This window comes from Arsenicibacter sp. R0_47 (assembly GCF_057652235.1).
In genome coordinates this window covers 1-57,671 of the sequence record NZ_JBYFCJ010000018.1, presented here as the reverse complement: position 1 = coordinate 57,671, position 57,671 = coordinate 1, and the positions used below count along the sequence as shown (strand labels likewise).

At 49.8% G+C, this 57,671-nt stretch carries 54 protein-coding genes and 1 tRNA gene (1 of these 55 running past the window's edge); 24 read left to right on the top strand and 31 right to left on the bottom strand.

What is annotated here, in order from left to right; all coding sequences use genetic code 11:
* The 3 genes from AC23NW_RS24090 to AC23NW_RS24080 form a co-directional block, all read right to left on the bottom strand.
* A protein-coding gene (locus AC23NW_RS24090) for an alpha-2-macroglobulin family protein (protein WP_487452665.1) crosses the window boundary here: on the bottom strand, window positions 1-3,283 show its 5' portion. 2,219 nt of this gene lie to the left of the window's left edge; 3,283 of the gene's 5,502 nt are visible here — the first part of the coding sequence; the start codon lies at window positions 3,281-3,283; its stop codon lies off the left edge, out of view.
* Between the two features lie 166 nt (window positions 3,284-3,449).
* Window positions 3,450-4,193: a hypothetical protein gene (locus tag AC23NW_RS24085; RefSeq protein WP_487452664.1), complete on the bottom strand. Its 744-nt coding sequence runs from the start codon at window positions 4,191-4,193 to the stop codon at window positions 3,450-3,452.
* Between the two features lie 23 nt (window positions 4,194-4,216).
* Entirely contained in the window at window positions 4,217-5,224 is a 1,008-nt protein-coding gene (locus AC23NW_RS24080) for a bestrophin family protein (RefSeq protein WP_487452663.1), read from the bottom strand.
* A gap of 93 nt (window positions 5,225-5,317) precedes the next feature.
* Between AC23NW_RS24080 and AC23NW_RS24075 the strand changes: the two genes are divergently transcribed.
* From AC23NW_RS24075 to AC23NW_RS24060, 4 genes are all read left to right on the top strand, one after another.
* On the top strand, window positions 5,318-5,752 hold the full coding sequence (locus tag AC23NW_RS24075; protein ID WP_487452662.1) for a very short patch repair endonuclease: 435 nt from the start codon (window positions 5,318-5,320) through the stop codon (window positions 5,750-5,752).
* Between the two features lie 40 nt (window positions 5,753-5,792).
* Complete coding sequence (gene dcm / locus AC23NW_RS24070; RefSeq protein WP_487452660.1) at window positions 5,793-6,854, top strand: DNA (cytosine-5-)-methyltransferase; 1,062 nt, start codon at window positions 5,793-5,795, stop codon at window positions 6,852-6,854.
* 205 nt (window positions 6,855-7,059) lie between these two features.
* The gene (locus AC23NW_RS24065; protein ID WP_487452658.1) at window positions 7,060-8,007 is read left to right on the top strand and encodes a hypothetical protein; all 948 of its coding nucleotides are present in this window, start codon (window positions 7,060-7,062) and stop codon (window positions 8,005-8,007) included.
* 207 nt (window positions 8,008-8,214) lie between these two features.
* Entirely contained in the window at window positions 8,215-9,057 is an 843-nt protein-coding gene (locus tag AC23NW_RS24060) for an IS5 family transposase (protein ID WP_487452657.1), read from the top strand.
* A gap of 56 nt (window positions 9,058-9,113) precedes the next feature.
* On the opposite strand, the gene darG is transcribed toward AC23NW_RS24060, so the two are convergent.
* The 6 genes from darG to AC23NW_RS24030 form a co-directional block, all read right to left on the bottom strand.
* Window positions 9,114-10,145, bottom strand: coding sequence for a type II toxin-antitoxin system antitoxin DNA ADP-ribosyl glycohydrolase DarG (gene darG / locus AC23NW_RS24055; protein WP_487452655.1), 1,032 nt, complete (start codon window positions 10,143-10,145; stop codon window positions 9,114-9,116).
* Window positions 10,146-10,148: 3 nt separating this feature from the next.
* Complete coding sequence (gene darT / locus AC23NW_RS24050) at window positions 10,149-10,748, bottom strand: type II toxin-antitoxin system toxin DNA ADP-ribosyl transferase DarT (protein WP_487452653.1); 600 nt, start codon at window positions 10,746-10,748, stop codon at window positions 10,149-10,151.
* Between the two features lie 167 nt (window positions 10,749-10,915).
* Window positions 10,916-10,989, bottom strand: a tRNA-Asn gene (locus AC23NW_RS24045).
* Window positions 10,990-11,123: 134 nt separating this feature from the next.
* Entirely contained in the window at window positions 11,124-11,426 is a 303-nt protein-coding gene (locus tag AC23NW_RS24040) for a hypothetical protein (protein WP_293842485.1), read from the bottom strand.
* Window positions 11,427-11,471: 45 nt separating this feature from the next.
* A complete protein-coding gene (gene rsmG / locus AC23NW_RS24035) occupies window positions 11,472-12,098 on the bottom strand; it encodes a 16S rRNA (guanine(527)-N(7))-methyltransferase RsmG (protein WP_487452651.1) in 627 nt (208 codons plus the stop codon).
* Between the two features lie 7 nt (window positions 12,099-12,105).
* Window positions 12,106-13,266, bottom strand: a complete 1,161-nt coding sequence (locus AC23NW_RS24030; protein ID WP_487452650.1) for a glycosyltransferase — start codon at window positions 13,264-13,266, stop codon at window positions 12,106-12,108.
* A gap of 139 nt (window positions 13,267-13,405) precedes the next feature.
* Between AC23NW_RS24030 and tgt the strand changes: the two genes are divergently transcribed.
* Complete coding sequence (tgt, locus tag AC23NW_RS24025; RefSeq protein ID WP_487452648.1) at window positions 13,406-14,536, top strand: tRNA guanosine(34) transglycosylase Tgt; 1,131 nt, start codon at window positions 13,406-13,408, stop codon at window positions 14,534-14,536.
* Window positions 14,537-14,619: 83 nt separating this feature from the next.
* Here tgt and AC23NW_RS24020 read toward each other — a convergent pair whose 3' ends face one another.
* Complete coding sequence (locus AC23NW_RS24020) at window positions 14,620-15,432, bottom strand: exonuclease domain-containing protein (RefSeq protein WP_487452647.1); 813 nt, start codon at window positions 15,430-15,432, stop codon at window positions 14,620-14,622.
* 106 nt (window positions 15,433-15,538) lie between these two features.
* Here AC23NW_RS24020 and AC23NW_RS24015 point away from each other — a divergent pair, with 106 nt between their 5' ends.
* Window positions 15,539-15,775: a hypothetical protein gene (locus tag AC23NW_RS24015; RefSeq protein WP_293842476.1), complete on the top strand. Its 237-nt coding sequence runs from the start codon at window positions 15,539-15,541 to the stop codon at window positions 15,773-15,775.
* A gap of 58 nt (window positions 15,776-15,833) precedes the next feature.
* On the opposite strand, the gene accC is transcribed toward AC23NW_RS24015, so the two are convergent.
* From accC to AC23NW_RS23980, 7 genes are all read right to left on the bottom strand, one after another.
* On the bottom strand, window positions 15,834-17,177 hold the full coding sequence (gene accC / locus AC23NW_RS24010) for an acetyl-CoA carboxylase biotin carboxylase subunit (RefSeq protein WP_293842473.1): 1,344 nt from the start codon (window positions 17,175-17,177) through the stop codon (window positions 15,834-15,836).
* Between the two features lie 99 nt (window positions 17,178-17,276).
* Window positions 17,277-17,747 carry an acetyl-CoA carboxylase biotin carboxyl carrier protein gene (gene accB, locus AC23NW_RS24005; RefSeq protein WP_487452645.1) on the bottom strand — a complete coding sequence of 157 codons (471 nt, stop codon included), beginning with the start codon at window positions 17,745-17,747 and terminating at the stop codon, window positions 17,277-17,279.
* Between the two features lie 79 nt (window positions 17,748-17,826).
* Window positions 17,827-18,390, bottom strand: coding sequence for an elongation factor P (gene efp, locus AC23NW_RS24000; protein ID WP_293842468.1), 564 nt, complete (start codon window positions 18,388-18,390; stop codon window positions 17,827-17,829).
* An 81-nt stretch (window positions 18,391-18,471) separates the two neighbouring features.
* Window positions 18,472-19,461 carry a beta-ketoacyl-ACP synthase III gene (locus AC23NW_RS23995; RefSeq protein ID WP_487452643.1) on the bottom strand — a complete coding sequence of 330 codons (990 nt, stop codon included), beginning with the start codon at window positions 19,459-19,461 and terminating at the stop codon, window positions 18,472-18,474.
* A 133-nt stretch (window positions 19,462-19,594) separates the two neighbouring features.
* Entirely contained in the window at window positions 19,595-20,539 is a 945-nt protein-coding gene (gene plsX, locus AC23NW_RS23990) for a phosphate acyltransferase PlsX (RefSeq protein ID WP_487452641.1), read from the bottom strand.
* Between the two features lie 254 nt (window positions 20,540-20,793).
* Window positions 20,794-20,988, bottom strand: coding sequence for a 50S ribosomal protein L32 (gene rpmF, locus AC23NW_RS23985; RefSeq protein ID WP_293842460.1), 195 nt, complete (start codon window positions 20,986-20,988; stop codon window positions 20,794-20,796).
* A gap of 81 nt (window positions 20,989-21,069) precedes the next feature.
* Window positions 21,070-21,615, bottom strand: coding sequence for a YceD family protein (locus tag AC23NW_RS23980; protein WP_487452764.1), 546 nt, complete (start codon window positions 21,613-21,615; stop codon window positions 21,070-21,072).
* Window positions 21,616-21,852: 237 nt separating this feature from the next.
* Between AC23NW_RS23980 and AC23NW_RS23975 the strand changes: the two genes are divergently transcribed.
* Together AC23NW_RS23975 and AC23NW_RS23970 are read left to right on the top strand one after the other, a co-directional pair.
* Entirely contained in the window at window positions 21,853-24,465 is a 2,613-nt protein-coding gene (locus AC23NW_RS23975; protein WP_487452639.1) for a valine--tRNA ligase, read from the top strand.
* A gap of 157 nt (window positions 24,466-24,622) precedes the next feature.
* A complete protein-coding gene (locus AC23NW_RS23970; protein ID WP_487452638.1) occupies window positions 24,623-25,141 on the top strand; it encodes a D-glycero-alpha-D-manno-heptose-1,7-bisphosphate 7-phosphatase in 519 nt (172 codons plus the stop codon).
* Between the two features lie 203 nt (window positions 25,142-25,344).
* Here AC23NW_RS23970 and AC23NW_RS23965 read toward each other — a convergent pair whose 3' ends face one another.
* Complete coding sequence (locus AC23NW_RS23965) at window positions 25,345-26,826, bottom strand: type III PLP-dependent enzyme domain-containing protein (RefSeq protein WP_487452636.1); 1,482 nt, start codon at window positions 26,824-26,826, stop codon at window positions 25,345-25,347.
* 321 nt (window positions 26,827-27,147) lie between these two features.
* Between AC23NW_RS23965 and AC23NW_RS23960 the strand changes: the two genes are divergently transcribed.
* On the top strand, window positions 27,148-28,050 hold the full coding sequence (locus AC23NW_RS23960) for a glycosyltransferase family 2 protein (protein ID WP_487452634.1): 903 nt from the start codon (window positions 27,148-27,150) through the stop codon (window positions 28,048-28,050).
* Window positions 28,051-28,106: 56 nt separating this feature from the next.
* On the opposite strand, the gene AC23NW_RS23955 is transcribed toward AC23NW_RS23960, so the two are convergent.
* From AC23NW_RS23955 to AC23NW_RS23925, 7 genes are all read right to left on the bottom strand, one after another.
* Window positions 28,107-29,426, bottom strand: a complete 1,320-nt coding sequence (locus AC23NW_RS23955) for a DUF4270 family protein (protein WP_487452632.1) — start codon at window positions 29,424-29,426, stop codon at window positions 28,107-28,109.
* A 16-nt stretch (window positions 29,427-29,442) separates the two neighbouring features.
* Entirely contained in the window at window positions 29,443-29,772 is a 330-nt protein-coding gene (locus tag AC23NW_RS23950; RefSeq protein ID WP_487452630.1) for a DUF4907 domain-containing protein, read from the bottom strand.
* Window positions 29,762-30,817 (bottom strand): Kelch repeat-containing protein, encoded by a 1,056-nt coding sequence (locus AC23NW_RS23945; protein ID WP_487452628.1) that lies wholly within the window; start codon window positions 30,815-30,817, stop codon window positions 29,762-29,764. The genes AC23NW_RS23950 and AC23NW_RS23945 overlap by 11 nt, the downstream gene beginning before the upstream one ends.
* 251 nt (window positions 30,818-31,068) lie before the next feature.
* Complete coding sequence (locus tag AC23NW_RS23940) at window positions 31,069-32,016, bottom strand: hypothetical protein (protein ID WP_487452626.1); 948 nt, start codon at window positions 32,014-32,016, stop codon at window positions 31,069-31,071.
* A 100-nt stretch (window positions 32,017-32,116) separates the two neighbouring features.
* On the bottom strand, window positions 32,117-32,920 hold the full coding sequence (locus tag AC23NW_RS23935) for a PepSY-like domain-containing protein (RefSeq protein ID WP_487452624.1): 804 nt from the start codon (window positions 32,918-32,920) through the stop codon (window positions 32,117-32,119).
* Between the two features lie 43 nt (window positions 32,921-32,963).
* The gene (locus AC23NW_RS23930; protein ID WP_487452623.1) at window positions 32,964-33,374 is read right to left on the bottom strand and encodes a Rieske 2Fe-2S domain-containing protein; all 411 of its coding nucleotides are present in this window, start codon (window positions 33,372-33,374) and stop codon (window positions 32,964-32,966) included.
* 13 nt (window positions 33,375-33,387) lie between these two features.
* The gene (locus AC23NW_RS23925; RefSeq protein ID WP_487452621.1) at window positions 33,388-34,170 is read right to left on the bottom strand and encodes an SGNH/GDSL hydrolase family protein; all 783 of its coding nucleotides are present in this window, start codon (window positions 34,168-34,170) and stop codon (window positions 33,388-33,390) included.
* Window positions 34,171-34,353: 183 nt separating this feature from the next.
* On the opposite strand from AC23NW_RS23925, the gene AC23NW_RS23920 reads away from it, so the two are divergent.
* Complete coding sequence (locus AC23NW_RS23920) at window positions 34,354-34,947, top strand: RNA polymerase sigma factor (RefSeq protein ID WP_487452619.1); 594 nt, start codon at window positions 34,354-34,356, stop codon at window positions 34,945-34,947.
* On the top strand, window positions 34,934-36,508 hold the full coding sequence (locus AC23NW_RS23915; RefSeq protein WP_487452617.1) for a hypothetical protein: 1,575 nt from the start codon (window positions 34,934-34,936) through the stop codon (window positions 36,506-36,508). Before AC23NW_RS23920 ends, AC23NW_RS23915 begins: the two co-directional genes overlap by 14 nt.
* 44 nt (window positions 36,509-36,552) lie before the next feature.
* Here the strand turns inward: AC23NW_RS23915 and AC23NW_RS23910 are convergent, their stop codons facing one another.
* Window positions 36,553-37,275 (bottom strand): HAD family hydrolase, encoded by a 723-nt coding sequence (locus tag AC23NW_RS23910; RefSeq protein ID WP_487452615.1) that lies wholly within the window; start codon window positions 37,273-37,275, stop codon window positions 36,553-36,555.
* 173 nt (window positions 37,276-37,448) lie between these two features.
* Here AC23NW_RS23910 and AC23NW_RS23905 point away from each other — a divergent pair, with 173 nt between their 5' ends.
* A complete protein-coding gene (locus AC23NW_RS23905; RefSeq protein WP_487452613.1) occupies window positions 37,449-38,597 on the top strand; it encodes a TIGR03364 family FAD-dependent oxidoreductase in 1,149 nt (382 codons plus the stop codon).
* A gap of 70 nt (window positions 38,598-38,667) precedes the next feature.
* On the opposite strand, the gene AC23NW_RS23900 is transcribed toward AC23NW_RS23905, so the two are convergent.
* Entirely contained in the window at window positions 38,668-40,557 is a 1,890-nt protein-coding gene (locus tag AC23NW_RS23900) for a sodium:solute symporter family protein (RefSeq protein WP_487452611.1), read from the bottom strand.
* A 246-nt stretch (window positions 40,558-40,803) separates the two neighbouring features.
* On the opposite strand from AC23NW_RS23900, the gene AC23NW_RS23895 reads away from it, so the two are divergent.
* Complete coding sequence (locus AC23NW_RS23895) at window positions 40,804-41,676, top strand: helix-turn-helix domain-containing protein (RefSeq protein ID WP_293836507.1); 873 nt, start codon at window positions 40,804-40,806, stop codon at window positions 41,674-41,676.
* Window positions 41,677-41,679: 3 nt separating this feature from the next.
* Here the strand turns inward: AC23NW_RS23895 and AC23NW_RS23890 are convergent, their stop codons facing one another.
* A complete protein-coding gene (locus AC23NW_RS23890) occupies window positions 41,680-42,540 on the bottom strand; it encodes a DUF58 domain-containing protein (protein WP_293836505.1) in 861 nt (286 codons plus the stop codon).
* A gap of 83 nt (window positions 42,541-42,623) precedes the next feature.
* On the opposite strand from AC23NW_RS23890, the gene AC23NW_RS23885 reads away from it, so the two are divergent.
* The 7 genes from AC23NW_RS23885 (at window position 42,624) to AC23NW_RS23855 (ending at window position 50,792) form a co-directional block, all read left to right on the top strand.
* On the top strand, window positions 42,624-44,375 hold the full coding sequence (locus AC23NW_RS23885) for a M3 family oligoendopeptidase (protein WP_487452609.1): 1,752 nt from the start codon (window positions 42,624-42,626) through the stop codon (window positions 44,373-44,375).
* A gap of 96 nt (window positions 44,376-44,471) precedes the next feature.
* The gene (locus AC23NW_RS23880) at window positions 44,472-44,723 is read left to right on the top strand and encodes a hypothetical protein (RefSeq protein ID WP_293836501.1); all 252 of its coding nucleotides are present in this window, start codon (window positions 44,472-44,474) and stop codon (window positions 44,721-44,723) included.
* 208 nt (window positions 44,724-44,931) lie between these two features.
* Window positions 44,932-46,005, top strand: coding sequence for an NAD-dependent epimerase/dehydratase family protein (locus AC23NW_RS23875; protein ID WP_487452607.1), 1,074 nt, complete (start codon window positions 44,932-44,934; stop codon window positions 46,003-46,005).
* Between the two features lie 96 nt (window positions 46,006-46,101).
* Window positions 46,102-47,769: a hypothetical protein gene (locus tag AC23NW_RS23870; protein ID WP_487452605.1), complete on the top strand. Its 1,668-nt coding sequence runs from the start codon at window positions 46,102-46,104 to the stop codon at window positions 47,767-47,769.
* A 111-nt stretch (window positions 47,770-47,880) separates the two neighbouring features.
* On the top strand, window positions 47,881-48,813 hold the full coding sequence (locus AC23NW_RS23865) for a glycoside hydrolase family protein (RefSeq protein ID WP_293836495.1): 933 nt from the start codon (window positions 47,881-47,883) through the stop codon (window positions 48,811-48,813).
* 228 nt (window positions 48,814-49,041) lie between these two features.
* The gene (locus AC23NW_RS23860; protein ID WP_293836493.1) at window positions 49,042-50,028 is read left to right on the top strand and encodes a glycosyltransferase family 2 protein; all 987 of its coding nucleotides are present in this window, start codon (window positions 49,042-49,044) and stop codon (window positions 50,026-50,028) included.
* The gene (locus AC23NW_RS23855) at window positions 50,025-50,792 is read left to right on the top strand and encodes a glycosyltransferase family 2 protein (RefSeq protein ID WP_293836491.1); all 768 of its coding nucleotides are present in this window, start codon (window positions 50,025-50,027) and stop codon (window positions 50,790-50,792) included. Before AC23NW_RS23860 ends, AC23NW_RS23855 begins: the two co-directional genes overlap by 4 nt.
* Here the strand turns inward: AC23NW_RS23855 and AC23NW_RS23850 are convergent, their stop codons facing one another.
* Complete coding sequence (locus tag AC23NW_RS23850) at window positions 50,793-51,233, bottom strand: hypothetical protein (RefSeq protein ID WP_293836489.1); 441 nt, start codon at window positions 51,231-51,233, stop codon at window positions 50,793-50,795.
* A gap of 61 nt (window positions 51,234-51,294) precedes the next feature.
* On the opposite strand from AC23NW_RS23850, the gene AC23NW_RS23845 reads away from it, so the two are divergent.
* Window positions 51,295-52,272 (top strand): YheT family hydrolase, encoded by a 978-nt coding sequence (locus tag AC23NW_RS23845; RefSeq protein WP_487452602.1) that lies wholly within the window; start codon window positions 51,295-51,297, stop codon window positions 52,270-52,272.
* Window positions 52,273-52,325: 53 nt separating this feature from the next.
* Here the strand turns inward: AC23NW_RS23845 and AC23NW_RS23840 are convergent, their stop codons facing one another.
* Entirely contained in the window at window positions 52,326-53,465 is a 1,140-nt protein-coding gene (locus tag AC23NW_RS23840; protein WP_487452600.1) for a cystathionine gamma-synthase, read from the bottom strand.
* A gap of 109 nt (window positions 53,466-53,574) precedes the next feature.
* Window positions 53,575-55,035, bottom strand: coding sequence for a TonB-dependent receptor (locus AC23NW_RS23835; protein ID WP_293836483.1), 1,461 nt, complete (start codon window positions 55,033-55,035; stop codon window positions 53,575-53,577).
* A gap of 189 nt (window positions 55,036-55,224) precedes the next feature.
* Between AC23NW_RS23835 and AC23NW_RS23830 the strand changes: the two genes are divergently transcribed.
* From AC23NW_RS23830 to AC23NW_RS23820, 3 genes are all read left to right on the top strand, one after another.
* Window positions 55,225-55,623, top strand: a complete 399-nt coding sequence (locus AC23NW_RS23830) for a gamma-glutamylcyclotransferase family protein (protein WP_487452598.1) — start codon at window positions 55,225-55,227, stop codon at window positions 55,621-55,623.
* 134 nt (window positions 55,624-55,757) lie between these two features.
* Complete coding sequence (locus AC23NW_RS23825) at window positions 55,758-56,060, top strand: response regulator transcription factor (protein ID WP_487452596.1); 303 nt, start codon at window positions 55,758-55,760, stop codon at window positions 56,058-56,060.
* A gap of 746 nt (window positions 56,061-56,806) precedes the next feature.
* On the top strand, window positions 56,807-57,229 hold the full coding sequence (locus AC23NW_RS23820; RefSeq protein WP_487452595.1) for a hypothetical protein: 423 nt from the start codon (window positions 56,807-56,809) through the stop codon (window positions 57,227-57,229).
* Window positions 57,230-57,671 lie beyond the last annotated feature (442 nt).

Sequence of the window (57,671 nt, the reverse complement as noted above, 5' to 3'; positions counted from 1 at the left end):
TCTTAAAGTTTTTCAGCTGTAAAATCCCTTCATCAACCACGGCAATTGTCACCTGCGCATTGGCTTTCGTTTTAATCCGGATCGTTTGTTTTGTTTTGGAACGGGAGCTCACTGCCGCAACAACCTCAACCGGCAGCTTCGTCTCCTGGTCCTGTACCAATACCGGCGCAAAGCCGTGGGCGACCGTCAGCGGCAGGTTGGTATCATCCATCGCGCGGATCAGCGTGGCTGTTATGTAAACATTCGGCAAATGCCCGTCTCCCACTGAGAAACTCCATTCGGCCGACTTATTTTCGGTCGTGAGCCAATGCTGCTCAAGTACCTTATTGCGCTCAACCGTAACTAGTAGTTTACCGTTAAAAGGCGCCTTAAACAGGACTTTAGCTTTATCGCCGGTTTCGTAGGACGCCTTGTCAAATTCCATTAACACCTGACCCTCCTGACTGACCTCGAATGACGACGCGACCGTACTGCCATACCCATAAGCGTAAAAACTGGTGGCGGTGTAGCCCATCGCGCCCTGACGGCGCACGCGTACCTCATACTCGCCCGATACGGTAGGGACATACGTAAAGTCAGCCTTCCCGCTCTTCAGCGTCACCGTGTTGGCGTACACTTGCTTTTCCCGCCGCCTGGTGATGTACTTCAGCTGGGCATTGTCTCCTTCGCCGTTTTTCTCAATCACGGTCTGGTAGTCATACCGGACAATATCGACCGCCGCCACGGCGCCGGGCCGCAGCTGCCCGTCTTTATTTACGCCAACCAATCCGATGGCCAGCGGCGCGTTGGTGGTCACGTAATGATCGGCCAGCCGGACGCCGTAAAAAATGTCCTGTGTCAGCACATCGAGTTTCCGGAGCCGGTTTACCGGCCGGCCGTTTTCGTCGAATACCGTCACAAACAGCTTTGCTTCCAGCAGGCCCATATCCTGATAGGTAGCAGGCAACTGAAAACGCTCCGTTGCCTGGCCGTTAGCATTGGTGCGCGCCTGACGCAGGTCTTTTTCAAACTTATACGGCTGGCCAGCCTCGCCGCTCCGGCTACCGCCATCGGGCATATCGAAGGTATAGTCGCTGTAGCCTTTTGGGGAAAATACCTTGCGTTTCAGTTGCAGCTCCATCTCATAGGCCCGGTCGGCGGCCGGCGGCCCGAACAGGTTCATGGCCGTAGCCGACGCAGTAATGGTCTGGCCTGTGCGGTATACTGCCCGGTCGGTGGCTACATCGACCTTGATCCGGTCGGGAATAAACTCCTCCACACTAATCGACTGCGAAGTCAGCAATACATTATTGGCATTCAACACCTCAAAGGTGTAAGTTCCGGTCACGGCGGCGGGGTCAAGGGCAATATCCGTGGCAACGGCACCGGCATCGTTGGTTGTTTTCCGGAGCGTGGTGTATTCGCGGCCATTCGGCAGCAGCAGTTTTACCGTCAGCGGCACCTGCCCGACCGACTGCCAGGTTTCGGTCCGGACAATGGTATTGACATGAATCGTTTCACCGGGGCGGTAAATATCTCGGTCACCGTATACAAACGCCTCAAAACCCGACGCGTTATCCCGTTTACCCTCCACATCGAAGCGCGAGGTTTCGATCTGCGTGTCAGGCAAATAAAGAAAGTTAAAATCATCTGCCGTGCGGGCCGTTACCATACCCACCTGAAAGCCCGGCGCTTTTTCGGTAACCTTATCAAACCGCGCAAACCCCTCGCCGTCCGTTTTCAGCGAAACCATTGTCTGGTTATTGGAACTTACCAGCGTAATCTCCACATCGTTAAGCGGTTCGGCTGTCCGGATGGAGTTGGCCCACACCAGTACCTCGTCTTTGGTCTGGCGGGTAATCAGGCCGATATCAGAGACCGACACCAGTTGCGTAGCCTGCAAATAGGCTTCATCCTTAGAGCTTACCGACACCAGATAAACCCCGCGAAGCGGCTGCTGCCCGCTGCCAGCTACCTGATCTGGTACGGCCACGTTCAGCGCCGAAAGCCCGCGGACCTTCGGTAAATCCTGCGTGTCTACGGTTTTGTCAACCAGTACATTACCATACTGATCCTGCTCATCCTGATTATAGTTGTACGCGCCGGACGGCATCCACTCGCCGCTTCCGTTTTCGGCATACTCTTCAAAACGGCCGTTTTTCAGAAACTGGATAATGTTGTTTTCGTAGACCTTTGCAATCTTAACCTGCACCTTAGGCACGTTGACCACCGTCAGACCGATATTCCGCGCCCCTTTCGACGACAGGTACAGTGCTTTTTTACTGGCAAACTGAATGCTGGCGGGCATTTTACCGAAGAACAGATCACGGTTAACCGGTTCGTCCAGTTTTGTGTTCAGTACGCCACGGATCTGGTCGGTCAGGGTCAGCACATAGGTATCTGTCTCGTTGAAGTCGCCGCGAACGATGAACCCGTTTTCGGTTAATTCTGCCGTTGTTTCAACCTGCGGCTGAATGCTGTAATACTGACTCAGATTGCCCGGCTGTAATTCCTGCGTGGTAATGACCCGCACGGTACCGCGATTATTTTCGTAGCCAGTCTGTACATCAACAATTTCCACTTTGTAGCGCGACGGCAGCGCTGTTTTGTCTTCAATCAGCTCCTGACTCTGGTAAGCGGTGTTAGGGACTTTAATTCCCTTTTCGACCTTGATTGTCAGCGGCACATCCTGTTTAGACGAGGGCGCTTTGGGCAGCAGCAGGCTTACCTGCGCCTGATTGTCGGTGGACGTAACCTGGGTGGTCTGCACGCCATCTTCCGTAGCCACACTCAGTTTCGACGATACATCAGCCGACGATACCGGATAATTAAAGTTCAGCTTTGTTTTGGCCACCGGCTGCCCTGTTTCCCGCGAACGGGTCCACCACGTTTCGGTACCGGCGAGTTGCAGATAGGGTGTATGAAACGCCATTTCATCGGTTGATACGCCAAGCTCTTTATCGGCAGCATGGGCCAGTACCTCATTGGTCAGTTCGGCGCGGTAATCGGTAGCGGGGTCAAACGCAGTTGAGGGAGAAAACACCAGTTCGCTCGGCGACGTCCATTTGAATTTACCCCGAACGGCCGGCTTGAAACGGACGTACTGCGTCGAATCCCATTCATTGAGATGGCCTTCCGGCCCGATATTTTTGTTAAAGGAAAACGTCAGGTTCTGGGTCCGCTGAATTTCGTCGTCGAAATTACGGCCAATCACAGCAACTGAATTCAGGTTCGCCAACCGCGAACAATCAGCTAATAAAAAGGAAAAAAGGAGCAGGCAACAACCGGCAAGGAAGGGTTTCATGACAGAAGCGTGATCTACGCGTTTAAAACGCAGAAAGATGGAGAAACGCGGCGTGCTTGTCAAGTTTCAGCCCCGAAGATAGAGCAGGACTTATTATTCGGGTAGTTTATTGTTGTCGGTCTAAGAACTTTCCGAGAGCTCTCAGACCGACAACTCCTGCTTATCCTCAGCTAAAGCGCTCCACTAATTGTTGCCGCTCCCGGCTAGCCAGATTAATGACATCAAACCGCTTGATCGACGTATACGAGCCCATATCGCTGTCACTATTGATCAGAATAGCGCCAATCAGGATAACGTACCGGCAGTTATATGTTGTCTTACTGACCAGTTCATTGATACGCTCGTCAATGGCCTCGTAAATCACGTCTGTTGCTTCGTACAACGGTGTGGGCGCACTTAGAATCCGGTCTTTCTGCCGCAACAGAATTTGTTCAAGGGTATTCATCTGATAGTCCAGATCAGTCACGTGTCCCGGCTCAATCTGCCCGTTGACCAGTTTAGCCAGTGCTCCTTTTGCTGCCCCGCAGCAGCCACTGTTTTTGGTTTGCCCGATGCGGTGAATTTCGCCGATGGTACCGTTTTTGGTAATGCCGATATGCGGACCATAATAAATCAGTACCGCGCCGCAGTCGGGCACATGGCTGGCAAAAGCGCCCATGCCGGTCAGGCCGGTAAACGGAAAGCCATCAAGCCCGCCCATTTTAAACGGTCCCAGAAATTCGCTTGCCCGCGCCGGATACTGGATACTGTTTACGTCGTCGCTGCAAACGCTGTCGGCCAGCATTACCTGAGCAGGCTCCAGTTCAAGTTCTTCTTCAACAAAGTCGATCAGGCGGTTTACACTGTCGATAGTGGTCATCGCATTCGGATACCACTGTTGCATAATGGCCAGTTTTTCTTTTTTCAGCATAGAATTACGGTATAGAGGTGAGTTTATAAAACAATATTATTCTTTGGCTGAAGCGCCGGCGGAAGGTCCGTTTCGCCCAGCATTTCGCGCAGGTCAATTTCGATGGTGCGGCTGATCTGGGAAATCGGCACGTCGTTGGGACCACCCTCGAACGGATTTTCAGTACTCTCGCCCACTTGTTCCAGCGAGGTATAAACCCACGAAATAAGCGCGCTGAACGGAATAACCAGCCATACCATATAGCCCTGCAACGGGCCGGTAACCTGGTTATTCAGCTTTTCAAAATCACCCAGCATGCCGAAGGGCAGCATCAGACAAAACAACCGGACAAAAAACGTGTTGATCGTTGCCAGCTGACGGGGATACGGAAAGTTCTTAATGCGCTCGGTACGGCCCTGCTGGTCATAGAATGCGGCAATCATCCGCTGCATTTCCACAAACTGATAACTGTCAATCAGTTGCTCATCAAACAGCTGACGGGTTGTTTTGCTTTGCAGACTCATGAGCTGCGCGGCCCGGTTCTTTGTACCCATCACATAGGCCGTTTCGTCGGCCGGCAGGTATGTTTTCAGTACATCCTCCAGCGACATCTCCTTTTCCGGAACCACGTAAAACTGAGCATACTCGACATTATGCGCTTTCATGGCGTTTTCCCATGCTTTGGGCTCCCGCATCTGGTAGCGCAGGGCCGTTAGCCAGGCGAAGTGGCGGTAAATCAATGTCCTGGTGTGCTCAGGATGGCGAAAAAAATCACGGCTCATGGTTCCCCAGGCACGGCTGTTGTTCAGAATCGCGCCCCAGATCTGACGCGCCTCCCAGGTACGGCTATAGGTCTGCGTGTTTTTAAAACCGATGAGAAACGCCGTCGCCGTACCCAGCAGCGCGACCACCGTCCAGGGAAGCGCCAGCCACGTAAGTCCGACAACATGATACAACACCACCGGGATGGTACTGATAAAGAGTAACCTGTAGATATTGCGCCGAGTCCAGACAACAAATTCAGGGAATGAGTAAGATTTACCAACATGCATAACGGTGAACTGGTTTTAGTGAATAGTTGCGTCTTGTGTTGAGACGTAGCTACTGCTCAAAAGTTATGTAAACGCTTAAAATTTCAATCTGTCATGACAGACGTACACACCCCACAGCAACGGAGCTACAACATGTCCCGAATAAAAGGAAAAGATACAAAACCGGAGATGATTGTCCGGAAATATCTGCATGCCAGCGGGTTCCGGTTCCGGCTCCACAACAAAGACTTACCCGGTAAGCCCGACATTGTCTTACCCAGATACAGAACCGTTATATTTGTACACGGCTGTTTCTGGCACGGACACGAAGGGTGCCGGTATTTTATACTTCCGAAAACCAAAACAGAGTGGTGGGAAGCTAAAATAAGCGGAAATAAAGAGCGGGACAGCCGTAACCTGGCCGCACTGCGTGCGTCAGGATGGAAGGTGATTATTGTGTACGAGTGTGAGCTCAAACCGAAAGTGCGGGAAAAAGGCCTGAAAAAGCTGGAAGACGCCATCCGGCAACAAGCTCCCTCGGCGACGTAACGCTTTACTGAACAAATGCAGGTAAAAGCAGACTGAACCAATGCTGGCAGAGAATACAAGTACCCCGGATAATAGCGGCGCCCGACCGGCACCGTTTACCTTTATTGACCTGTTTGCCGGTATCGGCGGCTTTCACATCGCCATGTCGTCGGTTGGCGGTCAATGTGTGTTTGCGTCGGAATGGGATAAATTTGCCCGGATGACCTACGAGGCCAATTACCGGCCCCACAACCCTGAACTCTTTGACAGCAACCGGTTTAACTGGGACATTAATCAGGCGAAGCCTGAAGATATTCCGGATTTTGATGTGATGTGCGCCGGTTTCCCCTGTCAGCCCTTTTCGCATGCAGGCCTGAAAAAAGGCTTTGAGGACACGCGCGGAACCCTTTTTTTTCGGCTGGCCGAAATCGTGAAGCATAAAACAGATCTCGGGAAAAAACCAAAGGTACTGTTTCTGGAAAACGTAAAAGGGCTGAAATCGCACGATAAAGGCAATACCCTGCGACGGATTCAGGAAATTCTGGAAGACGACCTGGGGTATAGTCAGAAAACGGTGGTACTTAACTCCAAATATTTCGGGGTGCCGCAGAACCGCGAACGGCTGTTTATCGTGGCCATTGACAGCAGCATGGGCCTGACGTTCCAATTTCCGTTTGGCCTGACCAAAGAAGGGTTTCCGATCTACGATCCCACTGATCTGGAACTGGCTAAACCAACCCGTGTCAGCAATATTCTTGACCCGAATCCGCCACAAAAATATACGATCTCCGACCGGCTTTACCAGGGCCACCTGCGCCGCCGCCAGGAACATGCCGTGAAAGGCAACGGGTTTGGGTTTTCGCTGTTCAGCCCTGATTCAGCCTATACCAGCACGATTTCGGCACGCTATTACAAGGATGGCAGCGAAATTCTGATTGATCAGGGCGAGCATAAAAACCCGCGCAAACTTACCCCCGACGAGGCCCGGAAACTACAGGGCTACCCCGATGGCTTTGTTATTCCGGTAACGGATGTGCAGGCCTACAAGCAATTCGGCAACAGCGTTTCGGTACCGGTGATCAAAGCCATCGCCAACGAAATAAAGCAGCAGGTTCTCCAGTAAGCTCTTTTGTCATGCTATCCCTTATTTGTCATACTGACCTTTTTTGTCATGCTGACGCAGGAAGCATCTTACAAGATATATCGCCCATAACCGCTCCGCTTCAGGTCGCTCCCTACCAGAGCGGCCCTTTTATTTTCAGGGCGGCCGTGACAGATGACCAATGGCTTCGTATTAAGGCTAACCATCAAGCCTTTACCTGCTCTGTATGCACCTGTTTGACCTGCTTTCCGATGCCCTCCGCCTGAACATCATCAACGACAATGCGTACAAAACCCGCATGAACGGTTTTGCGTCTGAGGCCTTTTTCAGCCGCTACCTGAGCGACAGAGGGATTAACAGCTATCACGGCGGTTATCTGGTGCCCGTCAGGAAACACTCGTCCGCCCTGAACAACTTTGTTTACTTTACCTGCATCAGCAGTGCCGACGAGCCGGCAGATTATTTGTCGGTTTACCAGGCCCTGCTTCCGCTTCAGCCTATTTGCCAGTTTCTGATTGTGTATGAAAACGGGCGCTTTGCGGAGCAGACCATGATTGAGGCGGGCGGACGGCAATTCCCGTTACCGGTCTGGCAGGTTTACCGGTTTCAGGCCGGAGCCTTTATCCCGGAGCCCACCGGCATGGCGGCCCTGCTTAACCTCTTTGCTGACAGTGACCGTCCCACGGTATACCATCCCGTCAATGAGCGGTTGGTGGACGTTGCCCGGCGCGACCTTGCTTTCCTGTCTGCCAATGAGTTGTTTGCCCGCTACGTTGACCGGTTAATTTTTGATGTGCTGATCGGGCGGCGGAAAGTTAAGGGTGTCCCGACGGACATTGACTGCATTGTCAGGCAACCTGGTACGGATCAGCTTGTCCTGATCGAAGTAAAAGAGAAAGACGTAGCCAGAACCATTCCCGGTTTCGGGCTGGACGAGCACCGGATGCGAGCGATGAAACAAATCACGGACTGTACGGGGCTTCGGTACACGCTGGTGGTGCGGCACATCCGTAATCAGAAAGACAGAGCTTTTATTGGCTGGAAACGCATCGAAATCAATACGTTTATGCAGCATCGCCATCCGGTTCCGGTTGAAGGCGGCAAAGGCATGCGTTCGATGGACTCCCACAATCCGACGTATATCTGTCCGGTGTGGTATTTTAAGGAGATTTAGGGAGGGAATATTGACAGGTAAAGTATATAATTTCCCCAAATGTCAGAACCCAAGCCATCAGACAGGCCCTCCCATAAAACCAGTGATCAAAAAGTGTGTGCAGGCCAGACGATTGTCAGATTGAGTTGACGTAGCTGTTTAGGCTAATGCAAAAGACTTCCGCTGAAGCGTGAAATTTGGGTTGCGACACTCAAAATAGCTCACTTCTTGGAAGTCTTAGACAAAACTACCATCCAGCTTTGGATTCTGCCCCATCTCTCCGTCGGCCAGCGTGGCAAACCCATCAAAGTAGACATGACCAACCTGATTGAAGCCATCCTCTACAAACTCAAAACGGGTTGTCAATGGCGGCAACTGCCTGTCAAACAATTCTTCGATGATGAACGGCTGACTTGGCAAGGCGTCTACTACCACTTTAACCAGTGGCGCAAAGATGGCTCCTGGCGGCAGGTCTGGCTGAATGTGCTGCGGCTCAACAAACGTTTCCTGGACTTGTCGAGCATCCAGTTAGACGGTTCCCACACGCCCGCCAAGAATGGCGGTGAAGCTGTCGGCTATCAGGGCCGTAAAGCCGCCCGCACGACCAATGCACTGTTTGTGGCGGATAATCAAGGGGTGATGCTGGGCTGTGCCACGCCTCAGGCTGGCAACCATCATGACCTCTTCGAGATCGAGCCGCTTTTCGAGCAACTCTGTGTGCTGCTGGAAGAAGCGGGCCTTTCCCTGAAGGGCTTGTTTCTCAACGCAGACAGCGGCTTTGACAGCCAAGTGCTGCGGCAGGCCTGTCGACGGCGGGAACTGGAGGCTAACATTGCCTTAAACCGGCGGTCGGGTGTGAGGTCGGCGCACGAACTGCCTTATTTTGATGAAGAACTCTACAAGCGACGCGGGGTGATCGAGCAGGCCAATGGCTGGTTGGATAGTTTCAAGACGCTGCTAGTGCGCTACGAAACCTGTCTGGAGAACTGGCTCTCGTTTCATTGGTTAGCTTTCGTGGTCCTGCTTCTGCGCAAAATCCAACGACGAGAAGCCCTAACTATCAAACCCTAAACAGCCTCGACTATTACAAATTGGTAAAGCAATAGTTACCAGCCGTAAAACTGCGTTCAGGCTGGAATCTGACTTACTTTTTGAAACGCCAAATCTACAAACCGACCGTTGTTAAACAGCGTTTTTTTGCGGTCGCTCCAGGCTTCTAAATACGTGCCAACCTCATCGGCAGCAGCAAGGCCATGCGTTGTCTTCAGGTAATCTACCGACGACAATAGTTCCAGCCCAAATGGCGAGTAAAAGCCCGATAAAAAAGCTTTGGTTTTGTCTACAACGGCTCGGTGTTCAGCGTTTTCGGGCTTATTTAGCACTGCCTCTACGTCCGGCTCGGCATCAAGTGCTACGCCTAATTCCTCAAAGGGCTTTTTATCCATTGCACTAAAGCCAGTGATGTAGCTGCCATTGAGTTGATAAAGTACATGCCGTACCTGACCAGAGTAGGGGCCGTAAAAATTGGGTTGAAAATTCAGTTTGTGAAACTCATTAGCCCCAAAACGCTTCAAGAAGTAAACGATTTTTTCAGCCGCAAACTCAGATACAAATTCCCCGTTTTTTACCACATCGAATAGTACTGACAGCAACATGGCCCGCGCTGGTGTGAGCTTAATACGTTCGGCTTTCATCACCTCCTGCACTACGTAGTTAGGCTGATAGACGTAAATCTGGCAGTCGATATTGCTTAAATACTGCTCAATGAGTTCTTTTACACGATTCCAGTCTAAACCGCCGTTTCCGGCACCCAGAGGTGGTAAGGCGACTGATTGCAGTTGCCGCTCCTCAATAAGTTGTGTCAGTGCTGCCAATCCTGCTTCAATATATTCATACTCAGAAGGTTTACGCCAATCCGTTTTAGTTGGAAAGTTAATAATGAGTTTTGGTCCGTTTACGGCCAGTTCTTCCGTTACGAATAGTTTGCCAATGGCTACATCGCCTGCTTTACAGGCGTTACGATAGGCTTTATAATTTTCAGGAAACTGATTCTTAAATTGCAATGCAATTCCTTTACCCATTACGCCTACTGTGTTAACAGTGTTGACAAGGGCATATGCCGTGCTCTCCAGCAGGTTTCCTTCAGTATACTGAATCATGGGTCAAAAATAGAAATCTGGCTTTACTAACACCCTCTCCGGATTGATACCTAAACGAACAAGTATTGTTTTAGCCGGTTCGTCATACACAATATAGCCCCGGATAGCCGATATGGGTAAATCTCCCATAAGCAAAAACTCTGCCTGCTTGCGTCGTTTCAGGTCTGAAGTTGGATCATTGTCGTCTGTCCAATACTTACTTTTTATAGCTCCCCAATCCAGGAGTTGCCCAATATCAGGTAATGAGTCGGCGGTAAAAAAGCTACTGAACCCCTCTATAGCATGACCATCCGTAAAAATAAAATCTACTGATGAACAGGCTTTTATGTCACCTATAGAGGTAACACAATATACGATTTTTTCAGGAGAAACTGAATGTACACCACTGTATCCACGCTGAATTGTGTATAACATAGGCATACGGGGCCCAAAATAAAATGGAGTATAATCGCCGAGCCGTTGTTGGTTAGGCATCGGCCACTCAGTCCGCTTATTGATTAGTCGACTGTCGCCGATAGGAACAAAATTGGGATTATGGTTTGGGGAGTTTCGGTGCGTAATGCCGTGTTCGAGAACGTGCGGTATATTCTCGATGTGCGTCATGCGATACAGCCATATTTTGCTTAGGTCAGTCATTAATCCTCACCATAAGTTGCCCCGACATCAAACGCGGCAATAATTTATCGCAGAGTTGCGTAAGGGTTTTGCCTTTGTGTCTCAAACAAAAAAGCACTTACAAGTTTTACCTTATAAGTGCTTGACATTCAGTGCTCCCGAAGCTGGGCTCGAACCAGCGACCCTCTGATTAACAGTCAGATGCTCTAACCGACTGAGCTATTCGGGAGTATGTCGGTTAATGTGGGTGCAAAATTAAGCGCCGATCCTATATCAGGCAAGTGTTTTGTTGAAAAAAATCTAAAAAAACTGACCTTCCTTTAAAATACGACTGCTTATCAATGGCTTACACCCAACTTTTTTTTACCGGTACATGTCCGGACGATGCGACGGCACGTTGTGCAGAATCAATTCCTTGATCCGGCGGGCATCCCCCTTCGTGAAATTCTTGATCACAATCTCCGGCCGGGCACGCGGAATCACCCGGATTGTCGAGAAAAAGAGACCGTTGTCGATCTCAACGCCCGAAATATCACCGTAAAAAACAAAATTGTCTGTCCCGCCGATCAGCTTCCGGACGCGGAACGTCACACCCTTATCGTTAAACTCAACCACATCACGGTTGATCGGGTCTTTAAAACTGCTTGATTTGAATATTTCAGCCATGTTCGTTCTGATTTGTACAACGGAATGTCCTTTCGTACACCCCGGCTATTTTGGTAAATAAATGATCTTTTTGGTCTCAAAAAAAGGCTCTTCGAAGTACTCTGTCAAATCAAACGTTTTGTATTTATCAGATACTTCGGCCAGTTCTTCGGCTAAGTCCCCGCCTTTCAGGTATAAAACCCCGTTTGGTATCTCGTTGTTACCCTTCTTATGGATTTTATACCGTACCCACCCCATAAACGGTTTTAGGCGGGTTACGGCACGGCTTACGACAAAATCGTAGGTAGTGCTCAGCTGCTCAACGCGCTGTTGCTCAGCCCGTACGTTGGTCAGTCCCAGCGCCTGCGCGACTTCGGTAACAACCTTAATTTTCTTCCCGATACTGTCGACCAGGTGAAAATCGGACAGCGGAAATAAAATGGCCAGCGGAATTCCGGGAAAGCCGCCACCGGTGCCGACATCCAGAATCTCAGTGCCCGGCACAAACTGCACTACCTTACCAATCGCTAACGAATGCAGGATATGTTTTTCGTATAAACTGTCAATATCCTGACGGGAAATCACATTGATCTGCCCGTTCCAGTGCCGGTATAACTCGTCCAGCGCCGCGAACTGTTCGCGCTGCCGGGCCGTTAGCTTCGGAAAATATTTCTCTATTAGTTCAACACCCATCTTTTCTCTACCAGACAATTTTACGACGCTTTGTGAACAACACAATTATGCCCATGAAGGAATAATAAATTGCCAGCATTACGTCCATGAAACTAATTACACCCCAGTGTACGGTATGGGCCAGCCGATAACTGATACGCCCTACTACCACCCAAAAGGCTATTAACCGCAGCAAAAATAAGCCGGTAGCGGCTAACAGTAACGGATTCATCAGGGCATCAACCTGACCCGTCAGCCCGAGCCAGAGTGCCCAGAGCCCTGCCGGTAAGGCCAGCAACCAGCTGAATACATGCGAACCGGTCAGCAGACCCAGCCGCCATTTGTGCCCCGGCTTATAGAAACGGCCTACGTTCAAATGCCGGCGTTTCTGCCGCCGCCACTCCGGCCAGGTCTCTTTCGGAATCGACCATACAAAGGTATCGGGATTCAGCGAAACCACCGTATTATCGCCAGTAGCCACCTCGTTCATCAGCAGGTCATCGTCGCCGCCCATAACGCTCAGGTGCGTATAAAAACCGCGGTTGTCGAAAAACAGTTGCCGGCGGTACATTAAATTCCGGCCGACGCCCATGTACGGCCGCCCCGCTAAGGCCAGCGACAGGTACTGTACGGCCGTAAAAAGCGTTTCGCTGCGGATCAGGAAATTCAGGAAGCCCGACCGGCGGAAATACGGCGAAAAGCCCAGCACAATGCTTTGCTGCGGTGATCGCCAGCGACCGACCATTCCCGAAATCCAGTTCGCTCCTTCGGGCCGGCAGTCAGCGTCGGTCAGCAATACAACCGGATGCAGGGCCTTTTTCAACGCAATAGTCAGAGCGTATTTTTTCGGCGTCACGTGCTCCGGTGTGTTTTCGATGCGGATAAACCGGACATGCTGAAATGCTTCGGCTTCTTCCTGCAGGTAGTCATGGGTGCCGTCATACGAGCGGTCGTCCATCACCAGTACCTCATACTCCGGATAGTCCTGTGTGTCCAGAACGGGCAACAGTTCTTTCAGGTTTTCCTGTTCGTTCCGGGCAACCACCACCACTGTCACAGCCGGCCGGCCTTTGGGTTGATCTGTCGGTTCCTCCTCGTACCATGCAGTACGGGCATACACAAAAAAAATGTAAACGAGCTGAGCGAAAAGCGCTAACAGCCAACAACTAAGCAGAATGGTCAGTATCAACGATCTTGTAAAATTTGATCAATACGCAGCAACAGTAAACGGATTATGGCCTGTTGGCCAAAGTGGTCGCAAATATACGCCTTCGTACCGGAAAACTCTGTAAATCCGTAACTTTGCCCCCCGATTAACAGTGAGACCTATGACGTTTTCGATAACTGCCAATGATCCGCAGTCAAAAGCCCGAACCGGCGTTCTGACAACGGACCACGGCCCTGTTCAAACACCTATTTTTATGCCTGTCGGAACGGCGGGAACGGTTAAAGCCGTTCATCAGCGCGAACTGGAACAGGACATTAAGGCTGAAATTATTCTGGGAAATACCTATCACCTGTATCTCCGTCCGGGGCTCGATGTGCTGAGCAAGGCCGGCGGACTGCATCGCTTCAATGGCTGGAATCACCCGATTCTGACCGACAGCGGTGGCTATCAGGTCTATTCGCTGTCCAATACCCGCAAAATTCAGGAAGAGGGCGTCACGTTCAAATCGCATATTGACGGGTCGAAACACCAGTTTACACCAGAGGGTGTCATGGACATTCAGCGGACTATCGGCGCCGACATTATCATGGCTTTTGATGAATGTACGCCTTATCCCTGCGAGTACACCTATGCCCGCCGGTCGATGGAAATGACCCATCGCTGGCTCGACCGCTGCATTGACCGCTTCGACAGTACGGAAGGTCACTACGGCTACCGGCAGTTTCTGTTTCCGATTGTGCAGGGCAGTACGTACCCTGACCTGCGGAAGCAGTCCGCCGAAGTAATTGCGTCGAAAGAGCGGACCGGCAATGCCATCGGTGGCCTTGCCGTAGGTGAACCGGCGGAAGAGATGTATGAAACCATTGCGCTGGTTAACGAGATTTTACCGGCCGACAAGCCGCGCTACCTGATGGGCGTCGGGACACCGGCCAATATTCTGGAAGCCATTGCGCTGGGTGTCGATATGTTCGATTGTGTGATGCCGACCCGCAATGCCCGCCACGGCATTCTGTTTACCACGGAAGGCGTGATCAATATCAAAAACGAGAAATGGAGCCGGGATTTCAGTCCGGTTGACCCGGGTCTGGAGGGATATGCCAGCCAGTTTTATACAAAGGCGTATCTGCGGCACCTGATCAAGGCTGAGGAGCTGCTGGCGGCACAGATTGCCAGTATTCACAATTTGACCTTTTATTTATGGCTGGTCCGGCAGGCCCGCGAGCATATTGCTGCCGGTGATTACGTGAGCTGGAAAAACGAAATGGTCGTTAAGCTTATGCAACGGCTCTAAAAGACAACTCCCCAAGGGTTTGAAACCCTTGGGGAGTTAACAATACTTCCTGGAAGGTCAGCCCCGCCGGATTAATGCCTTTCTTATGCCTTCTTCGAAAACATGCGCAACCGGATTTCGGTCAGACGGCGCTTGGTGTCGAGCGGAAATTCTCCTTTCAGGATCCAGTCGTAAAACGATGGCTCCTTCTTCAGTACGTCCAGGACAGCAACGCCTTTGTGCTTGCCGAAGTTAAAGACTTCCACCCCTTTATCGTTATAAATCATCCGGCCGGCCAGATCAACAAAATTATTGGCGGCCAGATTATGCAGAAAATCAACATCGTTGGTAAATGTCACTTCGCGGCCGGCTTCGTCTTTCGTTGCCAGTCCTTCGTATCTCTGTACCTGTGCGTTCAGTACTTCCAGGGTAGCCATTGTATCGGCTTCGGCGCTGTGGGCATTCAGCAACTCCTTGCCACAATAGTAGCGATAGGCGGCCGACAGGTTCCGCGGCTCCATGAGGTGAAAAATGCGCTGGGCATCAACCAGACGCCGGTTTTTCATGTCAAAATCGATATTGGCGCGCAGAAACTCTTCGACCAGCATCGGCACATCAAACCGGTTGATGTTAAAACCAGCCAGATCACAGCCATCAATAAACTGTGCCAGTGTCCGGGCGACTGACTTAAATGGCGGGGCATCTTTTACATCATCATCATAAATTCCGTGAATCAGGCTCGATTCAAGCGGAATCGGCATGCCGGGATGAACACGCTGGCTTTTGACAATGACCTCGCCGTTAGGCATTGCCTTAATAAAACACAACTCAATAATCCGATCCTTTGCAATATTAATGCCGGTCGTTTCCAGGTCAAAAAACGCCAGAGGCTTCCTTAAATGTAATTGATGCGTCATACTTCTGTCCTGATTTAGGGACGATACCTGCAAAGGTAGAAAAAAACGGGGGGTGTTCGGCAAATTAGGAGAAATCGCTATATTGTAAGCCAAGCCTCATATAACCATGACCGACAAAGAACGTATCGAACGACTGGAGCTTCGCTGTGCTGAATTTATGCGCTGGCAAGACGAATATAATGCCCACCTGACCCGCACCAACGACCGCCTGATCATGCTCGAAGCGCGGCTGGAAAAAATGATGGCACTGCTCGGGACAACAACAGAGCAACTGGATGCAGATTTACCCTTATGGGAACACACTACGTTTTTGCTTCGTCAGCTCGCACAACGGCAGAATTAACCATAAAAAAAGCCGATACCCTGAGCAGGTACCGGCTTTCCTGTCCCCGTAACGGGTATTATAACTTAGAGAAGTCGAATGTCTCCAGGAACGCAGTCGTGAATTGACCCGACTGGAAGCCAGGATCGTCCATAAGTCTGATATGGAACGGAATCGTTGTTTTGATGCCTTCGATCACAAACTCCTGCAATGCCCGCTTCATCCGCGTAATCACTTCTTCACGCGACTGGCCCGAAACAATCAGTTTAGCAATCATCGAGTCATAGTTCGGCGGAATGGTATAACCGGCGTACACGTGGCTGTCTACCCGTACACCGTGACCACCCGGCATGTGCAGGTTGGTGATTTTGCCCGGCGACGGACGGAATCCGTTTGCCGGATCTTCGGCATTAATCCGGCATTCCATCGCATACAGTTTCGGCGTATAGTTCCGGCCAGAAATCGGTACACCGGCAGCAACTTTGATCTGCTCTTTAATCAGATCAAAATCAGTCACTTCTTCCGTAATCGGGTGTTCTACCTGAATCCGGGTGTTCATCTCCATGAAGTAAAACTTGCCGTGCTTGTCGACAAGGAACTCAATGGTTCCGGCACCTTCGTACCCGATTGCCTGCGCACCGGCGATGGCAGCCTGACCCATTTCTTCACGAAGCTCCGGCGAGATAATCGGCGACGGCGTTTCTTCAACCAGTTTCTGGTGGCGGCGCTGAATCGAGCAATCACGCTCTGACAAGTGACACACCTTACCATACTGATCACCAACGATCTGGATCTCAATGTGACGGGGCTCCTCCACGAATTTCTCCAGATAGAGGCCGTCATTGCCGAACGCGGCACCGGCTTCTACCCGTGCATCGTTCCATGCTTTCTCGAAATCCGCTTCGGTTTTGATAATCCGCATACCACGGCCACCACCACCGGCAGTTGCCTTGATGATCACCGGATATCCCATGCCGACTGCCAGACGCTTTCCTTCTTCTACAGACTCAAGCAGGCCTTCTGAACCGGGAATAACCGGTACACCCGCCGTTTTCATCGTTGCTTTAGCCGTTGCCTTATCGCCCATGGCGTTAATCTGCTCAGCTGTTGCACCAATGAACTTAATGCCGTAGTCGGCACAAATCTGCGAAAACTCCGCGTTTTCAGACAGGAAGCCGTAGCCGGGGTGAATGGCATCAGCACCCGTCACTTCGGCCGCAGAAATGATGTTTGGTATATTCAGATACGATTGCTTGCTGACAGGCGGACCGATACAAACGGCCTCGTCGGCAAAACGTACGTGCAGGCTGTCCCGGTCAGCGGTTGAATACACAGCTACCGTTTTAATGCCCATCTCACGGCACGTCCGGATAATCCGCAGTGCAATCTCGCCCCGGTTGGCGATTAATATTTTCTTAAACATAATGAGTGAATTAGCGAATGAGTGATTGAGCGAAGAGTGAAAAGACCGTTATTGGCTAACAAATCACTCACTCGCTCAATCACTCATTCACTCATTAGATTAGATAGGTTCAACAAGAAACAATGGTTGATCGTATTCTACAGGCGTAGCGTTTTCGACCAGCACTTTTACGATACGACCTGAGATTTCAGATTCGATTTCGTTGAACAGTTTCATGGCTTCGATGATACAAACCACTTTTCCGGTTTTGATTTCATCACCAACTTCTACAAATGAAGGGTTGTCCGGACTGCCTGAGCGGTAGAACGTACCGATCATCGGCGATTTGATGGTCAGGTAGTTTGACGTGTCCGCTTTTGGTGCAGGCGCTGCCGCCGGAGTTGCTGCGACAGGGGCTGCCGCTACGGGCGCTGCGGCTACAGGAGCCGGCGCAGCTACGGGTGCCGGTGCGGCTACAACGCCGCTATAACGCTTAACACTGATTTTCAGGTCGTTTGTCTCGATGTTTACTTCATCAAGACCCGACTGTGAGATAAAGTCAATTAATTTCTGAATGTCTTTCGTATCCATGAGTTTCAGGGGTTAGGGGGCTGAAGTTTAAAAGGTTAGCAATTTATGTAATTGCCGTCAATCAAAAACCGGCTATCCCCTATTTTACACGTTCAACGTAATCGTATGTACGGGTATCAACCCGGATTTTATCACCTTGTTCGATAAACAGAGGAACGTTGATCGTTGCGCCGCTTTCTACTTCAACCCGCTTTTTAGGGCTGTTAGCCGTATCCCCTTTAATGCCTGGTTCTGCGTAGGTAACCTCCAGTTCAACGAAAGGCGGCAGTTCGCAGGTAAGCGGAACCTCCGTTTCGGCATTAACCAGAATCTCAACTTCCTGACCTTCTTTCAGCAGGTCAGCACCGGTCACCATTTTCTCGTCGATATTAATCTGATCGAACGACTCCTGGTCCATGAAGTTAAAACCGGCCTCATCCTTATAGAGGTACTGAAACTTCCGACGCTCAACCCGAACCGGATAAATCGTTGCGCCAGAGTTGAAAGTGTTATCAATAACACGTCCGGTAGTAAGGCTTTTCAGTTTTGTCCGTACGAAAGCGGCACCTTTACCAGGTTTTACGTGCTGGAATTCAGTAATTTGGAAAAGATCGTGGTTGTAGTTGAGAACCAATCCATTACGGATGTCTGCGGTCGTTGCCATAAAACTTGTTTACGATTTTCGGTTTTCGTTTGACGATTTCAGAGAACGCAGCAGAAGTGTTTGCTGCATATCTGTAATCAGTTAATAGGCCCATTTGACATAAACGGCACCCCAGGTAAACCCGCCGCCAAACGCGGCCAGAATGAGGTTATCACCTTTCTTAAGCTGCGATTCATAATCGAACAGGCAGAGTGGAATGGTGGCTGCGGTAGTATTACCGTATTTATGAATGTTGAGCATTACTTTTTCAGGGCCGATGTTCATGCGGTTGGCCGTGGCGTCGATGATGCGTTTGTTTGCCTGATGCGGCACCAGCCACGCAACATCATCCCCCTTAAGGCCATTCTTTTCCATGATTTCGGCCGATACTTCTGCCATGTTTTTCACGGCAAATTTGAAAACAGACGGCCCGTCCTGATAGGCATAGTGCCACCGTTTGTCAACAGTTTCGTGCGTAGGCGGATAGCGGCTCCCGCCTGCCTTCTGAAATAAATGATGCTGACCAACCCCGTCCGACCGGATAATCGAATCGCGGATGCCAAATTCGTCGGTGGTTGGCTCGAGCATAACCGCCCCTGCCCCATCGCCGAACAGAACACAGGTGGTCCGGTCAGTGTAATCAACGATTGACGACATTTTGTCGGCGCCGACAACGATGATTTTTTTGTATTTCCCCGTTTCAATAAACTGGCTGCCAATAGTCAGGGCATACACAAAGCCTGAACAGGCGGCCTGAATATCGAAGCTGCCGATATTCCGGATGCCGGTCATGTCGCAGATCAGGTTTGCCGTGGCCGGGAAAACAAAATCAGGCGTTGTTGTCGCACAGATAAGCAGATCAATCTCCGACGGTTTGGTATTGGTTTTGGCCAGCAATCCCTCAACGGCTTTCACTGCCATGTGGGAAGTGCCGAGCCCTTCGCCTTTTAGAATGTGGCGTTCTTTAATACCTGTGCGGGAGGTAATCCATTCATCGTTTGTATCCACCATGCGTTCTAACTCCGCATTGGTTAATACATAATCAGGTACGTAACCATGTACTCCGGTAATGGCCGCTTTACTCGTCATCATAGGCTCGGGAGGGTACTATCAAACAGAAGAAAGTCAGGTTTTACGTTTTCAGTATATATAGAAACACCGACAACCGGCTGATATACGGCCACTTGCCTGCTGCATTTCCAACTTACCGGACAAACCTTCATCACTAACTTAACGCCTGTGCTATTTTAGTATAGGCATCCGACTCCACCTGCCGGATCGCCAGATTAATCATATTTTTGATAGCCAGCGAAGACGAGATCCCGTGTGCGATGATTACGTTGCCGTTGACCCCCACAATCGGGCTGCCCCCAACCGACTCATAGTTGGTTTTGGCAATAAAATCATCCTGAATCTGCCGCGTTCTGGCTACATTATAAAAAGATTCACCGAGCTTGAAGAGTGCGTTTCCGGTAAAACCGTCTGTCACGATGACATCGGCCTTGTTGGTAAACATATCTTTCCCTTCAATATTACCGATAAAGTTGATCCGGCGGTTTTCTTTCAGCAACTGATGAGCAGCCTGTGCGATAAGCGATCCCTTCTGCTCTTCTTCGCCGATGTTCATTAACGCTACCCGCGGACTGTCGAGCTGGAAGGTGTACTGGGCATAGATAGAGCCTAATTCACCAAACTGCGCCAGCACTTCCGGTTTACAATCGGCATTTGCCCCGATGTCGAGCATAACGGCATAGCCGCCGGCCAGCTGGGGAACAAATCCGGCAATACAAGGGCGCATAACACCTTCGATTGCTTTCACACTAAACAGGGCACCTACGTGCATGGCTCCGGTGTTACCGGCGCTGCAGAAAGCCTGCACCTGCTTTTCCTTTAAAAGCTTAAACCCAATTCCGATACTGGAATTGGGCTTCTGAGAAAGCGCTTTGGTCGGGTGTTCACCCATTCCGATAACCTCGTCTGCATGTACAACCTCAATCGGGCTGTTTGCCGGCGTTTCGTATTTCACCAGCAACGGCTCAATTACCGGCTGATTTCCGATCAGTACAAGCGTTACTCCTTCCGGAAGCCCGGATTTAGCGGCCATGGCCACCCCTTCGACAATAGCATCAGGAGCGAAATCGCCGCCCATTGCATCTATGGCAATTTTCATTGACTTTTTGCGTCGTGCCGGACGGCACGTTTGTTAAAGGCTACGAATAATCGCATAAAATTAGTAGGTCAGGAACAATAAAAAAGCTTTTACCGTCATCTTTTGGTTCGACGACAGCAAAACCCGACCATACACCCTATACAAGAAAGATGCTGAACACTGAATGTGAGACGGGAAGAAAATCTTCGTCATCTTACATCCGGTGACCAGCATCCAGTATCAACCGCCTTGTTTTTACATGAATCTCAGAACTATTAAGCTGCAGGAGCGTAGTTCTCGATGATCATTTTGCCTTTGTAATACAGGTTACCCTCGTATACGTGGGCATGGTGGCGCTCATGTACTTCGCCTGTTGTTGCGTCAGTTGACAGCGTTACGGCTGTTGCCTTATAATGAGTTCTCCGCTTATCGCGACGAGTGCTGGAATGACGTCGTTTGGGATGTGCCATTGCTTTGTTTAGTTATCTAAGTTTTGTAGTTGTATAGTCGTATAGTTTTCTGCTTTCTGAAAAACAGTACAACTATACCGTTTAATTATTATTAAGTTTCCGGAGTGCTTCCCAGCGCGGATCAACCGGTGGCTGGTCTTCATCTACGGCCTCGTCCGCATCCGAACGATAAATTAACTTCACGTCGCTTTCCGGGTCATCGTCGTTTTCCTCCTCATCCCGAAAGCGGGGATGAAGCCGCTTCATGGGCAGTGAAATACCGATGAATTCGAAAATGTACCGGGCCACATTAATCGTAGCTGTGTTCCGCTCAATCAGCTCAATCTCATCTGTCAGCTCTTCGTTATGATCCGAGAACTTCAGCAGCAACAGGTGCTGCACATCAATTGGCTCATCATACAGATCCAGACTGCGATCACAGGTTTGCTCGACAGTTCCCCGGATATGAAAATCCAGCCGGATCATTGTCGACGATTTATCAAGTGTCAGATGCGTATGCACAGTACCCTTCGTAACCAACTCCTGCTCAAGCGCTTCCCAGAAGGTATCGCCCGATTCAAAGTCATACTCGTACCGTTTTTCTTCCAGCCCGATAATATGGATGTCGTATTTGCGCAACTCGTTCACCACAGTCTTCCGCTAATAAGGCCGCAAAGATACGAAATCTTTTTGACCAGAGAAAGATTTTTCAAAAAACTACGGATTAAACCCCTTATTAATCAAGAGAATTCTTATTAGCACCGGTTTATTTCCCGGAGGGCTTTATTTTTGTAGAATTGTTTTTGTCCGCGACAAATCCGTCCGGGAACCGTTACGTGTTTGTTCCCGCACATTTTCCGGACATCGGTACAAATTTCAAGCTGCATGGTTTCGAAAACATATAATCCCAGAGACATTGAGGAAAAGTGGTACCAGTATTGGCTGGATAATCAGTTTTTCAAATCAACTCCCGACGAACGGGAGCCGTATACCATCGTTATTCCGCCGCCAAACGTAACGGGGGTCCTGCACATGGGCCACATGCTGAATAACACGATTCAGGATGTACTGATCCGGAAAGCACGGATGGAAGGCAAAAATGCCTGCTGGGTGCCCGGTACCGACCATGCCAGTATTGCCACCGAAGCCAAGGTGGTTGCCATGCTGAAAGAACAGGGCATCAACAAGCATGACCTGACCCGTGAGAAGTTTCTGGAACACGCCTGGGAATGGACGCACAAATACGGCGGCATTATCCTGAAACAGCTTCGGAAGCTGGGCGCTTCGTGTGACTGGGACCGGACCCGCTTTACCATGGAGCCGGCGCTCTATGATTCGGTAATCGATGTCTTCGTTGACCTGTACGAAAAAGGTCAGATTTACCGCGGCGTCCGGATGGTCAACTGGGATCCGCAGGGGCTGACGGCCGTTTCCGACGAAGAGGTAATTATGAAGGAGGTGCAGCAGAAGCTGTCGTACATCCAGTACCCGATTGACGGCAGCGAAGGCGAATTCATTACCATTGCCACCGTCCGGCCGGAAACCATCATGGCCGATGCGGCCATCTGCGTTAACCCGAACGATGAACGGTATAAGCACCTGCACGGCAAAAAAGCACTGATTCCGCTTGTTAACCGGGCGATCCCGATCATTACGGACGAATACGTAACGATGGATTTCGGTACGGGCTGTCTGAAAGTTACGCCTGCACACGATCAGAATGACTACGAACTGGGCATCAAACACAAACTGCCGGTTATTGATATTCTGAACGATAATGGTACCCTGAACGACAAAGCGCAGATTTTCGTCGGTATGGATCGGTTTGCCGCCCGCAAAGCCATTCTGAAAGACCTCGAAGAAAAAGGCTACCTGGTAAAAACCGAAGAATATAAATCGAATGTCGGCTTCTCGGAACGTACCAATGCCGTTATTGAGCCGAAGCTTTCGCTGCAGTGGTTCCTGAAAATGAAGGATATTTCGAAGCCCGCCTTCGAAAACGTCATGAATGACACAATTCAGCTGGTACCGCCGAAGTTCAAAAATATGTACCGTGCCTGGATGGAAAATCCGCACGACTGGTGTATCAGCCGGCAGCTGTGGTGGGGCCAGCAGATTCCGGCGTTCTATATGCAGGACGGGACCATCATCGTGGCTAAAAACAAGCGGGAGGCGCTCCGGAAGGCACAGCGTGAGCTACAGTTATTTGCCCTGACGGAAGCCGACCTGACGCAGGACGAAGACGTACTCGACACGTGGTTCTCCTCGTGGTTGTGGCCGATGTCGGTATTCGACGGGCTGAAAGACCCGGATAATGCAGATATCAAGTATTATTATCCGACCAATACGCTCGTTACCGGTTTCGATATTATTTTCTTCTGGGTTGCCCGGATGATTATCGCCGGTTACGAATACAAGGGACAGAAGCCGTTCAGCAACGTCTATTTTACGGGCATGGTACGCGACAAGCTGGGCCGTAAAATGTCGAAACAGCTCGGTAATTCGCCGGACCCGCTGGTGCTGATCGAGCAGTACGGGGCCGACGGCGTACGTACGGGTATGCTGTTCAGCTCGGCCGCCGGAAATGACCTCTTGTTCGACGAAAAACTTTGTGAGCAGGGCCGGAATTTTAACAATAAACTCTGGAACGCCTTCCGGCTCGTTAAAGGCTGGTCGGTTGTCGATGGCGGCGCAAACGGGTTGCCGGTGCAGTGGTTTGCTGCCAAGCTAAACCAGACGCTGGTTGAGGTAAATGACCATTTCGAGAAATTCCGGATTTCGGATGCACTGCAATCCATCTACAAGCTGATCTGGGATGATTTCTGTTCGCAGTATCTGGAAATGATCAAGCCTGGTTTTGAGCAGCCGATTGACCGGACAACGTACGACGCCACAATCAACTTCTTCGAACAGCTGATTTGTCTGGCACATCCGTTCATGCCGTTTATTACGGAAGAAATCTGGCAGGAAATCCGCGAGCGGCAACCAGGTGAAACGATCTGTCTGGCCCAGTTCCCGCAGGCAGGCGGTGTCGACGATACGTTACTGGCTGATTTTGAGCTGCTCTTCGACGTAGTGACCAATATCCGGAATATCCGGAACAGCAAGCAGATCAGTCCGAAAACACCGTTGCCGCTGGCGATTAAAACGGAAACATCAGAGCGGTTTGCACGCTTTGAGAGTCTGATTGCAAAAATGGCGATGGTATCCGGCGTTTCATTCGTATCAGACAAAGCAAACGGCACATCGTTTGTGATTAAAGGTGATGAGTTTTTTGTTGACATCGCCGGCGAAATCGATGCCGAACAGGAAGCCGCTAACCTGGAAAAAGAGTTGGCGTATTCAATCGGTTTCCGCGACTCAGTGCTCAAAAAGCTGTCAAACGAACGGTTTGTGGCCAATGCCAAGCCGGATGTTGTTGATAAAGAACGGCAAAAGCTGGCCGACGCCGAGGCTAAAATTAAAGCCTTACAGGAAAGCCTTGCTACATTAAAGTAAGTATAGAAAAAGCCCGGTCTGCAAACCGGGCTTTTTCATTCCGGTACAAAATCATTTTTTTACTCACACCCTTACTTTTATTACAATTTTTAAATAATAAATAGTACTCTTGTAAGAGAGTTAAGAAAGTAGAAGCTAAGGGAATTACTCGTTATCTATGAATAAGTGCGTTTTTCTGGACAGAGATGGGGTCCTGAATGAAGATCGTTCTGATTACGTGTACCGCGTAGAGGACATGGTTATCCCATCGGGCGTAGCGGAAGGGCTTCGTCTGTTAAAAAATGCCGGTTATCTGCTGATTGTAGTCACCAACCAGGCCGGTATTGCTAAAGGACTATACACACGTGATGATGTCATGCGCTGCCACAGCTACCTCCAGGACTGTTGCGGCAACCTGATTGACGATATTTATTATTGTCCGCATCATCCGGATTATACCAGCCGCTCGCTGACGCGGAAGCCGGATTCGCTTATGCTGGAGAAAGCCATTGCCAAATACAATATCGACGTCGACAGCTCGTGGATTTTCGGTGATGCGCTGCGCGATATGCAGGCCGGAAAGCGGGTGGGCGTCCGTACAATTTATATCAATCACCAGATTCCGAACCAGCCGGCGGTAGCCGACAAACATGCTACGGATCTACTGAAAGCCGCTGAACTGGTGCTGGAACAGTAACAAAACAATCAGCCGCTTCTGAAGAGGAATTATCTTCAGAAGCGGCTGAGCTGGTGACGGGCGCGGTACGTTAAGCGGTTTGCTGCGATGCCGGAGTCACCTTCTGCGTTGTTCCATAAGCAGGACACGCGCCTTTACGGGCGCAGGCACTCATAGTCAGCACAGCAAGAAGACTACCAAGAACTAAAATCTTTTTCATGTTATCAGTCTTTTTCTATTAACTCTTCCTGTTCTTCCCGTTCATCAGCAGCCTCGGTGGCATCAAGCTCAGTTGGTCCTGGTTCCGCTGAATTATAGCCGAGTATCTTCAGCATTACTTCGCTGTTTTGCTCAGGAGCAAATAACCGGGTCCGGAAATTACCGTTCTCATCCTTATCGACGATAACGTGTTGCGGAGCCGGCACCAGACAGTGCTGAATACCGCCATATCCGCCCAGTGACTCCTGATAAGCACCCGTGTGGAAGAAACCTACATACTGGTTTTCTACCTCCTGATCAAAAATAGGCAGGTACAAGTCGGCACTGTGAGCCTCCGTGTTATAAAAGTCATGGGAATCACAGGTGAGTCCACCCAGATTGACTTTCTGATACGGATTGTCCCAATTGTTTACTGCCAGCATGATGTATTTCTGCCCGAGTCCCCACGAATCCGGCAACTGCGTAATAAACGACCCGTCGATCATATACCATAACTCCTTATCGTTCTGGAGCTTCTGATCAATGATACTATAAATTACCGCACCACTCTCGCCTACTGTATAGCTACCGAACTCGGTAAATATATGCGGAACCGGTACGTTATTTTTATTACAGATCCACTGAATACTCTCAACAATCTGATCGATCATGGCCTGATAGTCGTACTTAAACTGGAACGACGTCTGAATCGGCAGACCACCCCCAATGTCGATTGAATCAAGATCAGGACAAATTTTACGCAGTTCACAGTACTTATACATAAAGCGGCTCAGCTCACTCCAGTAATAGGCACTGTCTTTAATACCGGTGTTAATGAAGAAGTGCAGCATTTTGAGCTTGAACTTCTTACTATGCTGAATTTTGCTCCGGTATAACTCATTGACATCGCTGTAACGAACGCCTAACCGTGATGTATAGAACGCAAAGTTCGGTTCTTCATCTGTAGCAATCCGTATGCCAAGGTTTACGGTTTCTGCGGTAACCGCCGACTCATAGGCTTCGATTTCTTTCAGGTTATCGAGAACCGGAATACAGTTGGTATAGCCATCATTGATCAGCTCGCTGATATACTGAGTATACAGGGGCCGTTTGTAGCCGTTACAGATAATATACGTATTCTGGTTTAGCTTGCCCATGTTATACAGCTCCCGGATAATGGGAATATCATAGGCAGACGACGTTTCGATATGAATGTTATTCTTCAGTGCCTCGTCGAGCACGAACCGAAAATGGGATGACTTCGTGCAATAACAGTACGTATAACTCCCCTTGTAATTGTGCCGTTTCATGGCATTCTTGAACAGCAGCTTAGCGTGCTCAATATGCTCCGTAATTTTCGGCAAATACGTGATTTTGAGTGGCGTACCGTATTCCTTAACAATGTCCATCAGCGGTACATTGTTGAACAACAGTGAGTCGTTCTCAACGTTGAATTCTAATGTCGGGAATTCAAACGTCTGGTCAATGAGGTCGTAGTAGGTCTTCATCCCTTTGTCCGGCGCATAAAATAGGCAGTCCGCTCGTGCGGTCGCGTTTTGTAAGTCCTAAAAAAAAGCCTGCGAAAATGGCAGAAATTTAGCTATAAAGCAATACCGTTTCTGCATATGGAGAAAACATAAAAATACGGTTTTTTGATTCTCTCCTTACTAAAAAAATAAAACGTTCCATCCCGTTTTCTATTTTCTGCCGGCCCGCCTCCCAACCGTAAACCCATTTTTTGACTCTATCCGGCGGGCACAATAATGCTGCAATTATGTGCGTAGTAAAAAAGCTAACCATAACTAAAGTAGGCCGCATCCCTATTTATCATGAAAATCTCCCTTGTTGTCATCAACTACAACTCCAGCCACCACACGCTGGATTGTGTTGAATCAGTCAGAAAGCAGAGTGTAACGTCTGACTATGAAATAATTGTAGTCGATAACGGCTCGTCTGTCAGCGATTATGAGAAGCTTACCGCGTTACTGCCGGATCCACGGCTCAAACTTGTCCGCAGTGACCGTAATCTTGGTTTTTCGGGCGGGCATTTATTCGGGTTGCAGGTCGCAGATCCCGCTTCGGCGTATTATTTCTTCCTGAATAATGACTGTTTGTTGCTGGATGACCTGTGCCACCGCCTGGCCGGGTTTATGGATACTCATCCCGATGTCGGCATCTGCACCGGGCAAATGATTCGTCCCTGCGGTAATCCTGATCCGTCGTTTACGTATTTTCCCACTGTCGGTTCCAAGTTGTTAGGGCACTCCGTGGTACGCTGGTTCAATCCGGCAGAATACCCGAAACGCGGGAAAACGTATCATGAACCGATACAGGTACCGGTCATTATGGGTAGTGCCCTGTTTGTCAGGGCAAAGGCATTCCGGGAGGCGGGTGGTTTTGATCCGTCGTATTTTCTGTATTGCGAAGAAGAAGATCTTTGCCTGAAACTCCGCCGGTTAAACTGGAAGGCTGCTCTGGTGCCGGATGTAAAATTCCTGCACATCGGCGGCGGCAGCACAGCACCGGGGCCGGCCGCCGAGAAAGAGTACTACATATCGTTGTTTCACTATTTCCGGAAACATACCGGCCGGCCGGTGCAGCTGATCATGCGGTTGTTTTATACGATCAAGATTGGCCGCCGGTGCCTGAAAAACGGCCGGAATGTACGTCTGGCGTGGTTTATTTTACGCGGGGCGCCAACCCGCGAAAGCCTGCGCTATCAGGTTGCCTGATTCTGAAAAAAGCCTCCCTGCAACGGCAACGGTCGTTCGCAGGGAGGCTTTATACCTCAAAGTCCTGATGTCAGGATAATCCGTAACCGGATCCGGTCAGTTGACAATTCCTGATCGCCAACCATCACCCGCCGGAGCGCTGTTTTCAGACTGACGGTACTCGCAGGCACGGTTAGTATCAGGGGCCGGTTAACGGCATCGCCTTTCAGGATATCGCCGATGTATTTCGTAATATCAAACACATACATGTCTGACAATTCCAGTTCATTCGGCAGGTATTGATAGGCGGCTACGGCACTGGTAGCACCGGTGGCCAGCGCCGGTACCGTACTGACAAGCTCATTCTGCGAGTTTGTTTCATAAAGTGCCAGCTGGTCAGGTGGCGGCGTATTATCATAGAGTACTTTCCGCACCGGACTGATCTGCAGCTGTGCCAGATTCAGCCCCAGATAGGCATCCGGTTTGGCAAACTGACTCAGGTACGGAAACTCAATCCGTGTCCGGAAGCCAACCCCCACACCGATGGCTGTCTGATGCCCCGTCGCCGTGCTGGCCAGCACCTGTGGTTTGTACTTAAGCGACTGCATGGCCGAGCCGGCAGCGTCGTTAGTCAGTTGCGTAAAATGTGTCCCCCCCAACGGAAACCGCACCGACGATACCGTTTTTTCCATATCGGTCAGGTGATAATACAGCCGCAGGCCGGTTGCTTCGGCCCAGGTATTAATCCCCCAGATAACGTTGTCAGTTGTTCCGTTGGTAAAGGCAAATCCTTTCCAGTAGGCCCACATGGTTTCGGTATCGTTGATTTCCTTACTGACCAGTTTTGCAAAGAAGGCCTGTCCCAGCGCATCCGATAAACGCATCCGGATCTGCCGGTTCTCACCCCGTCCCAAAGCAACAAAGGTTTTGCTGACCAGCGGTGTCGGTTCATATGCGGCCGAGCTGTAGTTGTAATACGTGGCCCCTGCCGACAGCGCACCCTGCAAGGTATGCACCCGCAGGGTAAACGCTTTTGTCGTATCGCCGTATGAAAACGAATAAGGCAGTTCCAGTACCAGCGAATCAAACCGGACACCGGCCTGATCTGCCAGTGAATGGGTGGCATAGTCTACTGACGCATAGCCTTTTGCCAGAAGCCTGCCCGTTTGCGTATCGGCCCATTGCCCGATCAGGATGCTGCTGTCGGTGGCTGTCACAAACGAATCCGGCTCAATCACGGTATAGGTTTTTACCGTAATGGAATCCACCAGCTGTGTCTGTAACTGATAAGGATCAATAACACTCTGCCCGACATCGGGGTCTCCGGAAAGGCATGACATCAGCGAGGCTCCGGCAACTGCAAGCAGCAGGCCGGAGCGAAATAAGGATCGCATCATGTAGTTTGGGTATTGTCTAGTGGGCCGTAACGCCCAGTTGAGTAAGGTCGGCCTGCGTTAGCGTCGGGGGAAAATGACCGTTTTCCATTTTTTGAATGACAAGCTGACCAACCTGCCGGGCGTCTTCGGCCCGTGCAAATCCATTCCGGCCGGCCTCGCCCGGAATAGTCGGCTGGTAAATCAGCGAATCGCCGTGACTGACAATGGTATAGCCCCAGCCCTGCCGTGTATTAAACACATGAAGCTGATACTGCGGCTTGCTCTTATAGTACTGGAAAGCCAGCAAACCGGCGAGGCCTGCCACAACAATAATCAGCCTTGTCAGGTTAAGCCGTTTAGTTTTCACTGGTATCCTGGGCTACGGTTGGATCAAACTCCCACAAATCATCAAACCGGCTCGTGCCGTTACTACCCATGGTTACATAGCCTTTCCCGTTGATGGCAAACCCGAACGCATACGCCCGAGTGGCGCCTTCGAACGTACCGTTTTCACTCCAGCTATCCGCAACCGGGTCATATTTCCAGACTGTCGTTGTGCCGTCGCCCAGTGTCACGTAACCGTTTGAGCCAATCGCAAACCCGACGGCATAGCTACGGGCCACCAGTTCATCACTTTCGAAATCACCTTTTTCAATCCAGGTATCGCTTGAGGCATCATACGCCCACCAGTCTTTTTCAGCGGTACCGTTGTTGTTACCGGTACCAACATACGCCAGTCCGTTAATGACAAAGCTGATCGCCCCGATGCGCTTGGCGCCGCCGTAACTGGCAACTTTTGTCCACTGGTCACTTGCCGGATCATACGCCCAGAAGTCTTTCAGGTAATTGCCGTCAAAACCGGTACCGACATAGCCTTTACTGCCAACCGTAAATGAAACCGCATTGCGGCGGGCTGTTCCGCCAAAGTCAGCCGTCTGCTTCCACGTATTTGTGGTAGGGTCGTATCCCCAGAAGTCCTTCAGGCGGTCGCTGTTCACATCCAGCCCTGTACCGATATATCCTTTGTTTCCTACCGAAAAACCGGTGGCGGCATACCGTGCCACACCCCCGAAATTTGCCAGCTGTGTCCATGTATTTTTGTTGCTGTCATAGGCCCAGAAGTCTTTCAGACGCTCATTGTCCGCATTAGACCCGGTACCGACATAGGCCACATTACCAATCACAAAACCGGCCGGTGCGTTGCGGGCTACCCCTTCAAAATCTGACCGGTGACGCCAGTCGCCCAGCGGGCTCGTTGAATCACTGCTCGCGCAGCTAACTAAAAACCCACCGGCTAAAACCCATGCCATCACCATGGTCAGGCCATTGACGGCCCCGACAACTGTATTTCTTGAATAAAACGTTTTTTGCTTGCGCTGCTGAACGGTAGTGCGTTGTTGTAAATTGTTCATACGGCAACTAGTTAGGTTTAAAATTGAGTACGAGTACAAAGGCCTTTGTCTACTTCCGTACGTCCGGCCCAAACCGTCTGTTGCAGGGATAAGGTTATAATTTTGTTAAAAAAGGTTAATTACAAGCCGGCTGCAACGACCCGCCAACAAAAAAGGGCACCAGCAGATGCCAGATGCCCTTTACTACTCCACATATAAATATTCAGCAGTTGAATATGCCTCAAATGCGTATCTGAGGCCCATTCATCAGGTTATTTCTGCTTTCGGTTTCCCTGTAAATCACCGATCCGGTGCATCCCCCTCAGGTCATATTGCCGTGCGTAGTTATACCGCAACGCAATCCCGATTGACCAGCCTGTACCCTTTCCGCGCAACCAGGCCGTCTGCAATTCATTACTGTTCACCTGATAAGTCAGGTTGGTTGTCAGTGAACTGCCAAGTCCCCAGTTTCTGCGGACAAAAAAACTCATCTCTGTACGTCTGCCGACGTGGGCTGTATATTCAGCCGAGGCCTCTATCATGCCTGTCACATGCGGACTGACCGTGGTGTTAGACACCAGCCGCAACGTGTCAGGGCGGCTGCGGGGATTTCTGGCCGTATAGCCTACTAAATGCACCGTTGAGGGGTCTTTCGGCGCATTTGGTAACAGCCAGAAGCCTAGTCCCAGCCATAAACCACCTTTACCGTTCAGCTGAGGCAGCTGCTGAAAACGCATCAGCCGCTTGCCTCTGAATACAATGCCCTGTTTGTCGTTATCAGCCTGAATCCGTAACGGCGACTGCTGGTTAATGATAAACAGTGTATGAACGGCGGATCGGGCGTAACCAATTTCTGCAGCCCATTTTTCCCGCCCGACCCAACCGATCATAGCACTCCAGCCTAACTGGCTGACAGCCTTTGTTGATACTAAGCCGTTGAATGTCTGGCTTAGTCCGCTTTTATCGGTACGCAAAAAACCATCGAGCCCCACATACCACCGGTCAGTAATGTAAGCGTTTCCGTAGCGGGCCAACAACCGCTCAAAGTTGGCCTGTTTATAGGCAGTTTTACGCTTACTCTGATCCCAGTCGGGGGTTTCCAGTAAAGGACTTAGGCGGCCAAGACGCTCGGCAGGAGGTTGATAATACTCCGTAACACTTTGCGCAAACCCCGTTATTCCTTCCATTAACAGCCAAACAAAAATGCCCAGGCGTTTCATGGTCTTTCACTGAATGATGTAAAGTTTTGTTCGATAAGATCAGATCAGAAAAAATATATAAACGGTACCGGAGCCGGAGCTCCGGTACATAAATGGTCTCTTAACGATGTTTCAGCACCTGTTTGAATGTGCCGTCTGCTGCAAACAGCAGGCTAAGTGGTTTGCCGCTTGTTTGCTGAATCATCACCACAAACTGTCCATCAGTCAGTTTTCCTGCCTTTTTCACCGTTGCCCCGGCGTAATTGGTAGTAATATACGTCGTGATCGCGGCAGGCAGATCAGCGGCAGCCACTTCGGTTACTTTACCGCGCAATACCTTAACCAGCTCCTGATTAAACGTACCATCGGTATTAAATAACAAGGTCTTCTTGGTATCATTTACCGTGATCATGACCAGATAACCTCTATTGTCATCTTTCACGGCCATATTGACGGTAGCTCCGGCATAATTGGCGCTGATGTAGCTGGTAATCGCCGACGGCAGAGAGGTAATCGCTACCTGAGCCAGGCTATCACGCTTACCACCCGGTCCTTTGCCAGGTCCTTTTTTCAGCGCCAGTTCGTGGTTAAACGTACCATCAGCGTTGAAAAGAAGTGCTTTTCGTGTTCCGTTTTGCGTAATACCGACAAAATAGTTGCCGTCGTCATCTTTAGCGGCATAATCAACGGTAGCACCGGCATAAGTTGTGGTGATGTAGCTGCTTACAGCCGACGGGAGCGCTGAGGTCTCGATTTTTGTCAGCTTTTTCTTGCTGTGAAAGCCGACCGAGTCTGTAGCAGCGCGGGCTGCTCCTGTAGCCGTAGCGGAATCATCCGGAGATACTGATGATTGATCATTGTTACAGGCATTCATAGTCAGGGCAAAACCAATAGCAAGGAGCCCAAGCACTAATTGCTTTTTCATTGTACCTAAAAATTAAGCGGTTAACGTATAATTGAATTGAAACTTAAGAGAAGACACGTATTTTGTTATCCGGCAGCGGCATGATTTTGTAGACACGCAATCCGTTTTTACCATAATCGTTCAGGCCGAAGCCTTTTGAATCGAATCTGGCACCATGAACAGGGCAATAAAATTCATTATCCTGAAAGACTACGGTGTTATTTTTCTGGTGGCTGCAGGTCCGGTTTGCAGCGGCTAACAGCCCATGGAACGTACGGGCCACAACAACACCGTTTGCGACGACATACCCGCCCTTGACCCGTAATACGGCGTTATCGGGCGATTCAAGATCGAGTTCAAAATCTACTGGTCCATCCGGTTTCACGATCTCCTCCTGTCGGCATGATGTCAGCAACACCATCAGCGCGGCACCGCCAAAACCAAGCGATTTAAGAAATTCATACCGGTTCATCATTCTGTACTATTAATTAATTGTCACGGGGGAGCCTGCGCCGGAAACTGGCCCGGGCTGCGGCTTCCCGGCGTTGTCTGGCCATCAGGCTTTCATAAAAATCGTATAACTCACTGCCCAGTAATTCCTGGCTTACCGCACTCAGGCGATTGCCGGCCGGGGCGGCAAAATATTCGTCGCCTTTTCCGATATGTGCCTGTGTATCAAATACAGGAACGCCATAGGCCCCACCCATACGCACAAACAGATTCCGGCCTTCCCGGCGTAGCCAGCCCGTTACGGGTGACTGGTCGGGTACCGGCGTCATTAGAACAACCTTGTAGCCATAGGGCTGCAGATAATGCAGCGCATCGCTCAGGTAATACACCAGATCGCGCATCCGGCCAATACGGCTGACCGAATTAAGCAGATGCAGCATACCGGCTTTCACCCATCCCTTTACGTTGCTGAACCAGCCGCCGCCGACAGGCATCACGACCGTCTCCTCTACACACGGAATCATCGTATTTGCCGGCTGATGCGTTTTGCGGGCAAGTAATTCACCGAAGTGCTCAGGCTCTGTCAAAAACGAATGGCCCATCTGCAGCAGTATGAGGTCATACCGGTGAATATTCAGGTAATAGAGCACATTCGTAACCTTATTGAGATCAATTGGTGTGTGGTATTCAATAAATACCTGTTGCCCAGACTGTTCAATACGACGCGCAAACTGTTCGGCAAAGCTGTTTCCGGCACCTAAGGCTTCTCCCCGGGCAGTACTGCCACCGATCACTAATATCTTTAAATGCTTCGTAATCATATCTGACTGGCCATTTTTAGCGGCTTTCAAACATCATTACGCCGGTATTCAGGCCCGCGTTGCAGGGATCGTGATTTTTTTCTTATTTTTTGTTAAAAAATTTCCGCTTTCTTCTGCAACGTTCGTTCCCTGTTTAGCGTACATACTAGTGTTGGTAAATGATCTACTAAAATCTTATCGTCCTTGCTGTTCCGTAAGCGCACAAAATTTGAGGAGAATGACCTGTTAAGCGTCATTATTGCCTGCCGGGAGAACAGTGCTCAGGCACAGCGGGTACTTTTTAAACAGTACTTCGGCTACGCCAAGAGCATTTGTCTGCGCTATTCGTCTACTATTGAAGAGGCTGAAGAAGTATTGAATGAAGGCTTTCTGAAAGTTTTCCAGCATATCCAGCAGTACGACACAAACCAGCCCTTTAAAGCCTGGCTGCGCACAATCCTGGTCAACACAGCAATCAGTTATTACCGGAAATTTCACAAGTTTGATCCGCACATCGGACTTGACAATGTACCGGATGTCCCGTTCGACGATGATGTAGTCAGCTACATTACTGCCGACGAGATTTTAGCACTCGTACAGGAGCTGCCGCCGGCCTGGCGGACAGTATTCAATTTACATGTCATTGATGGCTATAGTTTACGTGAAGTAGCCGATTTGCTACCCGCAAATGAGGCTACCGTCCGGTCACACTTTCTACGTGCGCGGCAACGACTTCAGCAACTAATAAAGATGAATTATCCTCATTTTTTTCTAACGACCCCTCATGAAACCCGATAAATTCAGCGACCAGATCCGCCGGAAAATGGAAAGCGTCGATGAGCCGGTTTTCCGTGATAAAGACTGGGTGCAGATGCAGCGTACAATGCAGATGCATGGCGGAGGGGTCTTTCAACCAGCGCTTCCTCAATGGGTCCTGCCCGGTGCCGGAATGATGGCAGCCGCAGGACTTTCCGCGATTATTTACGTCCAGTACAGCGCCAATGAGCAGCTGCATAATGAAGTACAGACTCTGCAGAATAAGGTAACCGAGCTGAAACAGGCGCCGGCACCGGTTTTACAGAAGACTGATACGGTATATATCACGCGGTATATCGACCGGCCGGGCACCGGTTCAGGCATGCCATCATGGGATGGCAAACTGTCGGATGACCCCGTTGACCCGTCGTTCCGGAAACGACAGCCATCTGAGCATTTCGCCTATGGACGATCACCGGCCGAAACGCAGTATACTGAACAATCAGCAAATGCAGTACCATCCATTCACTCACCTAACCAGTCAGCTAACGAAAAAACTGCTACTTCTGACGTATCAAATCCGGTAAATGCAGGTAATCCTGCTGATCTGGCCAATGCCGGTAACACATCAAAAAACCGGTTCCGCAACGGAGACTTCCGGCAGGAAACCGGCTCCCCGAAATATGCAGCCGGCCGCAACCGGCAGGCTAACCGGCAAGGGGGTACTTATGACCCGTACAACCAGCGCTCCGGCAATTATGCCGGTGGCAATGGCGGTAACGGCGGATCGTCCAGTACCTCAGCCTATACCTACCCATCGCAGCCAGCCGGCATGAATGCCGGACAGCCTGAACGACAGGCATGGGGTCTGGCCAATGTCGAAGAACTGGAATCTCACCTGCTGACGGTCGACTCAGTGTACTATGAAGAAGGGATGAGCCGCATTACCCGGCGTATGCGCCGTATGCTGATGCCGGCCTTCGCCGGTACGGCACCGGTTATTAAAGAACCGATTCCCGACTGGCACTGGCGGATCGGTGCCGGCGGTACATACGGGGTTAAACAATGGGGAGCCGGCATTTCCGGTGAACTCCGGCTGGGCAAAAACTGGATTGCCGGTGTTGGTCTCATGGGCGTAAATCTTTCCGGCGGGTCATTCCTGACGGATGAACACTATGAGAGCAAAACCAAGCAAAACTTCCGGAAATATTATGCTGGTGGTATTGATCCGAAGTTTCAGATCCTGAACATTACGCGGCAAACCATGACCTGGCAAGTGCCGGTTACGATTGGTTACCGGTTGAACCTGCCTAAATACTGGGCAGTAACGCCGACCGTGGGTGCCAGTATCAATATCGACAACCGCGAAAGGATTGCCTTTAATTATATGCGGGGTCCGAGAGATTTTACCGATGCTACTCTGTTAATTCAGTATCCGAAGAAATACATGCATAACATGCTGGTTTCTGTAGGGATTGAAAAAACATTACGGCATGCGTCAATACAGGCTAGTCCGTATCTATCGGTTCCGATCATTACCAATACCTACTCGCTGAATTCTACTTCGGCCGGCGTACGGTTACGGATATTCTATAATCTATAACTACACTGAATGAGCAGAGGGGCGCCCGCAAGGCGCCCCTTTTTTTATGCGTTTAACGCGCTGATTACCGCCGGCAGCTCAGCCAGTGAGGCCAACAGGCCATCGTTCGGACAGGCGGCTAGTTGCGCATGCGTATGCGTACCGTTCGTCAGGCCCAGGCTCAGCCGCGCTCCCGCCCGGCGACCCGACTCCAGATCGGACGGTGTATCACCGATGTTTATCACCTCAGCCGGATCCGTAACGTTCAGTGTCTGCATTACTTTCTGAATCATATCCGGTGCCGGCCGGCCGGCGGCTACCTCATCGCTCGCCACCGACATCTGAATCAGGCTATCGGGCGTGCCGGTCCGCTGATCGTTCAGGCCGGCATCCCAGCCCAGCTTGTGCAGGATCATATCCGTTACTTTGCGGTAAAAGCCCGTTGTCAGGGCAATGGCAATTCCCTGATCGTGCAGCCACTGAAAGGTATCGAGGCAGCCTTCGGTCGGATACACCGGCTCCGTCTGATAGTGTTCTTCCAGAATCTGCCGGAAAAGATCATACGACTCATCGACATGAGCCGTCAACTCAAGATGGTCTGTACCGAGCTGTTCGCCCCAGAGTGTTTCAAACACAAACCGCTTAGACCAGCCCTGCACGGCCGTAATCCGCTCATCGGAAACCGTCAGGCCGGTTTGTCGTGCTGCTTTGGCAAAACACGTTTCTACTTCTTTCCGGTCACGCACCGTAGTGCCCGCCATATCAAAAACAACCAATCGGATGGCCATTGCTTTCTACAGTTAAGTACTATGAATAAGACGTTGCTGTACTGTTTCACAAAATAAAGCACGCTTACGCACAGGTATATTTTTTTAGTGTTATTATTTACCATAAGCAGCCTCAAATCAACACCTAATTAAAAGGCAAGGTATATTTTTGCCCGTCAATTGACCTTTTGAACATGGCATACGATCTGATTGTGGTTGGCGGGGGTATTCTGGGCACGTTTCATGCCTACCACGCAGCGACCAGGGGATTACAGGTACTTGTACTGGAAAAAGATGACCGCGCGCAGCAGGCTACTGTGCGGAATTTCGGGCAGGTAGTACCGTCGGGGATGACCGGACGCTGGTTCGAATACGGCCGGCGCGGTCTGGAAATCTACAAGGCCCTTCAGGCAAAAGCCGATTTGTCGGTGCGGCAGAATGGCTCTGTCTACATCGCCTCTGACGACGACGAGCAACAACTGCTTCATGAGGTACAGCAGCAATTCTCGGATAAAGACTATGCAGGCGAATTGTTATCAACCCGGCAACTTCTTCAGAAATACCCGGTTATCCGCGAAAGCTACGCCCGCGAGGCGCTGTTTTTCCCGCAGGAAATCAGTGTGGAGCCTAACCTGTTTATCCACCGGCTTCAACAGTATATGCAGGACCAGTTTGCCAATGTGAGGTTCCTGTATAATTCGGCTGTTGTCGGCTGCGACAGCAACGGCCAACAGGTTACGGTCAGTCTGGCCGGCGGTAAAAAGCTGACAGCAGGCCAGTTACTTATTTGTGGCGGGCACGAATTTAATCTGTTGTTTCCGGAGGTATTTACGGATAGTGGTATTGTCGTCAGCAAGCTACAGATGATGCGCACGGTGGCCATGCCGTCGGTTCCGCTCGAAGGGAATATTCTGACGGGACTAACCATCCGCCGGTACGAGTCGTTTTCGGAATGTCCTTCGTTCGCCGGTCTGAAAACGCCGGACTACCTGCAGGAGCTCCGAGAATGGGGCATTCATATTCTCTTCAAAAAAGCGGTTGACGGCAGCATTATCGTCGGCGACTCGCACGAATACGCACCGGTCGGCCGGCTGGGCGAACTGGGTTTCAACAACGTTCAGTATATCAACGAGCTGATGATCAGGGAGGCAAACCGGATTGTTACGTTCGATGTATCGGCCATCACGGAGACATGGGCGGGATATTATGCGCAGGAACCGCAAGGCAACTTATTTGAGCATGATCCGGATACACTGATTCATATCCGGACAGCCATCGGCGGTAAAGGTATGACCAGCAGCTGCGGCTATGCCGAAGAAAGCATTCAGCGGCTTTTCGCCTAATGCGTGTTATTGACAGGATTACCGGATGTACGTCAAAATCATGTTTATCCTGTAATCCTGTCAGAAAAAATCATTCCTGCCGCAGATAGATCCCCATCCTGTTATACCCTGTCCGGTGTATTTCCGGCGGCGCTTCGGCGGAGAGCCGGTCCCACCACGTTTTCTTTAAAATCAGGCTGCATACCAGCAACACACAAAGCGTCAGGCCCAGCTCCTTGTGCATGCCTAAAACCAGGTATATCGGCAGAAGGGTCAGCGTACACTGAGCGATAACACCCACTACCACATTAAACGCATCGATACCGAGGTTTTTATTGGGGACAAAATCAGGCTCCTCCGCAACAACCCGATCATGTACCGGCCCCCAGAATCCCCAGGGCCGGACAGTCCGGTAAAACGTTTTCAGAGTATTCATATCCGTTGGCGGCGTCAGCAGTGAACCGGCAACGCAACCGCCCAGGGAGCACAGAAACAGCAAGGGAAAGTAGTACAGTTCCAGAACATTGGTGAAGACATACGGGAAAATCAGCGCCGGAATAATACCCGCCAGCATACCCCAGAAAAAACCGCTGGCATTGAAACGCCACCAATGCCATTTAAGGACGTTTGCCGCCACATAGCCCCCATACAGGGCTGAGACAATCCATTGCAGAATGCTGTTCACATCACGCACAAATACGCCCAGCGCGATTCCGGCACAGGCGACCAGCAAACCGACAGCGTAGTTCATCCGGATAATCTGACGGTTATCGGCCGAAGGGCGCAGGTATTTCAGATAAATATCGTTGACAAGGTAAGCCTGTGCCGCATTCAGCGTACCGGCGAAGGTGCCCATAAACGCCGCCAGCAGTCCGGCCAGTAACAGCCCCATTAACCCTGACGGTACAAACCGGAGAATTGCAGACGGCAGCAACCGTTCAAAATCAATACCTTTTGCCGAAGCCAGATTGAGCTGATCATAATGCAGCAGTGCCAGAACCGTAAACCCGATAATCATGGCGTAGCGCACGGGCAACAGCACAACCGATACCAGACCGCTCATTTTGGCCGCCTCCCGGGGCGATTTTGTTGACAGGATTTTCTGCATGTCATACGTCGGCGCCGGGCCTGCCAGACTGGCCAGTATTCCCTTGCAGGTCATCATCATAAAAAACACGCCGAACAGCGAAAAGCCATCGGCCGCAATTTTGGCATTAACCTCCGTAATGATGCCGGTCCAGTTCAGGTCGTCGAGTGTACGGCCAAAAAACGGATTCAGCCAGCCTTCCGGCACACGCAGGGATTGTGTTTGTAAATGCTGCATGGCAATAGCAGCAATAACAACAGCCGAAATGCTCATAATCAGGTATTTCATCAGGTCGCCGATCACAATGCTGGTCATTCCGCCAAGGATGGCGTAGAACACAGCAAATGCCGAGATCGTGATTCCGTAAAGATGGGGCAGATACGACGCCGGAAAGCGGAACGGCAGATAAGGCGCAACCTCGTGATAGGGTATGAATATCTCCACAAACTTGCCGATACCCACAACGCCATAAGCCAGAAATCCCAGGCAGCTCAGCAGGGCAAATACGACCACAATGGCGTGCGATGCCGTGACGCCCGGTCCGCTGCCGAAACGCGTACCGATCCAGGCGGCTCCGGTTACCACGTTTGACCGGCGCAGCCAGACCGACAGGTACATCATCAGAAACACCTGGTTGAATACGGGCCATAGCCACGGGAGCCATATACTTTTCAGGCCATAGACAAATGCCAGCATGACCATCCACATGGTACCCGAGACATCAAACATATCCGACGCATTTGACAGACCAAGCATATACCAGGGCAGCGACTTTCCACCAAGCATATAGGCTTCCTTATTTTTAGCAGACCGCTTTTTCAGGACCAGCCCTAAAACAACCACTAAAATCAGATAAATGACAAGGATGCTTATATCCAACCCCTTCAGTTTCATGCGTATAGACAGCGTGCAATCGGTTTGTTAAAAGTAAATAAAACCCGGCAGGGAGTTTACCCTATAAATGGTACTTTTTTATCATTCAATTGTAAAATATATATTAATTTTAGTTTATTAACTACGCTGAATAGTAATCGCTATACGCTGAATGCATATTTCTATTGATAAAAGCTAATTTTTAATATATTTGATAAAGCAGTATTTTATAATACTATTTTACCAGCCCTTAACCTATCTGCAATCATGAACACTATTTACCGGGAGATGACCCCGCTGACTAAAAGTGACTGTTTTATGCTCTTTAAGCGGAACAAGTCAGACTTTGACTTTCCGCTTCATTATCACGAAGAATTTGAACTGAATTTTATTGAAAATGCGGCTGGTGCGAAACGGATTATCGGCGATCATACCGATGTCATTGACGATCTTGAACTGGTGCTGGTGGGCAGTAATTTACCCCACGGCTGGTTTAATCACCAGTGTGACAGCCGGGATATTCATGAGGTAACGATTCAGTTTCACCGGGACCTGTTTGATAACCAGATGCTGCAGCGTAATCAGCTGAGTTTTATCCGGACGTTGCTGGAACGGTCCGGCCAGGGCATTCTGTTTTCGCGCGAAACGGCTCAGCAACTGAAGCCACGAATTGAGGCACTGGTCAGTAAAAACGGGTTTGAGTCGGTGCTGGAGCTGTTTTCGATTCTACACGACCTGTCCACATCACGGCAGATGCGTACCCTGGCTAATTCATCCTTCAGCAGCGAAACCCCCAGTTATAACAGCCGCCGGATTGAAAAAGCGTTTGAGTACATGCTCAAAAACTACGAAAAAGACATTTCGCTGGCCTCGGTGGCGAAGGTCGTCAATATGCCGGAAGTTTCGTTCAGCCGGTTTATCCGCAAGCGCACCGGCAAAACATTTGTCGACAGCCTCAACGAAATCCGGCTGGGACACGCCTCCCGCATGCTGATTGATACAACCCATACCGTGGCTGAGGTTGCCTACAAATGCGGTTTCAACAATCTTTCGTACTTCAACCGCATTTTCCGGAAAAAAAACGGATGCACTCCCCGTGAATTCAGGGGCAATTACTCGGGCCGGCGCGTTTTTGTGTAGTGATTATTTCCGGATCCGGAACAACTCGACTAGTTTAGGCACAAAATCCTCCTGCGCATCAAGCGCCAGATAATTGGCATCATATTGTTTACAGAGGCGTTCGAGGCGGGACCGGTTCTGCTCGAAGGTAGCACGCATGCTGTCACGGAAGCGGCGGGACGAGGTATTTACCCAGACCGTCCGGCCGCTTTCGGTGTCATACACCGGAATGATACCCAGCCGGGGCAGTTTTACTTCGCGCTGGTCATAGAGGTGAATTACGACCAGATCGTGTTTACGGGCGAGGGCTTTCAGGTGGTGATCATAGTTCTGGTCAATGAAGTCAGAAATCAGAAAGACCACACTCCGGCGTTTAAGAATATTGAGCGTAAATAACAGGGCTTCGGCAATGTTTGTCCGCAATGACTCCGGCTTCAGCTTGTGCAGACTCATGATCAGCTGGTACCCGTTTTTCATACTGCTCTGCGGTTTCAGGTATTTTTCCTTCTGATCCGAAAAACAGTATAACCCAACGTGGCTGGCTTCGCGGATGGCCGACATCGCCAGCACGCCGCAAACTTCTTTCGTAGCATCCAGTTTACTACGGTGCTGGGGGCCGACCTGCTGCGAAGCACTGACATCCACCACAAAAAAAACGGTCTGGTCTTTTTCTTCCCGGAAAACCTTCACGTAGGTACCGTCGCCTTTCGACGATACGTTCCAGTCAATGGCCCGTACGTCATCGCCGTACTGATACGTACGTAAATCACTGAACTCCAGTCCTGTGCCTTTAAAAACCGACCGGAAGCTGCCCCGCATCTGTGAGTTTACCGCTTTCCGAATCCGGATTTCGAAGTGACGCAACCGGGAAAGAAACTCATCCATACCGCTACTGGTTAAACTTAGACTGTAAATTTACACGTTAATTTTTTGTATCTGCATCCCAACCGATGCACGCGATCAGATCAATGGAAGCAACTACCCTGATACTACCGGCGCGCCCGGCCCGGCCGTTTATCGGCGAAGACTTTACCCTGACGGCCTGGGCCGATATACAACCGCTGTTCGATAACCTGCTGCAACGCCCCATTGGCAACGCTGCCGCCCTCCGGCAGTGGTTTCTCGACCGGAGCGAACTGGAGTCGTATCTCTCCGAGAACTTTGCGTGGCGCTATATCCGGATGACCTGCGATACGGCCAGCGAAACACTGGTCAACGACCTGAATTTTTTCATCAGTGAAATTCAGCCGCAGCTGTCGGTTTATGGAAATGAACTGGATAAAAAGGCACTGGCCAGTCCTTACCTCGACGAACTTACCGAAGCGGGCTTCGACATTGCCATTCGCGGGCTGAAGCTGTCTACCGATATTTTCAGAGAAGAAAACATTCCGTTACAAACTGATTTACAGACCGAAGAGCGGAAATACGGAGCCATTGCCGGAGCGATGACCGTTATTATCGACGAGACCGAAATGACCCTTCAGCAGGCCAGCGACCGGTTGCAGTCGGCCGACCGCACTATCCGCGAAGACGCGTGGAAAAAAATATGGGGCCGCCGCTATCAGGACCACGAAGCACTGGATGAATTATTTAACACCCTGATCCGGCTGCGCCATCAGGTAGCAACCAACGCCGGTTTTCAGTCTTTCCGTGATTATTCGTTTGCGGCGATGGGGCGTTTCGATTATACACCCCAGGACTGTGTCGATTTCCACGAATCGGTGGCCGGTGCCGTTGTGCCGATGCTTAATGAGCTGGCAGAAGAACGGAAGGCGAAACTACAGCGCAATGACCCGTCTATCAGCGTATTGCGGCCGTGGGATACAAAAGCCGACCTGGACGGTCTGCCGGCATTGAAGCCTTTCAGTACGGCCGGAGAACTCCTTGATAAAACCATTACCTGCTTCGACCGGCTGGACAAACAGCTGGGCGATTACCTGCGCATCATGAAGGCCATGCAGCACCTTGATCTGGACTCACGCAAGGGTAAGGCGCCGGGTGGCTACAACTATCCGCTCGAAGAAATCGGAGTGCCGTTTATCTTTATGAACGCGACCTCAAGCCTCCGCGATCTGGTAACGATGGTACACGAAGGCGGCCATGCTGTGCATTCGTTCCTGACGCGCGAACTGCCGCTGAAGGCGTTCCGCAACCCGCCGATGGAAGCGGCCGAACTGGCCTCAATGTCGATGGAACTGCTGACGATGGACCACTGGGATATTTTCTTTGAGAATCCGGCCGACCTGAAGCGGGCAAAACTCCAGCACCTCGAATCGATCATCGAGACACTGCCGTGGGTGGCAACTATCGACAAGTTTCAGCACTGGATTTATGAGCACCCGACCCATACCGAAGCCGAACGGCGGGCAAGCTGGGTCAGGATCTATGAGCAATTTGCCGATAACGTTGTCGACTGGTCAGGATTTGAACAATATAAAGAGTATATCTGGCAGCGGCAATTGCATTTATACGAAGTCCCGTTCTATTACATCGAGTATGGCATTGCCCAGCTGGGCGCAATCGGCGTGTGGCGTAATTACCGGCAAGACCCGAAAGCCGGTTTACAGGGGTACATCAATGCCTTACAGCTTGGTTACAAAGCCCCGCTGACAGCCATTTATGCCGCGGCCAATGTCCCGTTCGACTTTTCAAAAGAACACATCAGTGCCCTTATGGCCTTTGTGTGGGCTGAAATTCAGGCGTTAAAGGCCCAGAATTGATCATAAATCAATAATCATCAGTAAAAAAAAAGGGTTCGTTTCCAAAATAAGCCTGCGTACTATAACTTTGTCGAACGAATTCGTAACCAATTAGCTATGAAAGGTCTTTTGAGCATAGGGGTATTAGTAGCCACAGTTCTGTCGCTGGCCTCTTGTGATTATCAGAAAAATAATACGATTAAGCAGAAAGATGTTCGCGAGGGCGACCCATATGTATACGGTGTTCACAAGGATTCTGCTGCTGTTCAGACAAAATACAAGTACACGCCCCGTCCTGAACTGGATGAGCGTGCACAGAAAATCCGCGAGAAACTGTTCGGCGCCGGCACAATTAACCAGGGTGCTTAAGCTACCAGCCTTGGCCCGATTAGCTCAGACATAAAATCGCAGAAAGCGATGCATCTGGATAACCAGTGCATCGCTTTTTATTTATACGCTTCTGAATTTAGTAAGCGGTGTAGGTGAGTATAACTTTTTTGCGTTACTTTACCGGCTGATTATTATTCAGTTGTAGGATTTTTCCGATATATCTACGTAAGATACTGTCTAATTTACTATGAACGTTGCACTCATCACAGGTTCGGCTGGTTTGATCGGTAGCGAGTCTGTTGCCTTTTTCTCAGATAAATTTGATGTTGTTGTCGGAATCGATAACAACATGCGCCAATATTTCTTCGGTCAGGATGGCTCTACCGAGTGGAATCGCAACCGCTTACAGGATGCCTACCCGAATTACCAGCACCGCGTGGCTGATATCCGTGAAGTATCCCAGCTGGAGCCTATCTTTAAGGAATTCGGGGCCGACATCAAACTGATCGTTCACACAGCCGCTCAGCCTTCGCACGACTGGGCTGCCCGCGAGCCGTTTACCGATTTCTCGGTAAACGCCAACGGGACGCTGAACCTCCTTGAAATGACCCGGCAGAACTGCCCGGAAGCGGTCTTTATCTTTACGTCGACCAATAAGGTATACGGCGATAACCCGAATTACCTGCCGCTGGTTGAAACTGAAACCCGCTGGGAAATCGATCAGAACCATCCGTATTTCGAAAACGGTATCGATGAGTTCATGAGCCTCGACCACACCAAACATTCGCTGTTCGGTGCCTCAAAAGTGGCTGCGGATATTCTGGTGCAGGAATACGGCCGTTATTTCGGCATGAACACCGGCATCTTCCGCGGTGGCTGTCTGACGGGTCCGAACCACTCGGGTGCTCAGCTCCACGGCTTCCTGAGCTACCTCATGAAGTGCGCCATTACCGGCAATCACTATACCATCTTTGGCTACAAAGGCAAGCAGGTACGCGATAACATCCATAGCTGGGATCTGGTAAACATGTTCTGGCACTTCTACCAGAATCCGCGTCCGGGCGAGGTGTATAACGCGGGTGGTGGCCGTCATGCCAACTGTTCAATGCTCGAAGCCATCACGGTATGCGAGCAGATCAGCGGCAATAAGATGAATTTCAGCTACTCAGAAACCAACCGGATTGGTGACCACATCTGGTACATTTCTGACCTTAGCAAGTTCAAAGCCCACTATCCGGACTGGAACTGGACATACGATTTAACGCAGACGCTGGCTCAGATCCACGACAGCATGGTTGCCCGGCTGGCCGTGACGAAATAGTCACCTGTTCTCTACGAAAAATGTCAGCCTGAACGGGCTGACATTTTTTATGATAGCTAGCTATACGGACTTAAACTCGGTTAACCACCGGAACATATGCCCCACTTCGATACCTATCCTGTTGCTTACTCGTTTCCTGTTTATGCCCTGTGCTGGGTGTTGCTCTGGTCAGCGACCCGGCCCAACAGCCGCTGGTTTTTGCCCGGCGCTTTTCTGCTGCTGTTTTTGTTGCGTCTCCCCGGCATTGTTTTCAATGGTGAGATCAACCCGGACGAAAGCCAGATGATTACGCAAGGCATGACGCTGGCCCGGGATCCCGTTTATTTCCGGTCGGTCGACGGAACAACGGGCGGTCCGCTGGATAGCTATTTTCTGGTTCTTCCCGGTTGGTTCGGTTTACCGGCCGACTTTATTACGGCTCATTTCAGCGCCTTTCTGCTGGTATCACTGAGCTTCTGGCTGGTCTTTCTGGCCGTTCGCCGGTGGTTTGGGCAGCAGGCGGCGCAGCTTGCCGTTCTGCCGTTTATCTTTCTGCTCGGACTTACGCAGAACGGCGACTTTATTCATTATAACAGCGAGCTCATTGCCATCTGCCTGCTGGGTGGCGCCTACCTGCTCTATGCCCGGCAAACGGCGCATAGCCTCCCGTCAATGGCATCGTTAGGGCTCATGGGGTTGCTGTTGGGTATGGTTCCGTTCGGTAAACTACAGGGAGTTCCGTTAGCAGCGGTTACCGGACTTTTTGCGGCCATTGACATCCTGCTCCGGGTAAATATTACCGTTGCCGGAAAGGCAAAACGTATTGGTGTACTTGTAGCCGGCGGCATTGCTTTTCCCGTGCTGTTTACCCTGTTCATGTGGAGCACCGGTATGCTGAATGACTTTGTAACGTTTTATATTCAGGGAAATTTCAACTATGCCAGCGGCGGCGATCCGGTTCAGAACCTGTTGAACCTGCCCCGCTTTTTCCGGAAAGGAACCGAATTTGAGTGGCTTGTTTACCTGACGATTGCCTTGTTCATTACCGCGCTGGTTGTTTACATAACTGCCCGCAGACAGACAACCGAAACAGCAAAAACCTGGCAGCGCAATGCCTTTATCCTGACGCTGCTGGCGGCTACGCTGTATGCCATTACCAAAACAGGATCTGAATACGTACACTACCTTTATTTCCTGATGGGTCCGCTGTGCTTACTGGCTGGTTTTTGCTGGAGTAACCTGATAGAAAAAACAACTACATATCGGCTGGGGCTGGGCTTTCTGGCTCTTTATCTGCTCGGCTTTGCCGGACAGATGATCTGGAATTACCGTCATGGCATTCCGCTCAATCCCTATCCGACCGATCAGCAGGGTGGCTGGCGGCTACCGCAGTCCGATGTGGCGAAGGTAGTCCGGCAATATGCACAGCCAGGTGAAAAACTGGTGGTCTGGGGCTGGCGCTGCGACTATTATGTGCAGACACAGATGCCGCAGGGTGTTGCCGAAAACCATACCATCCGCAGTACATTCGACCATCCGATGCTTGGTATTTATCAGAAACGGTATGTCAGCGATTTTAAACGGTCTTTCCCGCCTGTTTTTGTCGATGCCGTTGGTTCCCAGAACCTGTGGATGACCGATAAGAAAACCCAGGGATATGAAATCATCAAACCATTAGCCGAATTCGTAAACGAGCACTATCAGTTTGCCGGCATGGCCAACGATGCCCGTATTTATGTGCGTAATGACCGCATAAAAAAGCAGGTAAACGCCGTAACAAACTGACATGATCAATTAAACGGCTGTCTGCACAGTGGTTTAACCTCTATTTTTGTACGTTCTTAACCAGACGTAATTCTATTAAACACGTTTTACCGGAAGATAACATAGTATAAGATGTGGACAAAAAAAGGCCTTATTTATAAGCCCGACGGGTCAATGGCATTCAGCCAGACACATGCTCAGGTACCATTCGGATTTCCGATGGATGAAAACAGACTCCGCGTTTACTTCTCAACCCGCGATAAGGATATTCAGTCGGCAACGTCATTTGTTGAGCTTGATGCCAACGATTTAACTAAGGTGCTGTACGTCCATGATAAGCCCTGCATAACAAAAGGTGCGGTCGGGATGTTTGATGAAACAGGTGCCATGCCCTCGTGGTTTGTACCCGTCGGCGACGAAATCTGGTTATATTATACCGGCTGGAACCGCAGCGAAACGGCTTCCTACCGCCTCGGTATCGGACTGGCAGTCAGTCGTGATGGCGGGCTGACGTTTGAGCGGATGTTTGACGGACCGCTGCTCGACCGGTACATATTCGATCAGGTCTGGGTTGCACAACCTTGTGTGATCCGCGAACGCGACGACTACTGGCGCATGTGGTACCTCTCCTGCACCAAAATCGAAGTCATTAACGGCCATCCCGAACCGTTTTATGACGTAAAATACGCCGAATCAACCGATGGTATTCACTGGACACGCACCGGCAAGGTCTGCGTGGGGTATGATGAATTTACGGATGCCATTGGCCGGCCAACTGTTTTCAAAGACGGCGACCTGTACCGGATGTATTTCTCGTACCGGAACGCAACCAATTACCGGACAGACGTAAAACGCAGCTACCGGATCGGTTATGCCGAATCGACCGACGGTATTAACTGGACCCGTAAGGACGATCAGGCGGGCATTGCCCGGTCAGAAGATGGCTGGGATTCGCTCATGATGGATTATTGCCATATCTTTAACCTTAAAGGCGAGTGGACAATGTTCTACAACGGTAACGGCTTTGGGGCATCCGGATTTGGCTATGCTGTTCTGGATCAATAAGTTTAACAATAAAGCTTAGCCATAGAGGGTTTCTGGAAAGCAAAATCGCTATAGTAAGTTTAAATTAGTAGATTTGCATTTTTACCGGAAAGCCTCTATTTTGCTTTACATCATACGTGAAACGGATGGGCTCCCTGTCTGTTTCACGTATATACTCTAAACTATGGCCTGCAATTCAATTGTCTTTGCCATTCATTTGACCAAAGGCCTGGTTGCCGGGGAATGATTATGATCAAGGTTAGCGTAACCATTATTACATATAATCAGAAAAACTTCATCCGGAAGGCTATCGACAGCGCTCTGGCGCAGCAGACCAATTTCCCTTTTGAAATTCTGGTTGGCGACGATTGCTCTACGGACGGAACACGGGAAATTATTCAGGAATACGAACGCCTGCATCCCGGAAAAGTCATTGGTGTGTTGCAGGATCATAACCTGGGTATGAACGGCGGACTGAACTGCCTGGCAACGCTGAAAAAAGTACGGGGTGAGTATTGGGCACTCATGGATGGGGATGATTACTGGACGGATCCGCTCAAACTGCAGAAGCAGGCAGATTTTCTGGATGCGCATCCGGATTACTCCATGGCATTCCATAATGCGCTGATCACCTATGAAGACGGTACACCATCACACCTGCTGAACGGGCCGGTGATGAAGCCGTTCTACACCATAGATGATCTGATCGGTGAGGACGAAATCTGGTTTATGGCCACATCCAGTTCGATGTTCCGGAAACTGATTGACGAATACCCGCAGTGGTTTAAAGAATCGTCGAGCGGGGATATTCCGCGGATTATTCTTAAAGCTAAACTCGGACCGATTGGTTATCAGCCGGATGTGATGTCGGTTTACCGGAAAAACCGGGGCGGAGCCAGCTATGCAGACAACTACCAGGACGAGAAGTTTCTGCGTAACCGGATTGCCATGTACAGCGCGATTAACAAAGAGCTGGATTATAAATACGACCGCGTTATGCGGAAAAATATCGCCCGCTATTACCGGATGATGCTTGATGCCAAACAATTCAGAGGCCGCTATTTTAAACAATTCACCTGCGCGCTGACGTACCTGAACCTGGCACAGCCGGAATGGCCGAAAGCGAAGGAAATAATCAGGGATTACATGGTACCACAACCCTTGATGAAGCTATACAGTACGATCCGATTAATGCCATACCGTAATCAAACGACCGAAACAGATCAAAAATCATGAAACTAAGCGTTGTCATCCCGGCCTATAACGAAGAAGAGTCGATTACGCCTACTTTACAGACGTTGTACCAGACGCTGGCTAAACACGGCATTCCGCACGAAATCTGTGTGACGAATGATAACTCCAAAGACAACACGTTAGGCGTGCTGCAAAAGCTCTCAGAAGAAATTCCGACCCTGGTTTATTTTACCAATCCGGGTCCGAACGGCTTTGGCTATGCGGTTCGCTATGGTCTGGAACGCTTCTCGGGTGATTGCGTGGCTGTTTTTATGGCCGATATGTCGGATGATCCGGAAGATCTGGTTAAGTACTACAACAAAATGATGGAAACCGGTGTCGATGCCGTATTCGGGTCGCGCTGGAACAAGGGCGGAAAAGTTATTGACTATCCGCCGCTGAAAAAATTCATCAACCGGATTGCCAACGCCATTGTGCGGATGGTAATGGGTATTAAATACAACGATACCACCAACGCGTTCAAACTCTATAAACGCGCTACCATCGAAGGTGTTAAGCCGTTCCTGTCGCCTCACTTTAACCTGACCATCGAATTGCCGCTGAAAGCGATGGTGCGGGGATATACCTACGCCGTTGTACCCAACAGCTGGACCAACCGGAAATACGGCGAATCGAAACTGAAAATCAAGGAGATGGGTAGCCGTTATTTCTTTATCCTGATGTATTGCCTGATCGAGAAGTACTTCTCGCGCGGGGACTTCCGGAAAAAAGAAGCCGCCAAACCCGCCGCTACAGTCAGCCGGTAGTCAGGCAAAAAAGGCTTTAAGATGCGGCAGCTGGTAAATCACCAGCGTTTGCAGAATAGCCCAGAACGCTCCGCTCAGCAGCATGTAAACCAGTATCTGACGCAGGTGTACCCGAAAGGCGACAGCGAGAATTGTCCCGCCGATGGGTGTTAAAATCACCGGTGTCAGCGCCGCAATACCAAAAATGCCGAATCGTTTCCAGACCCGTACCGCCAGCCGCGTACGCTTCGAAAAACGTTTCGGCTTTTCTTTTCGGAACCGTTGCAGCAACGTTTGTAGCCCTTTGCCGGCCAGAGTAACTGCCAGCACACTCAGCATCATGCCCGAAACGGTACAGACTGCCGTTTCGAGCCACGTCAAACCGAAGGCTAAACCAGCCAGCGGCCCGCCGATGAACTTTATCGTACTGGCCAGAATTACAGATATATATTTAGCAATCACTGTAAATGACGATTTACTGGTACGACAAAAAATCGTGATTTCTTAATCGTACAATTAACGAATGCCTGTTATTGCCTCCTCCTACTCCGGTCCGCCACGCTATTTATACAACGGCCATCTACAGACGGTTGTTCCGAGTATGTTCCGAAAGGTACCCGGCGTCAGCTATGAGCGGGAGCGCCTGACGCTCTCCGACGGCGATTTTATTGATATCGACTGGCTGGAGCAACGGGCAACGGCAACAAGGCCCCGTAAATTAGTCATTTTAACGCATGGTTTAGAAGGTGACAGCGGCCGGCATTACATCAGGGGTACGGCAAAATTGTTTGCCCAGCAAGGCTACGATGCGCTGGCGTGGAACTGCCGGTCGTGCAGCGGCGAAATGAATAAGGCGTTCCGGCTGTATAACCACGGGGAGATTGGCGACATCGGCGAACTGATTCACCATGCATTGCGGACAAAAGCCTACGAAAAGGTGGTGATGGTGGGGTATAGCATGGGGGGGAATATTACGCTGAAATACCTCGGTGTTCACGGCCAGGAGGCTCCGGATGTTATTCAGGGGGCTGTCGCGGTATCGTCGCCCTGTGATCTGATGGCCAGTGCCAAACTCCTCGACCTGCCGGCCAACAAGCTGTACCGCAACCGGTTTATGAAAAAGCTGCTGACCAAAATTCAGCAGAAAGCCGATTTGTTTCCGGGAAAACTGGATATGCAAAAAGTGGCAGATGTTGTGCTTTGGCGCGATTTTGACAATTTCTTTTCGGCTCCGCTCAACGGCTATCGTGATGCCGACGATTTTTACGAACAAGCCTCAGCCATCAATTTTATGCCGGGCATTACCCGTCCCGTGCTGGTACTGAATGCCCAGAACGACCCGATTTTATCCCCGGAATGTGCGGCGATCGACCTCGCCCAATCGCATCCGATGATTTTTGCCGAAACACCCCGAACCGGCGGCCACGTGGGCTTCCTGGCCTACCGCGACCCGCATACCTACGCCGAACGCCGGGCGCTGGCGTTTCTGGAGAGGGAATAAACCCTATTTGGTTCAACTCCCCGAAGGTTTTAAACCTTCGGGGAGTTTATAACTTACCCAATTGCCTGTTTCAAATCCTGAATCAGGTCCTCGACATCCTCAATACCGACGCTCAGGCGGATAAGCGTATCTTTCAGGCCATTTTTTTCCCGCTCCTCTTTCGGAATGCTGGCATGGGTCATCGACGCCGGATGCGTACACAGCGATTCGACGCCACCCAGCGATTCGCCGAGCGAAAATACCGTGAAGCTCTCCATTACCTTAACCGCCTCGGGCAACGAATCACCGTGCAGGGTAAAGGACACCATGCCGCCGAAACCCCGCATCTGCTCTTTAGCCAGCGCATGGCCCGGATGGTTTTCAAGCCCCGGATAATAGACCTGACTTACCTTCGGATGGCTTTGCAGAAACTGAGCGACCTGCATCGCATTTTCGCAGTGGCGCTGCATCCGGACGTGTAATGTCTTAATGCCCCGCAACACCAGAAAACAATCCTGGGGACCGGGCACCGCACCACAGGCATTCTGGATAAATTTCAGCCGCTGCGCAATGGCTTCGTCATTCGTCACAATCGCTCCCATCACCGTATCAGAGTGACCACCCAGGTATTTCGTTACGGAGTGCATTACGATGGTAGCGCCCAGGTCAAGCGGATTTTGCAGGTAAGGCGATGCAAATGTATTATCAACTACCAGCTGAATGCCTTTTTCCTGCGTTATGGCCGCAATGGCCCTGATATCGACGATACGCAGCAGCGGGTTGGTCGGCGTTTCGATCCAGACCATTTTTGTTGCATCGGTCAGGGCTGCTTTCAGATTGTCCGGATTATCGAGTGACACAAATTTGAAGGTCAGGCCGAATTCCTGAAATACCCGCACCATAATCCGGTAGGTCCCCCCGTAGAGATCGCTGCTGGCAATAATTTCGTCGCCGGGTTTGAAGAGTTTCAGGATGGCGTCGGTGGCTCCGAGCCCCGAGGAGAAGCAAATCCCGTACTGCCCGTTTTCGAGCGCGGCCAGGTTATTTTGCAGTACATCACGGGTTGGGTTCTGCGTCCGGGCATATTCGTAGCCTTTGTGCTTGCCCGGCGATTCCTGCACGTAGGTTGATGTCTGGTAAATCGGCGTCATGATGGCGCCGGTAGTTGGGTCGGGTTCGATCCCGGCATGTATGGCTTTGGTACCGAATTTCATACGGATTGCCTGGTTTAATTTGATGAATAATGTACAATGTAAAACGGATAATGCGGCATTTTCCGGTCATTCATTTTACATTACACATTATTCATCTACCAGTCAACCCTCATAATTGTTCGGCCTGCTGGCGAACCTGTTCGCCAATGGGCGTATACTGGACCTCACATGGATAACCGAACAGGCAGTTTTCCTTGATCTGACGGACCACGCTGTCGGGCACCATCGCCTCCCAGCCGTCTTCGCCTTTCTGAATCTGTTCCAGCACAAGGTCGGTCGAAATATGCAGGTTTTCTTCGTTGTAATTCCGGATGGCCTCGATCTTGTCGTTCTGTGTCAGGTACGAGAAAAGCGGTTTAATGTGCGGCGGCAGATCGAAATCCATGCAGGCGTAAATGCTGCCGTCGGTGCGCAGGGTCGGGTAGATAAACAGTTTTACCTTCCGGCTGAACAAGGTTGCAAAGGACTCCAGAATACCGCCCGGCAGGAATTCATAATGGCTTTCTTCGAAAATGTATTCCAGATTCGGAATACCCATGATCAGGCCGATTTTCAGACGGGTTAAACGCGCCAGATACGCCACAAGGCGGAAATATTCGTGGTAGTTGGAAATCATTACCGTCTGCCCCAGCGAACACAGAATGTCGACGCGGTCGAGGAAGTCTTTCTCATCGATGCCCTGCTCGTTGGCTTTCAGGTTATGCAGCGTCAGCTCCGACACCATCACCACCTTATCAGGGTTCACATCGTCCTCGGCCTTAAACTGCTTCAGGCCGTTTTCGATCATGTCCATGTGCACGTTTGTCACCGGACGCAACCGGCCGCGCATGACCAGGATGTGTTTTTTATAGAGTGCTTCCGACGGCTGCAACACCCGCCCGTCCGGCCCGAACAAGGCGGCATCGGTAAAGCCGTTTTTCACGAGGTGCAGGCTCATCAGCCGGTTATCGACATCGGCGAAATCGGGGCCGTCAAATCGGATCATGTCAATTTCAATCCGCTCCGGAGTCAGGTCGTCCATCAGCGACAGCAGCAGCGTTTCCGGCGATTTATGGTAGTAAAAGCAACCGTAAATGAGGTTCGTGCCGATGATGCCAAGTGCCTGTTGCTGGAGTACGTTCTCGTTGTCAAGCATCCGGACGTGGATGATCACGTCGTTATAGGCAGCCTGTGGCGTCAGCTGGAACCGCAAGCCAATCCAGCCGTGGGCCTCATTGGTTTTCTGGTAGTTCAGGGCAACAACAGTATTGGCGAAAGCAAAGAAGAGCGAGTCAGTACCGCGTTTTTCGGCCAAACGGACGTTCAGCAGGTTATACTCGCGGTTGAGCATTTTCAGCAGGCGCGATTCGCACACATACCGGCCACTGATTTCAGGGCCGTAAATGGCGTCGCTGAAGGTCATATCATAGGCCGAAATGGTTTTGGCGATTGTGCCGGACGCGCCCCCTGCCTTAAAAAATACGGCGGCGGTTTCCTGCCCCGCACCGATTTCGGCAAAAGACCCGTAAATTTTTCTATCGAGGTTGATACGCAGCGCTTTCTGTTTCGTACCGATATTTTTTTCGTACATACCTTCCCGTTGTTGTTGATGCTAAATTTATGAAAAAGAACAAATTACTGTTCGCGGGCACTTTACATTACCCTAAAAGCCATAAAAAAACCATAGAAAATACAGTCCCTTTTCTGTACGGCTTTCGGGGCAGCTGTTTACCTTACGTACAAAACTAAAAATCTCCCTTCAGAAACCCGCTACCCTATTATGACCGATTTGTTATTTGTGTACGGCACCCTCATGCAACAGGCTGCTAATCCGTTTTCGGAACACCTCCGGCAACACAGCCGGTATATCGGGCGCGGGTCTTTTCCGGGGCAGCTCTATCTGGTATCCTGGTATCCGGGAGCCGTTTCCAACCCCGCCGCCCCGACCAACGTCTGCGGCGAGGTGTTTCAGCTACTACAACCCGACCTGACCCTACCCCTCCTCGACGAATACGAAGACACCGCCGGCGATACCGGTGAGTTTGTCCGCAAGCCCGTAGCGGTTTCTATCCTTGGACAACAAAAACTTTGCTGGGTTTATCTCTATAACTTTTCTGTAGAGAAATTGGTGCATATCCCCACCGGCGACTTCCGGCCGTATCTGAAGGGAGAACTATAGGAGGCTGCGAGGCACGAAAGCAACACATAAAAATAGTTGCATACTTTTGTTACATCCGGTAGTTGAGCGATATTAACCCACACGTCAGTATCAATTACAGTATATATCCATTTATCAACTCCTGATTTGTAGCCATGAAAGCCTTTGAAAGCCACCAACCCACCCAACGGGTCTTTTTTATGCGCGGCCTGTTGCAGCTCTGCCCGCGTGAGTGGGATGTATTGATGCTCATTGCCGAAGACGACAGCAATGAAGCAATCGCCAATAAACTCTACTTACAGCCTAAAAGCGCCGAAAACTACCGGACTCGCATTGGCAAAAAGTTGCAGTTAACCGGCGTTGGTAAACTCGCCCAATTTGCCACACAATATCGCACAGAATTACGCTTTTGGTACGAAGAATCCACAGGCAAGTTCCCTCCCCCAGATAATAGTTAACTTTATTAAAATTTTATTTTTCTGTACCAAATCTTCACAAGTAATGAGGTTTTTTGTAATAAATAATGTAGTGTATATACCACATTCATACACCATATACTACGTTATTGACTAAGGTTACAATAAGCATTTTTTCTGCGATTATGTAAACAAAAACCCTCATCAATTGAGGGGTAGTTTAGCTTGACACACATATCTGAAGCGTTTAGTTTTGCTACTGTCATGACACAGAACGGCAAATGAACTGTGCAGCATTTGCCAAAGGCGTAAACCCGAAAAGCCTGAGAGAGAGTAGGGATATGTATGCATTATGAAAAAAATTACATCGACTGAAATGTCAAAGCTTAGTGGTGGGTCATGTACATTCACTGAATATTGGGATAAAGTTGCCCATCCAAGAGGCTTTCAATGGCTAATGGGAGGTCCTGGATCTCCAGTTTGGCTACAGTATGTTTTAATTAATTATTGTGGAGGCCAGTTAACAAACCCATTCTAATTGTATTTATAGCGTATATATAAAATATACGCTATAAATTAGTCTATTAAATTTTACACAAATGTATTATAAGCAGCTGTTTCCCATTAATTTAAAATACATAGTATTAAATTTTGTTTTTATTTTATTAATCCAAAGTAATTTATTTGGGCAAGTGCACAATAACAAATTCATATTCAGTTATAGTCTTAATATATATGATTTTAAATTAAATAACACTATTGTATCTGGAAAAAGAAATTTAAACTATATGCTTCATGTAGGACCTAGTCCGTCTATTGGTTATTTAATAAAAGATAAAATACAGTTTGGTATAAACTTATCCACCAGCAATTCAATTAGTCCATCACGTGATACTATAAATCGATATTATAAAAATATAGGTATGCCAAGTCCTATAATGAGGTATTATTTTCAAACTGACAGACGCTTTTATATTTACCTACAAGATTCTTTTGATTTGCATATTTTCAAAACAAATATTAACAAAGAAAATCAAGTTTTCAAAAAATTAAATATTGGCAATACAGTTTCGTTCGGTTTTATTTATTATTTTCAAAAAAAACTTATCGGAGATATATCATTTAACAAGCCTCTTCTGATTGGCAGGTTCGAAGAGTTTTCTCTTTATAAAAAAGAGTATATAAAACTTGGGGTTGCTTTTACTTTATAAATTATATAATGAATATAAAATACATAAAAATATTGGCATGGTTTTTAATTATCTGGATATCTGAATCCATTGTAATATATTTAAATATAAAATTTATCGAACTTGATTATATTTATATAAAATATTTTACCGAATATAAGTTTATGGATATTGAGGCTATAGAAAATCTCATAACTAATATAAAAAAACTAGCACCATGCGATATATATTACTATTATTATACAACCTAACAAAATTTCTATTAAGTTATATTCTTCTATTCTTTGCTGCATATTTTACTAACACATATTTATCTTTTAAAAAGACTATCATCATCATTATTAAATCTGAACTTGTTTTAGTTCTACCTTTAGCCATAAAAACTTTACAGGGCTTTCTCATAAAAAAAGGCAAGAACCAGTATGTCCTATTTTTGTGGTGACGAAACTACAAAACGATGACG

Bases quoted from the DNA above. Each gene is read 5' to 3' on its own strand.
- AC23NW_RS24085 (WP_487452664.1), bottom strand. From the start codon at position 4,193: ATGCTGAAAAAAGAAAAACTGGCCATTATGCAACAGTGGTATCCGAAT.
- AC23NW_RS24080 (WP_487452663.1), bottom strand. From the start codon at position 5,224: ATGCATGTTGGTAAATCTTACTCATTCCCTGAATTTGTTGTCTGGACT.
- AC23NW_RS24075 (WP_487452662.1), top strand. From the start codon at position 5,318: ATGACAGACGTACACACCCCACAGCAACGGAGCTACAACATGTCCCGA.
- dcm (WP_487452660.1), top strand. From the start codon at position 5,793: ATGCTGGCAGAGAATACAAGTACCCCGGATAATAGCGGCGCCCGACCG.
- AC23NW_RS24065 (WP_487452658.1), top strand. From the start codon at position 7,060: ATGCACCTGTTTGACCTGCTTTCCGATGCCCTCCGCCTGAACATCATC.
- darG (WP_487452655.1), bottom strand. From the start codon at position 10,145: ATGATTCAGTATACTGAAGGAAACCTGCTGGAGAGCACGGCATATGCC.
- darT (WP_487452653.1), bottom strand. From the start codon at position 10,748: ATGACGCACATCGAGAATATACCGCACGTTCTCGAACACGGCATTACG.
- AC23NW_RS24040 (WP_293842485.1), bottom strand. From the start codon at position 11,426: ATGGCTGAAATATTCAAATCAAGCAGTTTTAAAGACCCGATCAACCGT.
- rsmG (WP_487452651.1), bottom strand. From the start codon at position 12,098: ATGGGTGTTGAACTAATAGAGAAATATTTTCCGAAGCTAACGGCCCGG.
- tgt (WP_487452648.1), top strand. From the start codon at position 13,406: ATGACGTTTTCGATAACTGCCAATGATCCGCAGTCAAAAGCCCGAACC.
- AC23NW_RS24020 (WP_487452647.1), bottom strand. From the start codon at position 15,432: ATGACGCATCAATTACATTTAAGGAAGCCTCTGGCGTTTTTTGACCTG.
- AC23NW_RS24015 (WP_293842476.1), top strand. From the start codon at position 15,539: ATGACCGACAAAGAACGTATCGAACGACTGGAGCTTCGCTGTGCTGAA.
- accC (WP_293842473.1), bottom strand. From the start codon at position 17,177: ATGTTTAAGAAAATATTAATCGCCAACCGGGGCGAGATTGCACTGCGG.
- accB (WP_487452645.1), bottom strand. From the start codon at position 17,747: ATGGATACGAAAGACATTCAGAAATTAATTGACTTTATCTCACAGTCG.
- efp (WP_293842468.1), bottom strand. From the start codon at position 18,390: ATGGCAACGACCGCAGACATCCGTAATGGATTGGTTCTCAACTACAAC.
- AC23NW_RS23995 (WP_487452643.1), bottom strand. From the start codon at position 19,461: ATGATGACGAGTAAAGCGGCCATTACCGGAGTACATGGTTACGTACCT.
- plsX (WP_487452641.1), bottom strand. From the start codon at position 20,539: ATGAAAATTGCCATAGATGCAATGGGCGGCGATTTCGCTCCTGATGCT.
- rpmF (WP_293842460.1), bottom strand. From the start codon at position 20,988: ATGGCACATCCCAAACGACGTCATTCCAGCACTCGTCGCGATAAGCGG.
- AC23NW_RS23975 (WP_487452639.1), top strand. From the start codon at position 21,853: ATGGTTTCGAAAACATATAATCCCAGAGACATTGAGGAAAAGTGGTAC.
- AC23NW_RS23970 (WP_487452638.1), top strand. From the start codon at position 24,623: ATGAATAAGTGCGTTTTTCTGGACAGAGATGGGGTCCTGAATGAAGAT.
- AC23NW_RS23965 (WP_487452636.1), bottom strand. From the start codon at position 26,826: ATGAAGACCTACTACGACCTCATTGACCAGACGTTTGAATTCCCGACA.
- AC23NW_RS23960 (WP_487452634.1), top strand. From the start codon at position 27,148: ATGAAAATCTCCCTTGTTGTCATCAACTACAACTCCAGCCACCACACG.
- AC23NW_RS23955 (WP_487452632.1), bottom strand. From the start codon at position 29,426: ATGATGCGATCCTTATTTCGCTCCGGCCTGCTGCTTGCAGTTGCCGGA.
- AC23NW_RS23945 (WP_487452628.1), bottom strand. From the start codon at position 30,817: ATGAACAATTTACAACAACGCACTACCGTTCAGCAGCGCAAGCAAAAA.
- AC23NW_RS23940 (WP_487452626.1), bottom strand. From the start codon at position 32,016: ATGAAACGCCTGGGCATTTTTGTTTGGCTGTTAATGGAAGGAATAACG.
- AC23NW_RS23935 (WP_487452624.1), bottom strand. From the start codon at position 32,920: ATGAAAAAGCAATTAGTGCTTGGGCTCCTTGCTATTGGTTTTGCCCTG.
- AC23NW_RS23930 (WP_487452623.1), bottom strand. From the start codon at position 33,374: ATGATGAACCGGTATGAATTTCTTAAATCGCTTGGTTTTGGCGGTGCC.
- AC23NW_RS23925 (WP_487452621.1), bottom strand. From the start codon at position 34,170: ATGATTACGAAGCATTTAAAGATATTAGTGATCGGTGGCAGTACTGCC.
- AC23NW_RS23915 (WP_487452617.1), top strand. From the start codon at position 34,934: ATGAAACCCGATAAATTCAGCGACCAGATCCGCCGGAAAATGGAAAGC.
- AC23NW_RS23910 (WP_487452615.1), bottom strand. From the start codon at position 37,275: ATGGCCATCCGATTGGTTGTTTTTGATATGGCGGGCACTACGGTGCGT.
- AC23NW_RS23905 (WP_487452613.1), top strand. From the start codon at position 37,449: ATGGCATACGATCTGATTGTGGTTGGCGGGGGTATTCTGGGCACGTTT.
- AC23NW_RS23900 (WP_487452611.1), bottom strand. From the start codon at position 40,557: ATGAAACTGAAGGGGTTGGATATAAGCATCCTTGTCATTTATCTGATT.
- AC23NW_RS23895 (WP_293836507.1), top strand. From the start codon at position 40,804: ATGAACACTATTTACCGGGAGATGACCCCGCTGACTAAAAGTGACTGT.
- AC23NW_RS23890 (WP_293836505.1), bottom strand. From the start codon at position 42,540: ATGGATGAGTTTCTTTCCCGGTTGCGTCACTTCGAAATCCGGATTCGG.
- AC23NW_RS23885 (WP_487452609.1), top strand. From the start codon at position 42,624: ATGGAAGCAACTACCCTGATACTACCGGCGCGCCCGGCCCGGCCGTTT.
- AC23NW_RS23880 (WP_293836501.1), top strand. From the start codon at position 44,472: ATGAAAGGTCTTTTGAGCATAGGGGTATTAGTAGCCACAGTTCTGTCG.
- AC23NW_RS23875 (WP_487452607.1), top strand. From the start codon at position 44,932: ATGAACGTTGCACTCATCACAGGTTCGGCTGGTTTGATCGGTAGCGAG.
- AC23NW_RS23870 (WP_487452605.1), top strand. From the start codon at position 46,102: ATGCCCCACTTCGATACCTATCCTGTTGCTTACTCGTTTCCTGTTTAT.
- AC23NW_RS23865 (WP_293836495.1), top strand. From the start codon at position 47,881: ATGTGGACAAAAAAAGGCCTTATTTATAAGCCCGACGGGTCAATGGCA.
- AC23NW_RS23860 (WP_293836493.1), top strand. From the start codon at position 49,042: ATGATCAAGGTTAGCGTAACCATTATTACATATAATCAGAAAAACTTC.
- AC23NW_RS23855 (WP_293836491.1), top strand. From the start codon at position 50,025: ATGAAACTAAGCGTTGTCATCCCGGCCTATAACGAAGAAGAGTCGATT.
- AC23NW_RS23845 (WP_487452602.1), top strand. From the start codon at position 51,295: ATGCCTGTTATTGCCTCCTCCTACTCCGGTCCGCCACGCTATTTATAC.
- AC23NW_RS23840 (WP_487452600.1), bottom strand. From the start codon at position 53,465: ATGAAATTCGGTACCAAAGCCATACATGCCGGGATCGAACCCGACCCA.
- AC23NW_RS23835 (WP_293836483.1), bottom strand. From the start codon at position 55,035: ATGTACGAAAAAAATATCGGTACGAAACAGAAAGCGCTGCGTATCAAC.
- AC23NW_RS23830 (WP_487452598.1), top strand. From the start codon at position 55,225: ATGACCGATTTGTTATTTGTGTACGGCACCCTCATGCAACAGGCTGCT.
- AC23NW_RS23825 (WP_487452596.1), top strand. From the start codon at position 55,758: ATGAAAGCCTTTGAAAGCCACCAACCCACCCAACGGGTCTTTTTTATG.
- AC23NW_RS23820 (WP_487452595.1), top strand. From the start codon at position 56,807: ATGCTTCATGTAGGACCTAGTCCGTCTATTGGTTATTTAATAAAAGAT.